Annotated in this window: 48 protein-coding genes (2 of these 48 cut by a window edge); 15 read left to right on the top strand and 33 right to left on the bottom strand. The window is 56.4% G+C overall.

Annotated elements, in window-relative coordinates:
• A protein-coding gene (gene can / locus SOM48_RS09375) for a carbonate dehydratase (RefSeq protein WP_042716572.1) crosses the window boundary here: on the top strand, nt 1-654 show its 3' portion. 9 nt of this gene lie to the left of the window's left edge; only the last 654 of its 663 coding nucleotides appear in the window; the start codon falls outside the window, past its left edge; the stop codon is at nt 652-654.
• A gap of 27 nt (nt 655-681) precedes the next feature.
• Here can and hpt read toward each other — a convergent pair whose 3' ends face one another.
• Nucleotides 682-1,218: a hypoxanthine phosphoribosyltransferase gene (hpt, locus tag SOM48_RS09370; RefSeq protein ID WP_076768882.1), complete on the bottom strand. Its 537-nt coding sequence runs from the start codon at nt 1,216-1,218 to the stop codon at nt 682-684.
• A 206-nt stretch (nt 1,219-1,424) separates the two neighbouring features.
• On the opposite strand from hpt, the gene SOM48_RS09365 reads away from it, so the two are divergent.
• Nucleotides 1,425-3,815 (top strand): glucose/quinate/shikimate family membrane-bound PQQ-dependent dehydrogenase, encoded by a 2,391-nt coding sequence (locus SOM48_RS09365; RefSeq protein ID WP_054802812.1) that lies wholly within the window; start codon nt 1,425-1,427, stop codon nt 3,813-3,815.
• A gap of 317 nt (nt 3,816-4,132) precedes the next feature.
• On the opposite strand, the gene cueO is transcribed toward SOM48_RS09365, so the two are convergent.
• A complete protein-coding gene (cueO, locus tag SOM48_RS09360; protein ID WP_312201635.1) occupies nt 4,133-5,689 on the bottom strand; it encodes a multicopper oxidase CueO in 1,557 nt (518 codons plus the stop codon).
• A 144-nt stretch (nt 5,690-5,833) separates the two neighbouring features.
• On the opposite strand from cueO, the gene SOM48_RS09355 reads away from it, so the two are divergent.
• The 3 genes from SOM48_RS09355 (at nt 5,834) to speD (ending at nt 7,943) form a co-directional block, all read left to right on the top strand.
• Nucleotides 5,834-6,181, top strand: a complete 348-nt coding sequence (locus tag SOM48_RS09355) for a YacC family pilotin-like protein (RefSeq protein WP_023480277.1) — start codon at nt 5,834-5,836, stop codon at nt 6,179-6,181.
• Between the two features lie 86 nt (nt 6,182-6,267).
• Nucleotides 6,268-7,128: a polyamine aminopropyltransferase gene (speE, locus tag SOM48_RS09350; RefSeq protein ID WP_023480226.1), complete on the top strand. Its 861-nt coding sequence runs from the start codon at nt 6,268-6,270 to the stop codon at nt 7,126-7,128.
• Between the two features lie 20 nt (nt 7,129-7,148).
• A complete protein-coding gene (gene speD, locus SOM48_RS09345) occupies nt 7,149-7,943 on the top strand; it encodes an adenosylmethionine decarboxylase (RefSeq protein WP_023480253.1) in 795 nt (264 codons plus the stop codon).
• Between the two features lie 30 nt (nt 7,944-7,973).
• Here speD and yacL read toward each other — a convergent pair whose 3' ends face one another.
• The 8 genes from yacL to pdhR all read right to left on the bottom strand — a co-directional run bounded on the left by yacL (nt 7,974) and on the right by pdhR (nt 21,074).
• The gene (gene yacL, locus SOM48_RS09340) at nt 7,974-8,336 is read right to left on the bottom strand and encodes a protein YacL (protein WP_023480494.1); all 363 of its coding nucleotides are present in this window, start codon (nt 8,334-8,336) and stop codon (nt 7,974-7,976) included.
• 124 nt (nt 8,337-8,460) lie between these two features.
• Nucleotides 8,461-11,058, bottom strand: coding sequence for a bifunctional aconitate hydratase 2/2-methylisocitrate dehydratase (acnB, locus tag SOM48_RS09335; RefSeq protein ID WP_094419370.1), 2,598 nt, complete (start codon nt 11,056-11,058; stop codon nt 8,461-8,463).
• A 273-nt stretch (nt 11,059-11,331) separates the two neighbouring features.
• Complete coding sequence (locus tag SOM48_RS09330) at nt 11,332-12,756, bottom strand: hypothetical protein (protein WP_320511835.1); 1,425 nt, start codon at nt 12,754-12,756, stop codon at nt 11,332-11,334.
• 161 nt (nt 12,757-12,917) lie between these two features.
• On the bottom strand, nt 12,918-13,649 hold the full coding sequence (traT, locus tag SOM48_RS09325; protein WP_023480291.1) for a conjugal transfer complement resistance protein TraT: 732 nt from the start codon (nt 13,647-13,649) through the stop codon (nt 12,918-12,920).
• A gap of 281 nt (nt 13,650-13,930) precedes the next feature.
• Entirely contained in the window at nt 13,931-15,355 is a 1,425-nt protein-coding gene (gene lpdA, locus SOM48_RS09320; protein WP_042711868.1) for a dihydrolipoyl dehydrogenase, read from the bottom strand.
• 202 nt (nt 15,356-15,557) lie between these two features.
• Nucleotides 15,558-17,456, bottom strand: a complete 1,899-nt coding sequence (gene aceF / locus SOM48_RS09315) for a pyruvate dehydrogenase complex dihydrolipoyllysine-residue acetyltransferase (RefSeq protein ID WP_054802810.1) — start codon at nt 17,454-17,456, stop codon at nt 15,558-15,560.
• Between the two features lie 14 nt (nt 17,457-17,470).
• Nucleotides 17,471-20,134 carry a pyruvate dehydrogenase (acetyl-transferring), homodimeric type gene (aceE, locus tag SOM48_RS09310; RefSeq protein WP_023480311.1) on the bottom strand — a complete coding sequence of 888 codons (2,664 nt, stop codon included), beginning with the start codon at nt 20,132-20,134 and terminating at the stop codon, nt 17,471-17,473.
• Nucleotides 20,135-20,309: 175 nt separating this feature from the next.
• A complete protein-coding gene (gene pdhR, locus SOM48_RS09305; protein ID WP_023480248.1) occupies nt 20,310-21,074 on the bottom strand; it encodes a pyruvate dehydrogenase complex transcriptional repressor PdhR in 765 nt (254 codons plus the stop codon).
• Nucleotides 21,075-21,613: 539 nt separating this feature from the next.
• Between pdhR and aroP the strand changes: the two genes are divergently transcribed.
• The 3 genes from aroP to SOM48_RS09290 all read left to right on the top strand — a co-directional run bounded on the left by aroP (nt 21,614) and on the right by SOM48_RS09290 (nt 25,514).
• Nucleotides 21,614-22,984: an aromatic amino acid transporter AroP gene (gene aroP, locus SOM48_RS09300; RefSeq protein WP_076768886.1), complete on the top strand. Its 1,371-nt coding sequence runs from the start codon at nt 21,614-21,616 to the stop codon at nt 22,982-22,984.
• Nucleotides 22,985-23,157: 173 nt separating this feature from the next.
• On the top strand, nt 23,158-24,564 hold the full coding sequence (locus tag SOM48_RS09295) for a glycoside-pentoside-hexuronide (GPH):cation symporter (RefSeq protein ID WP_094419368.1): 1,407 nt from the start codon (nt 23,158-23,160) through the stop codon (nt 24,562-24,564).
• Nucleotides 24,564-25,514, top strand: coding sequence for a glycoside hydrolase family 43 protein (locus SOM48_RS09290; protein WP_320511834.1), 951 nt, complete (start codon nt 24,564-24,566; stop codon nt 25,512-25,514). Before SOM48_RS09295 ends, SOM48_RS09290 begins: the two co-directional genes overlap by 1 nt.
• 15 nt (nt 25,515-25,529) lie before the next feature.
• On the opposite strand, the gene ampE is transcribed toward SOM48_RS09290, so the two are convergent.
• Together ampE and ampD are read right to left on the bottom strand one after the other, a co-directional pair.
• Complete coding sequence (gene ampE, locus SOM48_RS09285; RefSeq protein WP_128483633.1) at nt 25,530-26,384, bottom strand: beta-lactamase regulator AmpE; 855 nt, start codon at nt 26,382-26,384, stop codon at nt 25,530-25,532.
• Nucleotides 26,381-26,944, bottom strand: a complete 564-nt coding sequence (gene ampD, locus SOM48_RS09280; protein WP_042713107.1) for a 1,6-anhydro-N-acetylmuramyl-L-alanine amidase AmpD — start codon at nt 26,942-26,944, stop codon at nt 26,381-26,383. Before ampD ends, ampE begins: the two co-directional genes overlap by 4 nt.
• 129 nt (nt 26,945-27,073) lie before the next feature.
• Between ampD and nadC the strand changes: the two genes are divergently transcribed.
• The 4 genes from nadC (at nt 27,074) to hofC (ending at nt 31,174) form a co-directional block, all read left to right on the top strand.
• Nucleotides 27,074-27,967, top strand: a complete 894-nt coding sequence (nadC, locus tag SOM48_RS09275; RefSeq protein WP_320511833.1) for a carboxylating nicotinate-nucleotide diphosphorylase — start codon at nt 27,074-27,076, stop codon at nt 27,965-27,967.
• A gap of 176 nt (nt 27,968-28,143) precedes the next feature.
• Complete coding sequence (gene ppdD / locus SOM48_RS09270) at nt 28,144-28,578, top strand: prepilin peptidase-dependent pilin (protein WP_289744285.1); 435 nt, start codon at nt 28,144-28,146, stop codon at nt 28,576-28,578.
• 9 nt (nt 28,579-28,587) lie between these two features.
• Nucleotides 28,588-29,982 (top strand): type II secretion system protein GspE, encoded by a 1,395-nt coding sequence (gene gspE, locus SOM48_RS09265; RefSeq protein ID WP_320511832.1) that lies wholly within the window; start codon nt 28,588-28,590, stop codon nt 29,980-29,982.
• Complete coding sequence (hofC, locus tag SOM48_RS09260; protein WP_320511831.1) at nt 29,972-31,174, top strand: protein transport protein HofC; 1,203 nt, start codon at nt 29,972-29,974, stop codon at nt 31,172-31,174. The genes gspE and hofC overlap by 11 nt, the downstream gene beginning before the upstream one ends.
• A gap of 40 nt (nt 31,175-31,214) precedes the next feature.
• Here the strand turns inward: hofC and SOM48_RS09255 are convergent, their stop codons facing one another.
• Complete coding sequence (locus SOM48_RS09255; protein ID WP_320511830.1) at nt 31,215-32,258, bottom strand: GMP reductase; 1,044 nt, start codon at nt 32,256-32,258, stop codon at nt 31,215-31,217.
• Between the two features lie 319 nt (nt 32,259-32,577).
• On the opposite strand from SOM48_RS09255, the gene coaE reads away from it, so the two are divergent.
• From coaE to yacG, 3 genes are read left to right on the top strand one after another with little or no spacing between them, the layout of a single operon-like run.
• Complete coding sequence (gene coaE, locus SOM48_RS09250) at nt 32,578-33,198, top strand: dephospho-CoA kinase (RefSeq protein ID WP_320511829.1); 621 nt, start codon at nt 32,578-32,580, stop codon at nt 33,196-33,198.
• Nucleotides 33,198-33,941: a cell division protein ZapD gene (gene zapD, locus SOM48_RS09245; RefSeq protein WP_042716639.1), complete on the top strand. Its 744-nt coding sequence runs from the start codon at nt 33,198-33,200 to the stop codon at nt 33,939-33,941. The genes coaE and zapD overlap by 1 nt, the downstream gene beginning before the upstream one ends.
• A 9-nt stretch (nt 33,942-33,950) precedes the next feature.
• A complete protein-coding gene (gene yacG / locus SOM48_RS09240; protein WP_076768890.1) occupies nt 33,951-34,145 on the top strand; it encodes a DNA gyrase inhibitor YacG in 195 nt (64 codons plus the stop codon).
• Nucleotides 34,146-34,178: 33 nt separating this feature from the next.
• On the opposite strand, the gene mutT is transcribed toward yacG, so the two are convergent.
• The 20 genes from mutT to cra form a co-directional block, all read right to left on the bottom strand.
• Nucleotides 34,179-34,571: an 8-oxo-dGTP diphosphatase MutT gene (gene mutT / locus SOM48_RS09235; protein ID WP_128483639.1), complete on the bottom strand. Its 393-nt coding sequence runs from the start codon at nt 34,569-34,571 to the stop codon at nt 34,179-34,181.
• Nucleotides 34,572-34,630: 59 nt separating this feature from the next.
• A complete protein-coding gene (gene secA, locus SOM48_RS09230) occupies nt 34,631-37,336 on the bottom strand; it encodes a preprotein translocase subunit SecA (protein ID WP_320511848.1) in 2,706 nt (901 codons plus the stop codon).
• 58 nt (nt 37,337-37,394) lie between these two features.
• Nucleotides 37,395-37,898 (bottom strand): secA translation cis-regulator SecM, encoded by a 504-nt coding sequence (gene secM / locus SOM48_RS09225; protein ID WP_206616703.1) that lies wholly within the window; start codon nt 37,896-37,898, stop codon nt 37,395-37,397.
• Nucleotides 37,899-38,179: 281 nt separating this feature from the next.
• Complete coding sequence (lpxC, locus tag SOM48_RS09220; protein ID WP_023480366.1) at nt 38,180-39,097, bottom strand: UDP-3-O-acyl-N-acetylglucosamine deacetylase; 918 nt, start codon at nt 39,095-39,097, stop codon at nt 38,180-38,182.
• Between the two features lie 100 nt (nt 39,098-39,197).
• Nucleotides 39,198-40,346, bottom strand: a complete 1,149-nt coding sequence (ftsZ, locus tag SOM48_RS09215; RefSeq protein WP_007373153.1) for a cell division protein FtsZ — start codon at nt 40,344-40,346, stop codon at nt 39,198-39,200.
• A gap of 114 nt (nt 40,347-40,460) precedes the next feature.
• Complete coding sequence (gene ftsA / locus SOM48_RS09210; protein ID WP_023480191.1) at nt 40,461-41,717, bottom strand: cell division protein FtsA; 1,257 nt, start codon at nt 41,715-41,717, stop codon at nt 40,461-40,463.
• Nucleotides 41,714-42,565, bottom strand: a complete 852-nt coding sequence (gene ftsQ / locus SOM48_RS09205; protein WP_042718391.1) for a cell division protein FtsQ — start codon at nt 42,563-42,565, stop codon at nt 41,714-41,716. The genes ftsA and ftsQ overlap by 4 nt, the downstream gene beginning before the upstream one ends.
• A gap of 1 nt (nt 42,566) precedes the next feature.
• Nucleotides 42,567-43,487 carry a D-alanine--D-alanine ligase gene (locus SOM48_RS09200; protein WP_042718390.1) on the bottom strand — a complete coding sequence of 307 codons (921 nt, stop codon included), beginning with the start codon at nt 43,485-43,487 and terminating at the stop codon, nt 42,567-42,569.
• The gene (gene murC / locus SOM48_RS09195; RefSeq protein WP_128483641.1) at nt 43,480-44,952 is read right to left on the bottom strand and encodes a UDP-N-acetylmuramate--L-alanine ligase; all 1,473 of its coding nucleotides are present in this window, start codon (nt 44,950-44,952) and stop codon (nt 43,480-43,482) included. Before murC ends, SOM48_RS09200 begins: the two co-directional genes overlap by 8 nt.
• Nucleotides 44,953-45,011: 59 nt before the next feature.
• Nucleotides 45,012-46,079 carry an undecaprenyldiphospho-muramoylpentapeptide beta-N-acetylglucosaminyltransferase gene (murG, locus tag SOM48_RS09190; RefSeq protein ID WP_023480440.1) on the bottom strand — a complete coding sequence of 356 codons (1,068 nt, stop codon included), beginning with the start codon at nt 46,077-46,079 and terminating at the stop codon, nt 45,012-45,014.
• Nucleotides 46,079-47,320 (bottom strand): cell division protein FtsW, encoded by a 1,242-nt coding sequence (gene ftsW, locus SOM48_RS09185; RefSeq protein WP_054802800.1) that lies wholly within the window; start codon nt 47,318-47,320, stop codon nt 46,079-46,081. Before ftsW ends, murG begins: the two co-directional genes overlap by 1 nt.
• Nucleotides 47,320-48,636 (bottom strand): UDP-N-acetylmuramoyl-L-alanine--D-glutamate ligase, encoded by a 1,317-nt coding sequence (murD, locus tag SOM48_RS09180; RefSeq protein WP_313354093.1) that lies wholly within the window; start codon nt 48,634-48,636, stop codon nt 47,320-47,322. The genes ftsW and murD overlap by 1 nt, the downstream gene beginning before the upstream one ends.
• Nucleotides 48,637-48,638: 2 nt before the next feature.
• Nucleotides 48,639-49,721 carry a phospho-N-acetylmuramoyl-pentapeptide-transferase gene (gene mraY / locus SOM48_RS09175; protein ID WP_023480302.1) on the bottom strand — a complete coding sequence of 361 codons (1,083 nt, stop codon included), beginning with the start codon at nt 49,719-49,721 and terminating at the stop codon, nt 48,639-48,641.
• Nucleotides 49,715-51,073 (bottom strand): UDP-N-acetylmuramoyl-tripeptide--D-alanyl-D-alanine ligase, encoded by a 1,359-nt coding sequence (gene murF / locus SOM48_RS09170; protein ID WP_320511828.1) that lies wholly within the window; start codon nt 51,071-51,073, stop codon nt 49,715-49,717. Before murF ends, mraY begins: the two co-directional genes overlap by 7 nt.
• A complete protein-coding gene (murE, locus tag SOM48_RS09165; protein WP_054802799.1) occupies nt 51,070-52,557 on the bottom strand; it encodes a UDP-N-acetylmuramoyl-L-alanyl-D-glutamate--2,6-diaminopimelate ligase in 1,488 nt (495 codons plus the stop codon). Before murE ends, murF begins: the two co-directional genes overlap by 4 nt.
• The gene (locus SOM48_RS09160) at nt 52,544-54,310 is read right to left on the bottom strand and encodes a peptidoglycan glycosyltransferase FtsI (protein ID WP_023480405.1); all 1,767 of its coding nucleotides are present in this window, start codon (nt 54,308-54,310) and stop codon (nt 52,544-52,546) included. The genes murE and SOM48_RS09160 overlap by 14 nt, the downstream gene beginning before the upstream one ends.
• Before the next feature lie 25 nt (nt 54,311-54,335).
• Nucleotides 54,336-54,701, bottom strand: a complete 366-nt coding sequence (ftsL, locus tag SOM48_RS09155) for a cell division protein FtsL (protein WP_023480380.1) — start codon at nt 54,699-54,701, stop codon at nt 54,336-54,338.
• Entirely contained in the window at nt 54,698-55,639 is a 942-nt protein-coding gene (gene rsmH / locus SOM48_RS09150; protein WP_023480357.1) for a 16S rRNA (cytosine(1402)-N(4))-methyltransferase RsmH, read from the bottom strand. The genes ftsL and rsmH overlap by 4 nt, the downstream gene beginning before the upstream one ends.
• A 2-nt stretch (nt 55,640-55,641) precedes the next feature.
• Nucleotides 55,642-56,100 (bottom strand): division/cell wall cluster transcriptional repressor MraZ, encoded by a 459-nt coding sequence (gene mraZ, locus SOM48_RS09145; protein WP_023480198.1) that lies wholly within the window; start codon nt 56,098-56,100, stop codon nt 55,642-55,644.
• A gap of 620 nt (nt 56,101-56,720) precedes the next feature.
• Nucleotides 56,721-57,671, bottom strand: partial view of a catabolite repressor/activator gene (gene cra, locus SOM48_RS09140; protein WP_054802798.1) — the 3' portion only. 54 nt of this gene lie beyond the right edge of the window; only the last 951 of its 1,005 coding nucleotides appear in the window; the start codon falls outside the window, past its right edge; it ends in the stop codon at nt 56,721-56,723.

The raw sequence follows: 57,671 nt of genomic DNA, 5'->3' as shown, positions 1-57,671 counted from the left end.
ATAGATACACTCATCAGCAACAACGCACTATGGTCAAAAATGCTGGTCGAGGAAGATCCAGGATTTTTTGAAACGCTGGCGCAGGCACAAAAGCCGCGCTTTCTGTGGATTGGCTGTTCAGACTCACGCGTTCCGGCTGAGCGCCTGACTGGCCTTGAACCCGGCGAGCTGTTTGTTCACCGTAACGTGGCCAACCTGGTCATCCATACCGACTTAAACTGCCTCTCCGTTGTGCAATACGCGGTTGATGTGCTGGAAGTTGAACACATCATCATCTGCGGCCACTACGGCTGCGGCGGCGTTCAGGCAGCGGTTGAAAACCCGGAACTGGGTCTTATCAATAACTGGCTGCTGCACATTCGCGACATCTGGTTTAAACATAGCTCGCTGCTCGGCGAAATGCCGCCAGAACGTCGTCTCGATACGCTGTGCGAATTGAACGTCATGGAGCAGGTTTATAACCTTGGCCACTCAACGATTATGCAATCCGCCTGGAAACGCGGCCAGAACGTGACGATTCACGGCTGGGCTTACGGCATCCATGACGGCCTGCTGCGCGATCTGGATGTGACCGCCACCAACCGCGAAACGCTGGAACAGCGTTACCGCACAGGTGTGCAGAACATCAGCCAGAAGCACATTAATCACAAATAACAATCGGGGCCGTCGGCCCCGATTTTTTTATTCGTCCAGCATCACCACTTTGCCGACATAGGGCAAATGGCGATAGCGCTGAGCGTAGTCAATTCCGTAACCCACCACAAACTCATCCGGAATCGAGAAACCGATATACTCGACGGTGACATCCACTTCGCGTCGCGAAGGTTTATCCAGCAGGGTGCAGATCGCCAGCGACTTCGGCTCGCGCAGGCGCAGGATCTCGCGCACTTTCGACAGCGTGTTGCCAGAATCGATAATGTCTTCAACAATCAATACATCTTTGCCGCGAATATCTTCATCCAGATCTTTGAGGATTTTCACATCGCGAGTCGATGACATGCCGCTGCCGTAGCTGGAAGCGGTCATAAAATCGACTTCATGGGAGACCTGCACTTCACGGCAGAGATCGGCCATAAACATAAACGAGCCGCGCAGCAGCCCCACCAGCACCATCTCGCTGCCGCTATCTTTGTAACGTTCAGTGATTTGACGACCCAGTTCGGCGACGCGTGCTTTGATCTCCGCTTCCGGGATCATCACTTCAACTTTGTGTTTCATATTAACTAACCATATGATTTTAGAAGCAAATAATTCAACACCAATCGCTTAAACCGGTGATTGAAACGCAAGCCGTGAAGTATACCAGCAAAACCAATTGAGGTGGGCATGCATCGAGAAAGCTCGATTTGTGATGACGATCACACTTGTTAACACCTATAATTAGTTGCTATCAAAAATTTAACAAACTGATGAGTATTCCTTTTATGGCAGAAACAAAATCGCAACGGTCGCGGCTATTGATCATGCTGACGACGATCTTTGCAGCCTTCTGCGGGCTGTATCTTTTAATTGGTGGTGTCTGGCTGATCTCCATCGGCGGCTCCTGGTACTACCCCATCGCTGGCCTGGTGATGCTTGGCGTGACCTGGCTGCTGTGGAAAGGGAAGCGTTCCGCGCTCTGGCTCTATGCGGCTCTGCTGCTTGCCACCATGCTGTGGGGCGTTTGGGAAGTCGGCTTCGACTTCTGGGCGCTGACCCCACGTAGCGATATTCTTGTCTTCTTCGGTATCTGGCTGATTCTGCCATTTGTCTGGCGTCGCCTGATTATTCCTGCCCGCGGCGCGGTTGCTGCCCTGTTAGCGGTACTGCTGATCAGCGGCGGCATTCTGACCTGGGCCGGTTTCAATGACCCGCAGGAGATCAACGGCACCCTGAGCGCTGACTCGACGCCTGCTGCACCGATCTCTAACGTTGCCGATAGCGACTGGCCGGCTTATGGCCGTAACCAGGAAGGCCAGCGTTACTCGCCGCTGAAGCAGATTAACGCGGATAACGTGAAAAACCTGAAGGAAGCCTGGGTGTTCCGCACCGGCGACCTGAAGCTGCCGAACGATCCGGGTGAAATCACCAACGAAGTGACGCCGATTAAAGTGGGCGACACCCTGTTCCTCTGCACCGCTCACCAGCGTCTGTTCGCACTTGATGCGGCAAGCGGTAAAGAGAAGTGGCACTTCGATCCGCAACTGAATGCGGACCCGTCCTTCCAGCACGTGACCTGCCGTGGTGTCTCTTACCACGAAGCGACGGCGGAAAACGCCAGCCCGGACGTGGTGGCTAACTGCCCGCGCCGCATCATCCTGCCGGTCAACGACGGTCGCCTGTTCGCAGTTAACGCTGATAACGGCAAGCTGTGTGACACCTTTGCTAACAAAGGTATCCTCAACCTGCAAACCAACATGCCGGTTACCACGCCGGGGATGTATGAGCCGACTTCACCGCCGATCGTCACCGATAAAGTGATTATCATTGCCGGTGCGGTAACGGATAACTTCTCCACCCGTGAGCCGTCTGGTGTGATTCGTGGTTTCGATATCAACACCGGTAAGCTGCTGTGGGCCTTCGATCCAGGCGCGAAAGATCCGAATGCAATCCCGTCGGATGAGCACAAGTTCACCATCAACTCGCCGAACTCCTGGGCGCCTGCCGCCTATGACGCCAAGCTGGATATGGTCTACCTGCCGATGGGCGTTACTACGCCAGATATCTGGGGCGGTAACCGTACGCCGGAGCAGGAGCGTTACGCCAGTTCCATTGTTGCGCTGAATGCGACCACCGGTAAGCTGGTGTGGAGCTATCAGACCGTACACCACGATCTGTGGGATATGGATATGCCGTCCCAGCCGACGCTGGCGGATATCGATGTGAACGGTAAGAAAGTGCCGGTCGTTTATGCCCCGGCGAAAACCGGTAACATCTTCGTGCTGGATCGTCGTAACGGCGAACTGGTTGTGCCGGCACCGGAAAAACCGGTTCCGCAGGGCGCAGCGAAAGGCGATTACGTCACCAAAACCCAACCCTTCTCCGATCTGAGCTTCCGTCCGAAGAGAGATCTGAGCGGTGCGGATATGTGGGGCGCCACCATGTTCGACCAACTGGTGTGCCGTGTGATGTTCCACCAGATGCGTTATGAAGGCATTTTCACCCCGCCGTCTGAGCAGGGTACGCTGGTCTTCCCGGGTAACCTTGGCATGTTTGAGTGGGGCGGTATCTCCGTCGATCCAAACCGCCAGGTGGCGATTGCTAACCCGATGGCGCTGCCGTTTGTCTCGAAGCTGATCCCGCGTGGTCCAAACAACCCGATGGAGCCGCCGAAAGATGCGAAAGGCACCGGTTCGGAATCTGGTATTCAGCCGCAGTATGGCGTGCCGTTTGGCGTCACGCTGAACCCGTTCCTCTCTCCGTTCGGCCTGCCGTGCAAACAGCCAGCCTGGGGTTATATCTCTGCGCTGGATCTGAAAACCAACCAGGTAGCATGGAAAAAACGTATCGGTACGCCGCAGGATAGCCTGCCGTTCCCGATGCCGATTAAAGTGCCGTTTACCCTCGGTATGCCGATGCTTGGTGGCCCGATCTCCACTGCCGGTAACGTGCTGTTTATTGCCGGTACAGCGGATAACTACCTGCGCGCGTACAACATGACCAACGGTGACAAACTGTGGGAAGGTCGTCTGCCAGCGGGTGGTCAGGCAACGCCGATGACCTATGAAGTGAATGGCAAGCAGTACGTTGTCATCTCCGCAGGTGGTCACGGTTCGTTCGGTACTAAGATGGGTGATTACATCGTGGCGTTTGCTCTGCCGGATGACGCGAAGTAATTAAGCAATCTGATGTAGACTTGCCGGATGGCGGCTAACGCCTTATCCGGCCTACAAAACAAAGCCCGGCAAGCATTACGCTGCCGGGCTTTTTTATTGTGACATCGCAACGCATCGCCGGATGGCGGCTAGCGCCTTATCCGGCCTACAAAAGCCCGAAACCGACCACAGAACCGTAGGCCTGATAAGCGCAGCGCCATCAGGCATTTTGCCGGATGGCGGCTGGCGCCTTAACCGGCCTACAAAAGCCCGGAAATGATCACAGAACCGTAGGCCTGATAAGCGCAGCGCCATCAGGCATTTTTGCCGGGCGCAGTTTACGCGACGGTAAAGCCGAGCATCATACCGGTATCTTCATGCTCCAGCAGATGGCAGTGCGCCATATAGGCAAACTCTTTCGCTGCCGCATGATCAAAGCGCACCAGCACTTCACTGCGCGCACCGTACACATTGACCGTATCCTTCCAGCCTGCGCGATGCGCCGCGGGCGGCTTGCCGTTTTCAGAGAGGATGCGGAACTGCGTACCGTGAATATGGAACGGGTGCAGCATCATGTCCCCCTCTCCGGAGATCGTCCAGCGCTCAAACTGCCCTTTTTGCACTGCAAATTGCGGCGTCACCATATCAAACGCTTTGCCGTTAATCCGGTTGGCATTATGGAAATCAAAACCCTGGCTGCCGTGATCCATATGGCCATGATCCATCTGCATGCCCTGCATATCGCCGTGATGCATCCCCATGCCCGCCATCGCGCCGTCGCCATACTTCTGCTGCAGCGCCTGCATGCCCATCATATCGAGCATCGGATCCATCGACAGTTGCAGGGTGCGCTGGGTAAGCCCCTCAAGCGCAGGCAGTGCGGGCAGCGAAGCAAGCGTATCCGGCAGATCGCCCGAGGCGGTCACCTGCAACGGTTGAATACGCAGCACCGGCACCGGCTGGTCAAACGGTGCGACGGTCATCCCCATCTGCTTAACCGGCAGCGTTATAAGATCGAAAGGCTTGCCATCGCTGATATCCACCAGCACCTCGAAGCGCTCGCCCATCAACATCGGCAGTTCAGTCACCTTAACCGGCTCACTTAACAAGCCGCCGTCGCTGGCGATGACATAGAGCGGGCGCTTATCGCTGGTAGCAAAATTGAGCGAGCGCGCGTTACACCCGTTGAGCAGACGCAGGCGCAGCCAGCCGCGCGGAGCTGCATGTTGCGGGTAGAGGGCACCATTAGCGAGCAGCGTATCGCCAAACCACCCCACCGCCGCGCTCATCACATCGAGCTGGTAATCAATCTGCCCCTGCGCGGTCAATTTTTTGTCCTGCACAATCACCGGCACATCATCAATCCCCCACTGCTGCGGCAGGCGCAGTTTGCGGCTGTTCTCATCTTCAATCAGCACCAGCCCGGCGAGCCCCATCGCCACCTGACGTCCGGTTTTGCCATGCTGATGAGGGTGGAACCAGCAGGTAGCAGCCTGCTGCGTTGGAGTAAAGGTCACCGTCCGGCTACCGCCCGCCTTAATCACGCCCTGCGGCCCACCGTCGACCTCCCCCGGCACTTCGAGACCGTGCCAGTGCACAGTGGTCTCTTCCGCAAGCTGATTGCGGATATCCACCGTCACCGCTTTTCCCTGGCGCAGCTGAATAGCTGGCCCCAGCAACGCGCCGTTATACCCCCAGGTTGTCGCGCTTTGCTGCGCAAACTGGCTCTCCCCTGCCTGCACCGTTAAGACAATGCGGCTCTCTGCATCCGGGGCAAGCAGCGGTGGAATGGGTAACGTGGGCCGGGTGGCGGCGAAGAGCGAGCGGCTCCAGAGCGGCAGCGCGCTGGCAGCCCCCAGGAGCGCGGAATATTTAAGGAAATCTCGACGTTGCATGGGTATGTCCTTATCAAGAGTCGGCGATGCTTTAAGCGTAAACCTTTCCCCTGCCGGAAGGTCAAGAAAGCAGACGATAATAAATATCGTCGCGTTAACTGGACTGTGCTAACGTTTAATTTCCGTTACGCCGTGGTAGAGAGAATGAAAACGTTTTTCAGAAGTATCATCCTTGGCAGCCTGCTCGCTGTCTCCGCCAATAGTTATGCCCTGAGTGAATCTGAAGCTGAAGACATGGCCGATCTGACGGCGGTGTTTGTTTTTCTGAAAAATGACTGCGGTTATAACAACTTACCTAACGGGCAGATCCGCCGTGCGCTGGTCTTTTTTGCCCAGCAAAATCAGTGGGATCTCAGCAACTACGATAGCTGGAACATGAAAGCGCTGGGCGAAGAGAGCTACCGCGATCTGAGCGGCATCGGCATTCCAACGGCGAAAAAGTGTAAGGCCCTTGCCCGTGACTCGTTGAGTCTGCTCGCCTACGTGAAATAGCGCTTATCTTTTGACCGTGCATCGTTCGCCAGAGTTGGCTATCATGTTGCGCCCGTTTTTCACGGATGTTAACAAAGGAGCGACGAATGGCCGACAACACCATTTGGCAAGAAACGCTGCACGACAACTTTGGTCAGTACTTTGCCGTTGATAAGGTGCTTTACCACGAGAAGACCGATCATCAGGATCTGATTATCTTCGAAAACGCCGCCTTTGGCCGCGTGATGGCGCTGGATGGCGTGGTACAAACCACCGAACGCGATGAGTTTATCTATCACGAGATGATGACTCACGTTCCGCTGCTGGCGCACGGTCACGCAAAGCATGTGCTGATCATCGGCGGCGGCGACGGCGCGATGCTGCGCGAAGTCTCCCGCCACAAAAATATTGAAACCATCACCATGGTAGAGATCGACGCAGGCGTCGTCTCTTTCTGTCGCCAGTACCTGCCAAAACACAACGCCGGTGCCTACGATGATCCGCGCTTTGAGCTGGTGATTGATGATGGCGTCAACTTCGTCAACCACACGCAAAAAACCTTCGATGTGATTATCTCCGACTGTACCGATCCTGTCGGTCCGGGCGAGAGCCTCTTCACCTCGGCGTTTTATGAAGGGTGCAAGCGCTGCCTTAATCCCGGTGGGATTTTTGTCGCGCAGAACGGCGTCTGCTTCTTACAGCAGGAAGAAGCCGTCGGCAGCCATCGCAAACTGGGTCACTACTTTGCCGATGTCAGCTTCTACCAGGCGGCGATCCCGACCTATTACGGCGGCATTATGACCTTTGCCTGGGCGACGGATAACGAAGCGCTGCGCTCGCTCTCCACGGAGATTATCGCCGCACGTTTCCATACCGCCGCACTGACCTGCCGTTATTACAATCCGGCAATCCATACGGCAGCATTCGCTCTGCCACAATATCTACACGATGCACTGTCTGCACAGTGACGCTAAGGGGGTGAGAAAAATTGAAAAAGCTTAAACTACATGGCTTTAACAACCTGACCAAAAGCCTGAGTTTTTGTATCTACGATATCTGCTACGCCAAAACCGCCGAAGAGCGCGACGGCTATATTGCCTATATTGATGAACTCTATAACGCCAACCGTCTGACGGAGATCCTCACGGAGACCTGTAACATCATTGGCGCCAACATTTTGAATATTGCCCGCCAGGACTACGAGCCGCAGGGTGCGAGCGTGACGATCCTGGTGAGCGAAGAGCCGGTCGACCCGCACCTGATCGACAAAACCGAACATCCGGGGCCGCTGCCGGAAGCGGTTGTCGCGCATCTGGATAAGAGCCATATCTGCGTGCACACCTACCCGGAAAGCCACCCTGAAGGTGGGTTATGCACCTTCCGCGCTGATATTGAAGTCTCAACCTGCGGGGTGATTTCGCCGCTGAAAGCGCTGAACTACCTTATCCATCAGCTTGAGTCGGATATCGTGACCGTCGACTACCGCGTGCGCGGCTTTACGCGCGACGTGAATGGCATGAAGCACTTCATCGACCACGAGATTAATTCAATCCAGAACTTTATGTCTGACGATATGAAATCGCTGTATGACATGATGGATGTGAATGTTTACCAGGAAAACATCTTCCATACCAAAATGTTGCTTAAGGAGTTCGACCTTAAGCACTACATGTTCCATACCAAACCGGAAGATTTGACGCCGCAGGAGCGGAAAGAGATCACGGAAGCGCTGTGGAAAGAGATGCGCGAGATCTACTACGGCCGCAATATTCCGGCCGTGTAAATGCGCAGCGGGAGCAGGGACGCTCCCCGATTAGCGTTGCTTAAGAAATTGCCGGTAAGCGGCCACCACCTGAAGAAAATCCTCCACCCCGCAGAGGGATAAACTCTCCTCATCGTAGTAGTTCATCCCCTCCTCCATCTCGTCGCCGGTAAACTCCAGCAGATTGGCGCGGATCATCACCTCTTCACCATCCAGCCACAGCGTATATTCATGGCCGACGCGCTGCCACGAACGCTCGCTGCCCTTCACCGTTTGCGCCGCCTGCTCCACTTCATCCAGCAGGGCGAGGTTCTCTTTCACCTCTTCGTTAAACCAGTGGCCGATCACTTCGTGCCCCATCGACATGCGCACTTTGACGCCGCCGGTGACATCGCGCAGAAATTCGTAATCCATCATTGCTCCTCATGGGGGCCAGAGAGCCGCCAGTGCTTTAATTATCGCAGCACCATACAGGAAAAAAAGCGCGGGGACGGGAAGGAAGGGAAAAAAAAGCCACTCCGAAGAGTGGCTTTCTGATTTAGACGGCGGTCTGGAATATCACGCCTTCAGCTTTATCGGTGTATTGATCAAGCTGGTCGAAGTTGAGGTAGCGGTAGGTATCGACGGCGGTTTTATCCACCTGATCCATAAAGGTCAGATACTCCTGCGGCGTCGGCAGCTTGCCGATCAGCGCCGAGACGGCTGCCAGCTCAGCAGAGGCCAGGAAGACGTTCGCGCCGGTACCTAAACGGTTCGGGAAGTTACGGGTCGAGGTTGAAACGACGGTCGCACCATCTGCCACGCGCGCCTGGTTACCCATGCACAGGGAGCAGCCCGGGATTTCGATACGCGCACCGCTCTTACCAAAGACGCTGTAGTAGCCCTCTTCGGTCAGCTGTGCGGCATCCATACGCGTCGGCGGCGCAACCCACAGGCGGGTCGGCAGCTGGCCTTTATGGCTGTCCAGCAGCTTACCGGCGGCGCGGAAGTGGCCGATGTTGGTCATACAGGAACCGATGAACACCTCATCGATGCTCTCGCCCTGCACATCAGAGAGCAGACGCGCATCGTCCGGATCGTTCGGCGCGCAGAGGATAGGCTCTTTGATTTCGGCCAGATCGATATCGATCACCGCCGCGTAATCTGCGTCCGCATCCGCTTCAAGCAGCTGCGGATCCGCCAGCCATTTCTCCATGCCCTGGATACGGCGCTCCAGCGTACGGCGATCGCCGTAGCCTTCAGCAATCATCCACTTCAGCAGCACGATGTTGGAGGTCAGGTACTCGATAATCGGCTCTTTGTTCAGCTTGATGGTGCAACCCGCGGCAGAACGCTCAGCGGAGGCATCGGTCAGCTCGAACGCCTGCTCGACTTTCAGATCCGGCAAGCCTTCAATTTCCAGGATGCGGCCGGAGAAGATGTTTTTCTTACCCTTCTTCTCAACGGTCAGCAGACCCTGTTTGATGGCGTACAGCGGAATGGCGTGAACCAGATCGCGCAGCGTGATGCCCGGCTGCATTTTGCCTTTAAAGCGCACCAGCACTGATTCCGGCATATCCAGCGGCATTACGCCGGTCGCGGCAGCAAACGCCACCAGACCCGAGCCCGCCGGGAAGGAGATACCAATCGGGAAACGGGTATGGGAGTCACCGCCGGTGCCAACGGTATCCGGCAGCAGCATGCGGTTGAGCCAGGAGTGGATAACGCCATCGCCCGGACGCAGCGACACGCCGCCACGGTTCATAATGAAGTCCGGCAGCGTATGGTGAGTAGTGACGTCAACCGGCTTCGGATAGGCCGCAGTGTGGCAGAAAGACTGCATCACCAGATCGGCAGAGAAGCCGAGGCACGCCAGATCTTTCAGTTCATCACGGGTCATCGGACCGGTGGTGTCCTGCGAGCCCACAGAGGTCATCTTCGGTTCGCAGTATGCGCCCGGACGAACACCGTCGACGCCACAGGCGCGGCCGACCATTTTCTGCGCCAGCGAGTAGCCGCGGCTGCTTTCCGCCACGTCTTTCGCCTGACGGAAGATCTCGCTCTGCGGTAGACCCAGCGCTTCACGTGCTTTGGTGGTCAGGCCACGGCCGATAATCAGCGGGATACGGCCACCGGCGCGCACTTCATCAATCAGCACGTCGGTTTTCAGTTCAAAGGTCGCCAGCAGTTCGTTGGTTTCGTGGTTGCGCACTTCGCCTTTGAACGGGTAAACGTCAATCACGTCGCCCATGTTCAGGTCAGAGACGTCGACTTCAATTGGCAGCGCACCGGCATCTTCCATGGTGTTGAAGAAGATAGGGGCGATTTTGCCGCCGAGCACCAGACCGCCGCCGCGCTTGTTCGGCACATTCGGAATGTCGTCACCCATAAACCACAGCACCGAGTTGGTGGCGGATTTACGCGAAGAGCCGGTCCCGACAACATCGCCGACGTAGGCCAGCGGGAAGCCTTTCTGCGCCAGCGCCTCGATCTGCTTGATCGGGCCAACGCTGCCCGGCTGATCCGGTTCGATCCCTTCACGGGCGTTTTTCAGCATCGCCAGCGCGTGCAGCGGAATATCCGGGCGCGACCAGGCATCCGGTGCCGGTGAAAGGTCATCGGTGTTGGTTTCGCCGGTAACTTTAAAGACGGTAACGGTGATCTTCTCGGCCAGCGGCGGACGGCTCTGGAACCATTCAGCATCAGCCCAGGATTGCATCACCTGTTTGGCGTAGGCGTTGCCCGCTTTCGCTTTCTCTTCCACATCGTAGAAGTTATCGAACATCAGCAGGGTATGGGAGAGGGCTTTGGCAGCAATCGGTGCCAGCGCGTCGTTATCCAGCGCGTCAATCAGCGGATGGATGTTATAACCGCCCTGCATGGTACCCAGCAGTTCAACGGCTTTCTCAGGGCTAACCAGTGGGGAGGTTGCTTCGCCTTTGGCGACAGCTGCAAGGAAACCCGCTTTCACATAGGCGGCTTCGTCAACACCGGGCGGTACACGATTAGCCAGCAGGTCTAACAGGAATTCTTCTTCGCCAGCAGGCGGACTCTTCAGCAGCTCGACAAGCGCGGCCATTTGGGTTGCATCTAATGGTTTTGGCGCAATCCCCTCAGCGGCACGTTCAGCTACGTGCTTACGGTATTCTTCTAGCACGACGGTTCTCCTCGCTCTCATTGTCATAATGCGGCAGGCGTTTCTCTTCACGCTCCTGTGAGACAGCAGTTTGTAGGGTAAATCCGCGAACCGCGCCGGGCAGCATAGCAGGAATTTCAGGGGGTGTTAATCTGTTTACAAAAAAGCAACATTAAATCCCGGCTGAATCGTTACAGATGGCATAAAGCAGACGGCAGAGGGGTTTAGCGAAAAATAATCCTCGAACCGCCGAGAAAACAAACGGCTCCGCAGAGCCGTTACGTTAAGACAATGTTAAAGCTTGCCGAGAATATCCAGCCCCCAGCTACGGCTGTATTTCTCCGGGTTCAGGCTCTCATCAACCAGTTTGCCCAGCAGGTACTTTTTCACCGTTTCACGGTTATCTACCTGCTGATGGTGCGCAACGTTGGCCAGTTGACCGCGTCCATTGTAGTTGAGCGTGGTGCTGTTCTCCTCGCTGTTTTCGACCACATGGTAGTAGTAACTTTGTGAGGATTTCTGCGTGCCCAATGCCAGCGGAATCGACGGATCGATCGCCTGGTGCCATGCAGCGCTCAGGTTGCTACGCGTCGTCTGCTTCACGCTCTTAGAGCTGTCGCTGTGGGCGTTGGCTTCCGTTGACTGCGAGGCGGTGTAGGCAAAGCGGTCTTTCTCCTGCAGCTTCGCGGGATTCACCGACTTCTCCGTCTGCGTCAGCGAGAGTGAAAAATCATTCAGCCCGCTGAGCTGTGACGCGCCGTTATCACCGATGCGAATCGCATTGGTCGCCACGACAGGCATTGTTTCGGCGCTGGTATTGCTGTTAAGCGCCCGGAAGACCGCCTTCAGCGCCGCCATCTGATCATAATTTCCCTGCCCGGCAGTGCGCGCTTTATCGAATTTACTGTCCCACGCGCTTAAGGCGATTTGCTGCTGCGCGGCGTTGCCGGCAAAGGCGGGGTGCGCCATGTCGCTGCTCATTTTCAGCGAGAAGTCGCCATCTTCATAAGCCGTGGAGCGCGTTTTGTTATCCGCATGGAAATTGAGCGACTGTAACGACTTGTCGTCGTTACGCAGGTCGGTTTTCAGATCCACCGATTTCAGCAAGCGCGTATCAAACTGGGTTAAGCCGCTGATGTCCAACTGCGGTTGCTGCTTGCCGAGGCCGCTCAGGGTCTCTCCCAGCGCTTTACCGAGGCCGGCAATGGCGGCTGCTTCGTCGTCATTGAGCGCTTCGCCATCGGTTTTCAGCTGAACGGTCATGCCATCATCCTGCTGGCTCATCACCAGCTGCACTTTGGTGCCGGACTGAGTGACGATATCCATGGTGATAGCTGAATCATAAGGCGCGCGGGCAATGCCCATATCCGCACCGCGCAGCGTCTGCACCACATCACCACGGTTATCATTCAGATTACTCAGCAGCGTGCTGCCAAGCGTGGCAAACGCGGAGACGGAGGTGCCGCCGGAGGCCAGCCCCATCAGCCCCTGAATCTGGCTATGCTGCTGTTCGGCAATCGCCGGGTTCACTTTCTTAGGTATCAGCGAATAGACGGCCGCGATCTCCGGCGTCTGGCTGCCGAACATCACTTTTGTCGAGGCGTCATCCGCGGGGGATGTTTTGTTTACAGATGCGGGCGCGGCAGTGCCGACCCGCGCAGAGGTACTGACCCGCGCGGCTGATGGCAGTAGCGCAGTAAGGTTAAGGCCGTTAATCATGGCGATGAAACTCCCTCTCACCGAAATAGTAAATAAGTAACATCGGCAACGTGCGGCGAAGGTTTATCGCTTTTGACCGAAAAGCAGGCCCCCGTCACTTTTACGTATAAAAAAAGCGGGCCAGTTGCCTGAGCCCGCTTTTTTAGCTGCCAGCAATCAACTTACATAATGTTGGCGACAGATTTTGCCAGCTGCGCTTCGAGGGCCGGTTTCGCCTCTTCGAATTTCAGGTTTACTTTGTTGGCGTTAGAGACCACGCGGGTCTGGTATTTCGCACGGTTACCCTCTTCGGTGCTGGTCTGCAGCTTGATACCGGAGGTGCCCTGACGCAGGGCGGCGATATTATCAGTGGTCACTTTCGCTTTGCTGCGCTCGGAGATCTGCAGGTCGGTGATCATAGTGAAGTTCACATCTTCCACCATCGCGTCTGCTGCGAGGCCAATCAGGCCAGCCGCCAGACCCACGCCCAGCGCGGCGCCGGAGGAGTTGCTGTTATAGGCGGTGATACCGGCACCCAGACCGGCACCAATCGCCGCGCCTTCGTAACCACTTTTCAGGTAGCCCTGCGTTTCACGCAGATCCATTTTGTCCGCTTTCAGCACGTTCGCCTGGATCCAGTAATAGGCCGTATCCGGAGAGGAAGTCACTTTGTAGCCTTTATCGCTCAGCTCTTTCGCCAGCAGGGTCTGCAAATTACTCATGTCTTTATCAGAGGTGTTTTTCACCTGAATAAACACAGTTTTCTCAGAAGCCGGCTCCAGCCAGATGGTCTGGCTCATCTGGGTTTTTACATCCAGATTGCGTTTTTTGATAGCCGTCGTCATCGCGCCACAGCCGGAGAGGGTAAACGCTGCCAGAACCATACCAACAACAGCGAGTTTTTTAATAGACATTAACGATTCCTTTATATTTCGAACACCAGAAGAACAACAAATGCGGCAAAGGCAGGACGGGAGCGATGAAACGCGGATAAGTGACAAAGTCCATGTCATGACGACGCCAGGCCACCCGCCTGAGGCGAGCGTGCCAATACTATTCTTAAGTGAGTTATCGGCTTCGTTATCAATTGGTTGAGGGCTAATTACCTACTAAATGTGGTGGTTCTGCGGCAGGAATAAAAAAAGCAGCCATATAGGCTGCTTTATTGTCGAACGCACACGCGGCGTGAAGAGGCTTATTTCTTCTTCGCTTTCGGGTTCGGCAGGTCAGTGATGCTACCTTCGAACACTTCTGCGGCCAGGCCAACAGATTCGTGCAGCGTCGGGTGCGCGTGGATGGTCAGCGCGATATCTTCTGCATCACAGCCCATTTCGATCGCCAGACCGATTTCACCCAGCAGCTCGCCGCCGTTGGTGCCGACAACCGCGCCACCAATAATACGGTGCGTCTCTTTGTCGAAAATCAGTTTGGTCATACCGTCTGCGCAATCGGAAGCGATAGCACGGCCAGAAGCTGCCCACGGGAAGGTGGCGGTTTCGTAGCTGATGCCTTTCTCTTTCGCTTCTTTCTCGGTCAGACCTACCCATGCCACTTCTGGCTCGGTATAGGCGATAGACGGGATCACTTTCGGATCGAAGTAGTGTTTCTTACCGGCGATAACTTCTGCGGCAACGTGGCCTTCATGCACGCCTTTGTGCGCCAGCATCGGCTGACCGACGATATCGCCGATAGCGAAGATGTGCGGCACATTGGTGCGCAGCTGTTTGTCGACGCGGATAAAGCCACGGTCGTCCACTTCCACGCCCGCTTTACCGGCGTCGAGGTTTTTACCGTTCGGCACACGGCCGATGGCGACCAGCACGGCGTCGTAACGCTGCGGTTCAGCCGGCGCTTTTTTGCCTTCCATCGTAACGTAGATACCGTCTTCTTTTGCTTCAACGGCGGTCACTTTGGTTTCCAGCATCAGGTTGAACTTCTTGCTGATGCGTTTGGTGAAGACTTTGACTACGTCTTTGTCTGCAGCCGGGATCACCTGGTCGAACATCTCAACCACGTCAATCTCTGAACCCAGCGCATGGTATACGGTGCCCATTTCCAGACCGATGATGCCGCCACCCATAACCAGCATACGCTTCGGTACGGATTTCAGCTCAAGCGCGCCGGTGGAGTCCCACACGCGCGGATCTTCATGCGGAATGAACGGCAGTTCAATCGGACGGGAACCCGCCGCGATGATGGCGTTGTCGAAGTTGATTACGGTTTTGCCGTTTTCGCCTTCCACTTCCAGGGTGTTCGCCCCGGTAAATTTACCCAGACCGTTAACCACTTTGACCTTACGGCCTTTTGCCATACCTGCGAGGCCGCCGGTCAGCTGGTTAATCACTTTGTCTTTCCAGGTGCGGATTTTGTCGATGTCGGTCTGCGGTTCGCCGAAGACGATGCCGTGCTCGGCCAGCGCTTTAGCTTCTTCAATCACTTTCGCGACGTGCAGCAGCGCTTTAGAAGGGATACAACCTACATTCAGACAAACACCGCCGAGGGTGTTGTAGCGTTCAACGATGACGGTTTCCAGACCTAAATCAGCGCAACGGAAGGCAGCAGAGTAACCTGCCGGGCCTGCCCCAAGTACGACGACCTGAGTTTTGATTTCAGTACTCATCATGACCTCATATTGATTTCCGGCGGTCAGGGGTACTTCATGTCGCCCTTCATCCACCGGGACGTTCTATCCGCCCGCAGTTTACAAAATTGTTAACATTTTTGAAACAACAAACGGCTAACGAATTGTCCTTTGCCTCTGATAACCCCAAAAGCGCTATGAGATTAGCAGAAAAAAGCCGGCCGTCAGGCCGGCTTTTCGATTACATCACCAGACGGCGAATGTCGGACAGCATGTTATTGATGATGGTGATAAAGCGCGCCCCATCAGCACCGTCAATCACACGGTGGTCGAAGGAGAGTGAAATCGGCATCATCAGACGCGGAACGAACTCTTTACCGTTCCACACTGGCTCCATCGCGGACTTGGAGACGCCCAGGATAGCCACTTCCGGCGCGTTCACAATCGGCGCGAAGTGGGTAGTACCCAGGCCGCCGATGCTGGAGATGGTGAAACAGCCGCCCTGCATTTCGCCGGCAGTCAGTTTACCATCACGCGCTTTCTTGGAGATCACGGTCAGTTCGCGGGACAGCTCGGTCACGCTCTTCTTGTTCACGTCTTTAAAGACCGGAACCACCAGGCCATTCGGGGTATCAACCGCGACACCGATGTTGATGTATTTTTTCAGCGTCAGACGCTGACCATCTTCGGACAGCGAGCTGTTGAAACGTGGCATCTGCTCAAGGGCCGCAGCAACGGCTTTCATGATGAAGACCACTGGGGTGAATTTCACGTCCAGTTTACGTTTCTCGGCTTCGGCGTTCTGCTGTTTACGGAACGCTTCCAGATCGGTGATATCGGTTTTGTCGAAGTGGGTAACGTGCGGGATCATCACCCAGTTACGGCTCAGGTTAGCACCAGAGATTTTCTGGATACGGCCCAGTTCCACTTCTTCGATTTCGCCGAACTTGCTGAAGTCCACTTTCGGCCACGGCAGCATGCCTGGCAGACCACCGCCGGTAGCGGCAGCAGGTGCGGATTCCGCGCGTTTCACCGCGTCTTTCACGTAAGCCTGAACGTCTTCGCGCAGGATGCGGCCTTTACGACCGGAGCCCTTCACTTTCGACAGGTTGACGCCGAATTCGCGCGCCAGGCGGCGGATCAGCGGAGTCGCATGGACGTAAGCGTCGTTCTCTGCGAAGTCAGATTTGCCTTCTGCTTTAGCCGGAGCCGCAGCAGCCGGTTTCTCAGCTTTTGCAGCCGGTGCCGGAGCCGCTTCCTGTTTCGCTGCCGGAGCAGCGGCAGGCGCAGCGCCTTCCACTTCGAAGACCATGATCAGCGAGCCGGTGGAGACTTTGTCGCCCACGTTCACTTTCAGCTCTTTTACCACGCCCGCGAACGGTGCCGGGACTTCCATCGAGGCTTTATCGCCTTCAACGGTGATCAGAGACTGTTCAGCAGAGACTTTATCGCCGACTTTGACCATCACTTCGGTCACTTCAACTTCGTCACCGCCGATATCCGGTACGTTAACGTCTTTCGCGCCCGCAGCCGCTGCCGGAGCAGAAGCCGCTTCTTCTTTGACCTGCGGTTTCGCGTCAGCAGCCGGTGCAGCACCTGCCACTTCGAAGACCATAATCAGAGAACCGGTGGAGACTTTATCGCCAGTGTTGACTTTGATCTCTTTCACGGTGCCAGCGAACGGCGCCGGAACTTCCATGGAGGCTTTGTCGCCTTCCACGGTGATCAGGGACTGCTCAGCGGTCACGCTGTCGCCCACTTTCACCAGAATTTCGGTCACTTCGACTTCATCACCGCCGATATCCGGCACGTGAACGTCTTTTGCGCTTGCAGCGGCCGGAGCAGCTGCTGCCGGCGCGGCTTCTTTCTTCTCTTCTGCCTGAGCAGGTGCAGCGTCAGCTGCACCGTCGGCGGAATCGAAAATCATGATCAGTTTACCGGTCTCGGTTTTGTCGCCGACAGAGACTTTGATCTCTTTCACGACGCCAGCCTGCGGAGACGGAACTTCCATAGAGGCTTTGTCGCCCTCTACGGTGATCAGCGACTGTTCAGCTTCAACTTTGTCGCCCACTTTGACCAGAATCTCGGTGATTTCTACTTCATCAGACCCGATGTCCGGTACGTTGATTTCGATAGCCATTGTCTCTTTACCTCTTACGCCAGACGCGGGTTAACTTTATCTGCATCGATGTTGAATTTGGTGATCGCTTCTGCCACCACTTTCTTGTCGATTTCGCCACGTTTAGCCAGTTCGCCCAGGGCTGCTACCACCACGTAAGAAGCATCAACTTCGAAGTGGTGACGCAGGTTTTCACGGCTGTCGGAACGACCGAAGCCATCGGTACCCAGTACGCGGTAATCATCAGCCGGTACATAAGTACGAACCTGTTCGGCGAACAGTTTCATATAGTCAGTAGATGCTACAGCCGGAGCGTCGTTCATCACCTGAGCGATGTACGGAACGCGCGGAGTTTCCAGCGGGTGCAGCATGTTCCAGCGTTCACAATCCTGGCCATCACGCGCCAGTTCAGTGAAGGAGGTGACGCTATAAACGTCAGAACCTACGCCGTAGTCGTTAGCCAGGATCTGCGCTGCTTCACGAACGTGACGCAGGATAGAACCGGAGCCCAGCAGCTGAACTTTACCTTTGTTACCCGCAACGGTTTCGAGTTTGTAGATACCTTTACGGATACCTTCCTCGGCGCCTTCCGGCATTGCCGGCATGTGGTAGTTTTCGTTCAGCGTGGTGATGTAGTAGTAAACGTTCTCTTGTTTCTCGCCGTACATGCGCTGCAGACCGTCATGCATGATGACCGCAACTTCGTAAGCGTAAGACGGATCGTAAGAGATACAGTTCGGGATAGTCAGCGACTGAATGTGGCTGTGACCATCTTCGTGCTGCAGACCTTCACCGTTCAGCGTCGTACGACCAGAAGTACCACCTACCAGGAAGCCGCGAGCCTGCTGGTCGCCGGCCTGCCAGCACAGGTCACCGATACGCTGGAAACCGAACATCGAGTAGTAGATGTAGAACGGAATCATCGGCAGGTTGTTGGTGCTGTAAGAGGTCGCAGCCGCCAGCCAGGATGCGCCAGCACCCAGTTCGTTGATACCTTCCTGCAGGATCTGGCCTTTCTCGTCTTCTTTGTAGTAAGCAACCTGCTCACGGTCCTGCGGGGTGTACTGCTGGCCGTTCGGGCTGTAAATACCAATCTGACGGAACAGACCTTCCATACCGAAGGTACGCGCTTCATCGGCGATGATCGGAACCAGGCGATCTTTGATCGACTTGTTCTTCAGCATCACGTTCAGGGCACGAACGAAGGCGATGGTGGTGGAGATCTCTTTGTTCTGCTCTTCCAGCAGCTGAGAGAAGTCTTCCAGCGCAGGCAGATCCAGTTTTTCGGTGAAGTTCGGCTGACGTGACGGCAGGTAGCCTTTCAGCGCCTGGCGACGTTCGTGCAGGTATTTGTGCTCTTCAGAGCCTTCAGCGAAGGTGAGGTAAGAGAGTTTTTCAACTTGCTCATCGGTCACCGGAACATTGAAGCGGTCGCGGATATAACGCACGCCGTCCATGTTCATTTTCTTCACCTGGTGGGCGATGTTTTTACCTTCGGCGGTGTCGCCCATGCCATAACCTTTAACGGTGTGGGCCAGGATGACAGTTGCTTTGCCTTTGGTTTCTTGCGCTTTTTTCAGTGCAGCGTAGATTTTCTTCGGATCGTGACCACCACGGTTCAGTGCCCAGATCTGCTCGTCGCTCCAGTCTGCAACCAGTGCGGCGGTTTCCGGGTATTTACCGAAGAAGTGCTCGCGAACGTACGCACCATCTTTCGATTTGAAGGTCTGGTAGTCGCCGTCAACGGTTTCGTTCATCAGCTGGATCAGTTTACCGCTGGTGTCTTTACGCAGCAGTTCGTCCCAACGAGAACCCCACATCACCTTGATCACGTTCCAGCCAGCACCTGCGAAGATGCCTTCCAGTTCGTTGATGATTTTGCCGTTACCGGTGACCGGGCCATCAAGACGCTGCAGGTTACAGTTGATGATGAAGCAGAGGTTGTCCAGTTTCTCACGGGTCGCGATAGTGATCGCACCTTTGGATTCCGGCTCATCCATCTCGCCATCGCCGAGGAAGGCGTAAACGGTCTGTTCAGAGGTATCTTTCAGACCACGGTGTTCCAGATATTTCAGGAACTTCGCCTGATAGATCGCACCAATCGGGCCCAGACCCATGGAAACGGTCGGGAACTGCCAGAATTCCGGCATCAGTTTCGGGTGCGGATAAGAAGAGAGGCCTTTACCGTGAACTTCCTGACGGAAGTTGTTCATCTGCTCTTCAGTCAGACGACCTTCAACAAATGCACGTGCGTACACGCCCGGAGAGATGTGGCCCTGGAAGTACACCAGATCGCCGCCGTCTTTCTCGTTACGAGCGCGGAAGAAATGGTTGAAGCAGACTTCGTAAATGGTTGCGGAAGACTGGAAGGAGGCCATGTGACCGCCCAGCTCGAGGTCTTTTTTAGACGCACGCAGAACCGTCATGATTGCGTTCCAGCGGATAGCTGAACGAATACGGCGTTCCAGTTCCAGATTGCCCGGGTATTCCGGTTCATCTTCAACGGCAATAGTGTTTACGTAGTTGCTCGCCCCTGTGCCAGCTGCCACTTTCACACCGCCTTTGCGGGCTTCAGAAAGGAGCTGGTCAATCAGATACTGAGCACGCTCAACACCTTCTTCACGGATGACCGATTCGATCGCCTGTAGCCAGTCGCGAGTTTCGATCGGATCCACGTCATTTTGTAAACGTTCTGACATGGGGGGTATTCCTTATCTATCTAATCGTTGATTGTCTGGAACCTGTCCCATTGCACTCTGACGGCCTGTAAAGGTTCGTAAAAATGCAATAAGACAGGTTCTGCGTTTAGTTGCCGCGCTCTAAAAATTGGCGCTGTTGTTACAACTCTTCCGGCACAATTTGCGCCAGAAAATTCTAATTCTTGCGCTGCTCCAGCCGACGCAGAGAGCGTTCACGACGACTCTGTTCACGGCTGCGATCCAGCAAAATCTCTTCGATAAACGCCAGATGGCGGTGCGACGCTTCACGCGCCTCTTCCGGTTTGCCAGCCATGATCGCGGCGAAGATACTCGCGCGATGGTTGCTGACCAGCGGTAGCATCTCGCGGCGGGCGTAGAGCAGTTCGAAGTTTTGACGAACGTTCTGCGCCAGCATTGGCTCCATGCAGCGTAGCAGATGAAGCAGGACTACATTATGTGCCGCTTCCGTTACGGCGATTTGATACTGCACGACCGCGCTGGACTCTGCGTCCAGATCGCCCGACTGTTGAGCCAGCTCAATGGCGCGATGCAGCTCGCCAATCCGCACTTTGTCTTCGTCGGTGCTGCGAAGCGCCGCGTAATAAGCAGCAATGCCTTCCAGTGCATGGCGCGTTTCGAGAAGATCAAATTGGGATTCGGGATGATCGGTCAGAAGCTCGACCAGCGGATCGCTGAAGCTCTGCCACAGACTGCTTTGGACAAAGGTCCCGCCACCCTGGCGACGTAGGAGCAGGCCTTTCGCTTCGAGACGCTGGATGGCCTCGCGCAGTGAAGGACGAGAAACGTCGAACTGTTTGGCCAGTTCGCGCTCTGGAGGAAGTTTTTCACCGGGACGGAGTGTGCCCTCGAGAATCAAAAACTCCAGTTGCTGCTCAATCACATCGGAAAGTTTAGGTTGGCGGATTTTGCTGTAGGCCATTGTTCCCTGTCTCTGCCACTCGCCCGGAGTAAATTGGTCTTACCAATTTCATATTGTTGACGCTAAAGTAACAAAGTATTCACCTTCTGTCCATACAGGTTTTGATTGAAATCAGGAAACCACGCACATTTTAACAAGCAAAGAGAAATGGCGTTTCAAAGATGTAACCTTACGCAAATGACTCGTTTACCCCTTAAGAGTGAGTTTTAACTTTCCCGAAACGCAAATTACTGGATGTGAACCGATTCAGTCGGTTTATAGATGATTTTTTATTCACTTCTGATGAATAAAAAGAGGGGTGTTTTGGTATGAGGGGGTAAGAGGGTTATTTGCGGGCGTTCTTTTTTTCGTCAGCTCGTCATAGACGCGTCATAAAGCAGATGCATTCCCGTTCGCTTACCACTATTCTTTGGCATGCGAAAGGTCTCAAGTCAAAATCATCCTGCCGCTTCGTAAAGCAAAAAATACATATAAATGGAACTTATTCATTACACGCTTAAACATAGCGTAAACATAATAACCACACACGAGGTTTCATAATGGAAGGTCAACAGCACGGCGATCAGCTAAAGCGCGGCCTTAAGAACCGCCATATACAGCTTATCGCGCTGGGCGGTGCTATTGGGACTGGGCTGTTTCTGGGCAGCGCGTCAGTCATCCAGTCGGCCGGTCCCGGCATTATTCTCGGCTACGCCATTGCCGGTTTTATCGCGTTTCTGATTATGCGCCAGCTCGGTGAGATGGTGGTCGAAGAGCCGGTTGCCGGCTCCTTCAGTCATTTCGCTTACAAATACTGGGGCAGTTTTGCCGGCTTCGCCTCCGGCTGGAACTACTGGGTGCTCTACGTGCTGGTCGCCATGGCCGAACTGACGGCGGTCGGTAAATATGTCCAGTTCTGGTGGCCGGAAATTCCTACCTGGGCTTCCGCTGCCGTCTTCTTTGTCGTTATCAACGCCATCAACCTGACCAACGTAAAAGTGTTCGGCGAGATGGAGTTCTGGTTTGCCATTATCAAAGTGGTGGCCGTGGTGGCGATGATCCTCTTCGGCGGCTGGCTGCTGTTTAGCGACAGCGCAGGCCCGCAGGCGACGGTTCGCAACTTATGGGAACAGGGCGGCTTCCTGCCGCACGGCATCGGCGGCCTGGTAATGATGATGGCGATCATCATGTTCTCCTTCGGCGGGCTGGAGCTGGTCGGTATCACCGCGGCGGAAGCGGATAACCCGGAGCAGAGCATTCCCAAAGCGACCAACCAGGTTATCTACCGCATTCTGATTTTCTATATCGGCTCGCTGGCTGTGCTGCTCTCCCTGCTGCCGTGGACCCGCGTAACGGCTGACACCAGCCCGTTTGTACTGATCTTCCATGAACTGGGCGACTCCTTTGTAGCCAATGCGTTGAATATCGTGGTACTGACGGCGGCGCTGTCGGTCTACAACAGCTGCGTTTACTGCAACAGCCGCATGCTGTTTGGCCTGGCCAAACAGGGCAACGCGCCGAAGATGCTGCAAAAAACCGACAAGCGCGGCGTGCCGGTCAACACCATCCTCGTCTCCGCGCTCTTCACCGCGCTCTGCGTGCTGATTAACTACCTCGCACCGGAATCCGCCTTTGGGCTGCTGATGGCGCTGGTGGTCTCCGCGCTGGTGATTAACTGGGCGATGATTAGCCTCGCACACATGCGTTTTCGTCGTGCGAAGCAGCAACAGGGCGTGAAACCGCGCTTCCCGGCGCTCTTCTACCCGCTGGGGAACTGGATCTGCCTGATCTTTATGGCGGCAGTGCTGGTTATCATGGTGATGACGCCGGGTATGGCGATCTCCGTGTGGCTCATCCCGGTATGGATTGCCATTCTTGGCGTCGGTTACCTGGTACGACAGAAAAATGCAAAAGCGGTAAAAGCACACTGATCCCCTTCTGCCCTCCCCTCTCCCGCCCGGGAGAGGGTTTGTTAAACCAATGTTAACTTCCTCACACTTTCTTTTACGTAGCTATATTGTCCATCTCTGCGGCGTGATCCTGCTACGCAAATAAAAATTTACAGGCGAATAATCGAACTCATACCTCAGAGGGAGACCCGTCGATGGACACCACTAAACTGTCTGTTAAAGAGAAGATTGGTTATGGCATGGGCGACGCCGGATGCAACATCATCTTTGGCGCCATCATGCTGTTTGTGAACTATTTCTACACCGATATCTTCGGTCTGGCTCCCGCGCTGGTTGGCGTGCTGCTGCTGTCGATTCGCGTTATTGATGCCATTACCGACCCGTTAATGGGCGCGCTGGCCGACCGCACGCAAAGCAAATATGGCCGTTTTCGCCCGTGGCTACTGTGGATTGCGGTGCCTTACGCGGTCTTTAGCGTGCTGATGTTTACCACGCCGGAGTGGACCTACAGCAGCAAAGTTATCTATGCCTTTGTCACCTACTTCCTGCTCTCGCTCACCTATACCGCTATCAATATTCCCTACTGCTCACTGGGTGGCGTTATCACCAACGATCCGAAAGAGCGCGTGGCCTGCCAGTCTTACCGCTTTGTGATGGTTGGTATCGCGACGCTGCTGCTGTCGCTGACGCTGCTGCCAATGGCGGAGTGGTTCGGCGGCGCAGATAAAGCCAAGGGCTACCAGATGGCGATGACGGTGCTGGCATTTATCGGCATGTGTATGTTCCTGTACTGCTTTGCTACTGTGCGCGAGCGTGTGCGCCCGGCGGTGCCGACCAATGACGATCTGAAGAAAGATTTCCGCGACGTGTGGAAGAACGATCAATGGGTGCGCATTCTGCTGCTGACGCTGTGCAACGTCTGCCCCGGCTTTATCCGTATGGCCGCCACCATGTACTACGTCACCTGGGTGATGCAGGAGAGCACCCACTTCGCCACGCTGTTTATCAGCCTCGGCGTGGTCGGCATGATGTTCGGTAGCATGCTGGCAAAAGTGCTGACCGACCGCTGGTGCAAACTGAAAGTCTTCTTCTGGACCAATATCGCGCTGGCGATCTTCTCCTGCGGCTTCTACTTCCTTGACCCGCGCGCGACGGTGATGATTGCGGTGCTCTACTTCCTGCTCAACATCCTGCACCAGATCCCCTCCCCGCTGCACTGGTCGCTGATGGCCGATGTCGATGACTACGGCGAGTGGAAAACCGGCAAACGTATCACCGGCATCAGCTTTTCCGGCAACCTCTTCTTCCTGAAAGTCGGGCTGGCGGTAGCGGGCGCGATGGTTGGTTTCCTGCTCTCCTGGTATGGCTACGACGCCGGTGCCAAACAGCAGAGCGCCAGCGCTATCAACGGCATTATGCTGCTGTTTACGGTGATCCCGGGCGTCGGTTATCTCATCACCGCAGGCGTTGTCCGTCTGTTGAAAGTAGACCGTGAATTGATGAAACAGATCCAGGCGGATCTGGAAAAACGCCGCATTAACTACCACGAACTGAGCGACAGCCAGCGCGTACCGGCGGCGAAAAACGTAAGGAATGCATAATGAAAACCTGGCCGAACCCCTTTATTGAACAGCGCGCAGACCCGTTTATTTTGCGCCATCAGGAACACTACTACTTTGTCGCCTCGGTGCCGGAGTACGACCGCCTCGAGATCCGCCGCGCCGCCACGCTCGACGGGCTGCGCAGCGCCGAAGGAGTGGTCGTGTGGCGTAAACCGCAAAGCGGGCCGATGAGCGAGCTTATCTGGGCACCCGAACTGCATCATATTGAGGGCAAATGGTATTTGTACTTTGCCGCCGCCGGAACAAAGGCGCTCGATAAGCTGAATATGTTCCAGCACCGCATGTTTGTGCTGGAGTGCGCGGACGCCGATCCGCTCAGCGGAGAGTGGGTTGAAAAAGGCCAGGTTAAGACGCCATTCGACACCTTTGCGCTGGATGCCACCACCTTTATGCATCAGGGCAAGCGCTGGTATTTGTGGGCGCAAAAAGCGCCGGATATTGCGGGCAACTCCAATCTCTATCTGGCGGAGATGGAAAACCCATGGACGCTGAAAGGCGAGCCGGTGATGTTAAGCAAACCGGAGTTCGAGTGGGAATGCCGCGGCTTTCTGGTTAACGAAGGCCCGGCGGTGCTGTTTCACGAAGATAAGCTCTTTATCAGCTATTCCGCCAGCGCAACGGACGAGAACTACTGCATGGGGCTGCTGTGGATCGATCTCGACGCCAACCCGCTTGCGCCACAAAACTGGCATAAATCGCCAGAGCCGGTGTTTAAAACCAGTTATGAAAATCGCCAGTATGGACCGGGACACAACAGCTTTACGCAGACGCCGGAGGGGGAAGATGTGCTGGTGTATCACGCGCGTAACTACACCGAAATTGAGGGCGATCCGCTCTACGATCCCAACCGCCATACGCGGCTGAAAACGATTCGCTGGCAGGAAAACGGGATGCCTGATTTCGGCATCCCGGCGGCGGATAATCAGTAAAGCGGCGGCACGCGGTTACATCAGCGTGCCGTAAATCGTCAGTAACGCCACCACCACGACCACGGCAAACGAGGTCTTCTTCGCCATCGACACCGCCGCTTTCGGCGTGGCGACCTTATCGTGATGCGGCTCGCGCGCCAGCGAGAACTGTGCCAGCCGCGTTAACACATGGTATTGCGAGGTGTGGGTATCACCGAGCGAGGCAAACCAGGCCGGCAGTGCTTTCTCACCATGACCAATCAACGCATAGACCACGCCCGCAAGGCGCACCGGCACCCAATCGAGCAGATGTAAAATCGCGTCGATGCCCGATTGCTGCCGCTCGGTCGGCGTCTGGAAGCGCGCCAGCCAATACTGCCAGGCGCGCAAAAAGGCATACCCGACCAGCAATACTGGCCCCCAGGGGCCACCCACCACAAACCAGAACAGCGGCGCGAGATAGAAGCGGAAGTTGATCCACAGCAGCGCATTCTGCAACTCGCGCAGGAACTCGCGCTCGTCGCAACCGGGCGGCACGCCGTGAATCAGCGTCAGCTCACTGGCCATCGCCATATGGGCGCGGCTGTCGTTTCGCGCCGCCGCTTTCAGATAGGCATGGTAGTGCAACCGCACTTTGCCCGCGCCGATGCACAGCAGGCCAATCAGGATCCACACCACCAGCAGCGGGACGTTGAAAAACAGCCCCAACAGCGCGCGCAGAATCAGGAAGGTCACCAGCATGGCTAACGCCGTCATTAACAGCGTTCTCAGCATCGAATAGCGCTTGATGCGCCGGAACAGCACCTCCAGCCGGTGATCCAGTTGCCAGTGCTCTCCCAGTTTAAACAGCCGCTCCGCTGCCAGCACCAGCAGCATGGTGAATAACGTCATGGCTTCTCCTTTTCTGACAACGCGGCGACCAGGGCACGAAATTTGGCCCAGTCAAACGCAGGGCCGGGGTCGGTCTTGCGTTCAGGCGCGATATCGCTGTGTCCGGTCATATTGTCGGCAATCGCCGGGTAAAGCTCAATCACCGTTCGTGTCACCGCCGCCAGTTGGCGGTACTGCGCGTCGGTATACGCCAGATCGTCCGTTCCCTCAAGCTCAATACCGATTGAGAAATCGTTGCAGCGCTCGCGCCCCTGATAAGAGGAGACGCCCGCATGCCAGGCGCGCTTATCGAAAGGTACATATTGCACGATTTCTCCGTCGCGGCGAATCAGACAGTGCGCAGAAACGCGAAGATGAGCAATGCCGGCAAAATAGGGATCGGCGCTGGGATCCAGCGTGCCGGTAAAGAGTGCGTCAATCCACGGGCCGCCAAACTCGCCGGGTGGCAGGCTAATATTATGTACCACTAACAGTGATGGCGACTCATCGTCCGGGCGGCAATCATAATGCGGAGAGGGCACATGCCGCGCCTCTACCAGCCAACCCTTGCGTAACTGCATAAGGAACTCCTTATAGAGGATGGTGCTGAAACACGCTTCAGAGTAGCATGCTTAGGCCGCCTCCCATAATGCCGGAGCTGCACAACCAAACGCTAACTTTGTGATTCGTTACACTTTTTGGAGCCTATCATGCCGCCTCGCCGCTACAATCCCGACCTTCGCCGTGACACGTTGCTCAAACGCATCGAACTGGATATTCCTGCCGCCGTCGCGCTGGCATTGCGTGAAGATCTGGGTGGAGAAGTCGATGCGAATAACGACATTACCGCGCAATTATTACCGCCAGAAAATCGCTCCCATGCGGTAGTGATCACCCGTGAAGAGGGGGTGTTCTGCGGTAAACGCTGGGTTGAAGAGGTGTTTATACAGCTGGCGGGCGACGACGTGACGCTCACCTGGCACGTTGCGGATGGCGACACGGTGCAGGCCGATCAGCCGCTGTTTGAACTTGATGGCCCTTCGCGTGTGCTACTCACCGGTGAACGTACGGCGCTCAACTTCGTCCAGACGCTCTCCGGCGTCGCCAGCGCGGTGCGCAACTATGTCGCCCTGCTGGAGGGCACTAAAACGCAGCTGCTTGATACGCGCAAAACCCTGCCCGGCCTGCGCACGGCGCTGAAATATGCGGTGCTGTGCGGCGGCGGTGCGAACCATCGTCTTGGGCTTTCCGATGCGTTTTTGATCAAAGAGAACCACATTATCGCCGCAGGCTCAGTGCGCAACGCGGTGGAGAAGGCCTTCTGGCTGCACCCCGATGTGCCGGTTGAGGTTGAAGTCGAAACACTGGAAGAGTTTGACGACGCGCTGAAGGCAGGAGCGGATATCATCATGCTGGATAACTTCGTGCCCGAGCAGATGCGCGAAGCAGTCAAACGGGCCAATGGCCAGGCAAAACTCGAAGTTTCGGGCAACGTTACCGAGCAGACGCTGCGCGAATTTGCGCAAACCGGTGTCGATTACATCTCTGTTGGCGCGCTGACCAAACACGTTCGCGCCCTCGATCTGTCGATGCGTTTTCGCTGATCTGCGGCCACTCTCACGGGCCGCTGGCCCGTTTTTTGCGGCTCATCTCGCAACTAAACTGGTCTGTTGTGCAACAGCGGTAAAAACGCCGGAAGCCACTTTCCGGGCTGCTCTTTTGCCACTCGCCCCGCTTTTCACCCCCTGACACAGTAACGGCTCTGCATAAGGAGCCGTCTATGAACAGACAACACGGATTTACCCTCATTGAGCTGATGGTGGTGATTGGCATCGTCGCCATTCTGAGCGCCATCGGCATTCCCGCCTATCAAAACTACCTGCGTAAAGCAGCGTTAACGGACATGCTGCAAACTTTTGTTCCCTATCGCACCGCCGTCGAGCTCTGCGCGCTGGAGCGCGGCGGCGTCGATAACTGCGACGCCAGCAGCAACGGTATCCCCGCACCGACGACAACACGTTATGTCGCCGCGCTCAGCGTTGCCAAAGGCGTGGTCTCGCTCACCGGCCAGGAGAGCCTTAACGGTTTAAGCGTGGTGATGACGCCGCAGTGGAGCAGCGCCGATGGCATCCAGGGCTGGACACGCAGCTGTAACACCGAGGCAGACAGCGCGTTGCAGCAGGCGTGCGAAGACGTTTTCCGTACCGGTCGATAAGGATATCTGATGAAAGAGAACAAACTTGAGGCGCTGTGCCGCCGCCATAACGCGGCCTTACTGAGCAAGGATGATGACGCGCTGGTTATCGCGGTTGTAGGTAGTCCGAGCATGGAGCTAATGGAGTCGCTCAGTTTTGTTGCCCAACAGCGCGTTGATATTCGCTGCTGGACACAGGAGGAGATGGAAAAGCATCAACAGCTCGCCACGCAGGCGCTACCCGCCACGCATGCCACGCTCACCGAAGAGAGCGGCTCGGCGGTCGAGATCATCAACCATACGCTGCAACAGGCACTGATGCTGCGCGCATCAGATATCCATTTCGAGCCGGGCGAGACGCACTACGCGATCCGCCTGCGAGTGGATGGCGTGTTGCATCCGCTGTCGCCCCTGCCCTGCACACTCTCCGATACCCTGACCGCCCGCTTAAAAGTGATGGGCAATCTGGATATCGCCGAGCGGCGGCTGCCGCAGGATGGGCAGTTCACCGTAACCCTCGCCGATCAGCCGGTGTCGTTTCGTATTGCCACACTGCACTGCCGCCACGGCGAGAAAGTGGTGCTGCGGCTGCTGCACCAGGTGAACCAGGCGCTGGCACTGCCCGCGCTCGGCATGACTGACGCGCAGCTGGCACAGTTCAACGCCGCGCTGGCGCAGCCGCAAGGTTTACTGCTGGTAACCGGTCCCACGGGCAGCGGAAAAACCGTCACGCTCTACAGCGCGTTGCAGGCGCGAAATAAGCCGGAGGTTAATCTTTGCAGCGTGGAAGATCCGGTGGAGATCCCGCTGGCGGGTCTGAATCAAACACAGATAGCCCCACGCGCAGGGCTCACTTTTCAGAGCGTGCTGCGTGCCCTGCTGCGCCAGGATCCCGATGTCATTATGGTCGGCGAAATCCGCGATGGTGAAACCGCCGAGATTGCTATCAAGGCCGCGCAGACGGGCCACCTGGTGCTGTCGACGCTGCATACCAACTCCACCAGCGAAACGCTGGTGCGGATTGAGCAGATGGGCGTGGCGCGCTGGATGATCTCTTCGGCGTTATCGCTGGTGGTTGCCCAGCGGCTGGTGCGTAAGCTCTGCCCCCACTGCCGCAAGCTGGCGACAGAGAGCATTCATCTGCCTGATAACGTCTGGTCACGCCCACTCCCACGCTGGCGCGCTCAGGGGTGTGAAGCCTGTTACCACGGTTTCTACGGCCGAGTGGCGCTGTTTGAGATCCTCAACATCACACCGCCGATTCGCCAGGCGATTGCCAGCGGCATGAGCGTGAACGAGATTGAGCAGTGCGCGCGTGAAGAGGGCATGACAACGCTTTTTCACCATGGCTGCCAGGCGGTTGAACAGGGGCTGACGACCTTTGAGGAGCTGGTACGGATATTGGGCTACCCGCATGGCGAGTAGGCAACTCTGGCAATGGTCGGGGCTAGATGATAGCGGTGAACTACATGAGGGGCTGCTCTGGAGTGTAAGCCGTGACGCGGCGGTATTATGCCTGTTGCAACAGCAGTGCCATCCGTTGAAGCTGAAACGTCGAGCGGTGCGCGCACGTCTGTGGAGCCCCGAGCAGAGCACGCCGCTGCTCAACCAGCTTGCCACCCTGCTTCAGGCCGGGCTGACACTGCCGGAAGGGTTACAGCTGATGGCGGAGCAGCATCCGGCCAGGCAGTGGCAGGCGCTGCTCCGCAGCCTGTCAGCGGCACTCGAAGAAGGGGAAACCTTCTCTGCGGCGCTGCGTCAGTGGCCGGAAGTCTTTCCGCCGCTCTGGCAGGCGATGATCCGCACCGGTGAACTGACCGGCAAGCTGGACGAGTGCTGCTTCAGGCTCGCTGCGCAGCAAAAAGCGCAGCATGAACTGAAGCTGAAGGTGAAAAAAGCGCTGCGCTACCCGCTGATTATTCTGTCGCTGACCGCGGCGGTGGTGCTGGCGATGATCTACCTGGTGCTGCCGGAGTTCGCCGCCATCTACCAGACTTTCAATACGCCGCTGCCAGCATTAACGCGCGGCATCATTGCGGGAGCGGGGATAATCAAACAGTGCGCCCTGCCTTTTGTTCTGGTTAGTGTGCTGGCAGGTGCGCTACTGCTGCGGCTACGTAGTCACGACAACTGGCTAAGTGCCTGTCAGCGGTTGCTGCTTGCCAGCCCAATTATCGGGCCGCTGGTGCGTGGGCAGCGCCTGAGCCAGATCTTTACCGTCTTGTCGCTGACCCAGCGTGCCGGTATTGTCTTTTTACAGGGACTGGAGAGCGTGACCGAAACGGTGGTCTGCCCCTACTGGCGAGATCTGTTAGTGCGGGCGCAGCGGGAGATAACCGAGGGCGCGCCGATATTTGCCGCATTAAAAGCGAGCGGTGAGTTTCCGCCGCTTTGCATACAGCTGGTGCGAACCGGGGAGCTGTCAGGCGCACTCGACAGCATGCTGGATAATCTGGCGCAGTATTACAGTGAACAGACGCAGCGTCAGGCGGACGGGCTGGCGGCCGTGCTGGAGCCGCTGATGCTGGTGGTGACAGGGATAATCATTGGTGTGCTGGTGGTGGCAATGTACCTGCCCATCTTTCATCTTGGCGATGCGATGGGCGGTACAGGCTGATGGCGGTACAACACGTTAAGCCGCGTTTACCGCAAGCCGTTTAGAGGCTGTTGAAAACGCGGTTTTCCTGCTCCTGAACGCGAATAAAGGTGGTGCGTTTGGTCAGCTCTTTCAGACGAGAGGCACCGACGTAAGTGCAGGCGGAACGTAAACCACCGAGAATATCGCGCGCGGTAGTCTCAACCGGGCCACGCAGCGGAAGCTTAACGGTTTTGCCTTCAGCAGCACGGTAGCCTGCCACGCCACCAACGTGACGGTTCATCGCGGACTCAGAACTCATGCCGTAGAAAAGCATAAACTTCTCGCCGTTCTCTTCCATCAGCGTGCCGCCGCTCTCTTCATGGCCTGCCAGCATACCGCCGAGCATCACGAAGTCTGCGCCGCCGCCAAACGCTTTGGCAACGTCGCCCGGCACGGTGCAACCGCCGTCGCTGACGATCTGGCCGCCGAGGCCGTGCGCTGCATCGGCACACTCGATAACCGCAGAGAGCTGCGGGTAACCGACGCCGGTTTTCACGCGCGTCGTGCAGACAGAGCCAGGGCCAATGCCCACTTTGACGATATCGGCGCCGGAGAGGATCAGCTCTTCGCACATTTCGCCGGTTACGACGTTGCCCGCGCAGATGGTTTTGTCCGGCCAGGCTTCACGTGCCTTAGCCAAAAACTGCACGAAGTGTTCGGAGTAGCCGTTAGCAACGTCGATGCAGACAAAATTGAGCGAGGAATGCAGCGCGAGAATCTGTTTGGTTTTTTCAAAATCGGCATCGGAGGTGCCGGTTGAAACCATCACATGGCGCAGCACAGAGTCGGCCTGTGCCTGCACAAATGCGCGCCACTCCTCAACGGAGTAGTGCTTGTGTACGGCAGTCAGGATATCGAACGAGGCGAGCGCTTTCGCCATGGCGAATGTCCCTACGGTATCCATATTGGCAGCGATAACCGGTACGCCGGACCAGCGCATTCCTGAGTGCTTGAAAGTGAATTCGCGCTCCAGTTCAACATCGGAACGGCTTTTAAGAGTGGAACGTTTAGGGCGGATAAGAACGTCTTTGAAACCTAACTTCAAATCTTCTTCGATACGCATGTAGGGATTCCTGGGGTTAATGGCGCTAAGACAAACTCACAACTCCAGTGACGCTATCATACGCACTAATAAGGGCCGCGCAAGACTGCGAAAATCTCTTTTTTTACGCTACAATCCTATAAATTTACCTGGTGAATATGCCAGTTTCAGTTAATTGATTTCTTTATTGTCTGATTGATTTTCAACTTACTGATTCCTATAAATAAAAAAAGAGTGGCTTTGCTTTTTTTCACGCTAAGTCTGCTGCGGTTTCGTTGTGATGAGTGACGAAAATAACAGCAGAGAATGAGTCTGGCAGCCCCTTACAGGATTGAGTGTTATGAAGTATAAGGTCGCGTTAACGGGCGGTATTGGCAGCGGTAAAAGTACCGTGGCGGACGCGTTCGCCGAACAGGGCACTAACGTTATCGATGCGGACGTTATTGCACGCCAGGTCGTCGAACCCGGCACCCCTGCGCTACGCGCTATTGCCGAAAAGTTCGGCGATGAAATGATCCTCGCGGACGGTTCACTCAACCGTCGTTTAATGCGCGAACATATTTTTGCCTCTGACGTCGATAAGCGCTGGCTCAACGGCTTGCTGCACCCGCTTATCCAGCAAGAGACCGAGCGTCAGATGGCACAGGCGACATCACCTTATGTGCTGTGGGTCGTCCCTCTGCTGGTGGAGAACCAGCTTTACCACAAAGCCGATCGGGTATTAGTCATTGACGTTCCGGTTGAGACGCAAATTTTACGCACCATGCGCCGTGACGGCGTGACCCGCGAACATGCTGAACAGATCCTCGCCGCGCAGGCTACGCGCGATGCGCGGCTTGCCGTCGCGGATGATGTCATTGACAATAATGGCGCACCAGATGCAATCGCATCGGATGTTGCCCGCCTGCACGCGCACTATCTCGCTCTCGCCGCGCAGGCCGTATCACAGGAAAAACCGTAATGCACACCCACATCCTTTTTGAACATCCGCTGAATGAAAAGATGCGCACCTGGCTGCGTGTCGAGTTCTTACTGCAACAACTCTCCGTCCATCTGCCCGTCAGCGATCATGCCGGCGCGCTGCACTTCTTCCGTAACGTGGGCGATCTGCTGGATGTGTTCGAGCGCGGTGACACCCGTACTGAATTGTTGAAAGAGCTGGAGCGCCAGCAGCGTAAGCTGCAAGCCTGGAGCGAAGTGCCGGGCGTCGATCCCAGGCGTATTGAAGAGATCCGCCAACAGCTTAAAGCGAGCGGTGCCGTGCTGATGAATGCGCCGCGCATCGGTCAGATGTTACGTGAGGATCGGCTGATTGCGCTGGTGCGCCAGCGCTTAAGCATCCCCGGCGGCTGCTGTAGCTTCGATCTGCCGACGCTGCATATGTGGTTACACTTACCGCAGGAGCAACGCGATGCGCAGGTCAATTACTGGCTGGAGAGCCTTGAACCGCTGCGCGCTACCCTGACATTAATCCTCGATCTGATCCGCAATGCCGCCCCGTATCGTCGCCAGACCAGTCTGAACGGTTTCTACCAGGATAACGGTGATGATGCCGATCTGCTGCGTCTGCAACTGCCGCTTGACGCGCGGCTTTACCCGCAAATCTCCGGCCATAAAAGCCGCTTTGCCATTCGTTTTATGCCCCTCGATAGCGAACACGGCACGGTGCCGGAGCGGCTCGATTTTGAATTAGCCTGCTGTTAAGGAACCCTGATGACTGATAAGACAATTGTGAATTGCCCGACCTGCGGCAAACCTGTGGTGTGGGGCGAAGCCAGCCCGTATCGCCCTTTTTGCTGCAAACGCTGCCAGTTGATTGATCTTGGCGAATGGGCTGCGGAAGAGAAACGTATCCCCAGCGCAGGCGATCTCTCTGACAGCGATGAGTGGAGCGAAGAGCAACAGTAATCCCGGCTGCCCGCTGGCTGAAGGTCAGCGGGCCTAGCTCAGCGCAATCAGTTTTGTAATGACCGGTTCGTTAGCGGGGGGAAAATCTTCCGCTTTCAGCGCACTCTGCGCAATCCACTCGCCCGGCTGCCCCTCTTTACCCCACGGCTCGCCCTGCCATTTGTCCACCAGCCAGAACCAGAGCGTGATATGGCGGTCGGGGAATTCATACTCCAGCTTATCGAACAGTGTGGCGCTTTGCGCGGTGATGCCTACTTCTTCCTGAAGTTCACGGATCATCGCCTGCTCCGGCGTTTCACCCGCTTCGATTTTGCCGCCGGGGAATTCGCGCATGTTTGCCATATGCGCATCGGCCGCGCGCCGGGTAATAAAGATTTCGCCCTGTGGATTACGAATAATACCGACGGCGATGTTGAGTATTTTCATGCTGATGACTCCATAAAAAAGGCGCAGATCTCTGCGCCTTTTCATCAGTTAGTTAGCCGTTATGCGAGACGGCCATGGCACTGTTTATATTTCTTACCAGAACCGCACGGGCAAGGATCGTTCCGGCCAACTTTGCGCTCGCCGGATTGATCGGCAAGTGCAGCGGCGGCAGCGGCTTCATCGTCCTGATGGCTTAGCTGCTGCATCTGTGCCAGACGCTCTGCCTCTTCGCGGCGCTGCTGCTCCATCGCTTCAACTTCTTCCGGCATGCGCACCTGCACCTTGCTCAGGGTGCTGATCACTTCATACTTCAGTGACTCCAGCATCGCGGCGAACATGGCGAAGGATTCACGCTTGTACTCCTGCTTCGGATCTTTTTGCGCGTAGCCGCGCAGATGGATCCCCTGACGCAGATAATCCATCGCCGCCAGGTGCTCTTTCCACAAGGAGTCGAGGGTTTGCAGCATGACGCCTTTTTCGAAGTGACGCATCATCTCCGCGCCAACCACTTCCTCTTTACGCTGATAGGTCTCTACCGCGCTCTGCAGAATACGCTCACGCAGCGTCTCTTCATGCAGGTTCGGCTCTTTATCGAGCCACTCCGCAATCGGCAGTTCGAGGTCGAAATCATTTTTCAGACGCTCCTGCAGGCCAGGAATATCCCACATCTCTTCCAGAGACTGCGGCGGAATGTGCCCGTCGATGGTCGCTTTGAAGACATCTTCACGAATGCTGTTGATGGTTTCGCTCACGTCGGTCACATCCAGCAGCTCGTTACGCTGGGTGTAGATTGCGCGACGCTGATCGTTCGCCACATCATCATATTCCAGCAGCTGCTTACGGATATCGAAGTTGCGGCTTTCCACTTTACGCTGCGCGTTGGCAATCGCTTTTGTCACCCATGGGTGCTCAATCGCTTCGCCCGGCTTCATGCCTAACTTACGCATCATACCGGAGACGCGATCGGAGGCGAAAATACGCATCAGCGCATCTTCCATCGAGAGGTAGAAACGGGAAGAACCCGCATCGCCCTGACGACCGGAACGGCCACGCAGCTGGTTATCAATACGGCGCGATTCGTGGCGCTCGGTACCGATGATGTGCAGACCACCTGATGCCAGCACCGCGTCATGGCGTTTCTGCCACTCGGCTTTCAGCTCTGCAACCTGCTCAGGGGTCGGATCGACCAGCTCGGCCAGCTCAGACTGCCAGCTACCGCCCAGCACGATATCGGTACCACGACCTGCCATGTTGGTGGCGATAGTGACCGCGCCCGGATAACCGGCCTGCGCCACAATATCCGCCTCTTTGGCGTGGAACTTGGCGTTCAGAACGTTATGTTTGATGCCCGCTTTGGTTAACTCATTCGATACCACTTCTGATTTTTCAATCGAGATGGTACCGACCAGCACCGGCTGACCGTTGGCGGTACGCTCTTTGATATCTTCGATGATCGCCTGGATTTTTTCCGCTTCGGTCATATAGACCAGATCCGCCATATCTTTACGGATCATCGGGCGGTTAGTCGGCACAACCACGGTATCGAGCTTGTAGATGGAGCTGAATTCAAACGCTTCGGTATCTGCGGTACCGGTCATACCGGCCAGTTTTTCATAAAGACGGAAGTAGTTCTGGAAGGTGATAGAAGCCAGGGTCTGGTTTTCGTTCTGGATCTCAACGCCTTCTTTAGCTTCAACGGCCTGGTGCAGGCCATCGGACCAGCGGCGGCCCTGCATCGTACGACCGGTGTGCTCATCAACGATGATTACTTCACCCTCTTTCACGATGTAATCAACATCGCGGGTAAAGAGCACATGGGCGCGCAGCGCGGCGGTAACGTGATGCATCAGCATGATGTTGGTCGGGGAGTAAAGCGACTCACCCTCCTCCATGATGCCCTCTTTCACCAGCAGCTCTTCAATCAGTACCAGACCGCGCTCGGTCAGGGTAACCTGACGCGCTTTTTCGTCGACAGAGAAGTGGCCTTCGCCCTGGAAGGTGTCAGAGTCCTCTTTCTCCTGGCGCACCAGGTGAGGAATGATTTTGTTCACTTTTTTGTAGAGATCGGAGCTATCTTCCGCCGGACCAGAGATGATAAGCGGCGTACGCGCTTCATCGATCAGGATGGAGTCCACTTCATCCACCAGCGCATAGTGCAGCTTACGCTGAACGCGCTCTTCCGGGCTGAACGCCATGTTGTCGCGCAGGTAGTCGAAGCCATATTCGTTGTTGGTACCGTAGGTGATATCGGCGGCGTAAGCTTCGCGTTTCGCGACAGACGGCATGCCAGGCAAGTTGATGCCGACGGTCAGGCTGAGGAACTCGAACAGCGGACGGTTGTTTTCGGCGTCACGCTGCGCCAGATAGTCGTTGACGGTCACCACGTGCACGCCTTTGCCGCTCAGCGCGTTGAGGTAGGCCGGCAGGGTTGCGGTCAGGGTTTTACCTTCACCGGTGCGCATCTCGGCGATGCAGCGATCGTTAAGCACCATGCCGCCAAGCAGCTGCACATCAAAGTGGCGCATGCCGAAGACGCGTTTACTGGCTTCGCGTACCACCGCAAAGGCTTCCGGCAGCAGGGAGTCAACGCTTTCGCCCTTCTCAAGACGCGCGCGGAACTCTACCGTCTTCCCTTTCAGCTCATCATCGCTGAGCTTCTCAAGGGCCGGTTCCATGGCATTAATCTGGTTGACGGTTTTACGCATACGGCGCAGCGTACGATCGTTGCGGCTACCGAATACTTTTGTTAACAAATTTAGCATGATAAAAATCTCTGATACTCCGCTCAGCGAAGCGAAAAAAAATGGATGAATAGGGCTTTTTTTAGCTGAGGGAGTATGGCCCGGCGCGGATCCCCTGCGCCTGGCTAATCCAGTTCGAGACACTGAACGTCGCGAATGGTGTAAAAGAGAGGCGAGCTGCAAGGCGTACAATCGCCGGCGGCTTGCTTTCGACGTTAAGCAGCGCGCTTAACGTATCGAGCAGGGCAAGATGGTGTGCCTGAATCGGCAAAGGCTCTTCCGTTGCGGCGGCCAGCGTTTGCGGCGCCATGGCGAACGAAAGATGACGAATAACGGTGCGGATGGCGTGCTGATGCCAGTAATCGACGGTGAAGTTCGGACGGCGTTTCGCTTCCAGGAGCGCGAGGCTGGTAAAATTCGCCGTAGTTGCCGAAGCGTGATTGCGCGTTGTTTCGCGCGTGGCGTGGGTTTCGGTATTACTGGCAAGCGCGGGCAAGCCAAAACTCGCCGCGACCATCCCTAATAAGAGATGCGGCCAGAAATAGCGTCTGCCAAATTGTCGCCAACGCGTCAGTATTCCGCTCACTTGCTCCACCAAAAAAGACGCGTCCATGATGTTGCGTCTATGAAAGTCGATTGCGCCCAAATCTTATCACTAATGCCGCCGCCACACAGCAGGAAACAGGCCTGACGCACGTGAAAACTGGCGAGGAAAGCAGCAATCAAACGCAGGATCGCAGTGTTGAAAATATTTCCGGAAAGATTAGTCGTAAAGAGAGGGTTTTGCGGTGCGCAAAAAGAAAAACGACTGGTTCCCCTGACCGGAGAGAGTGCCAGGTTAACCAGTCGATTTTTTAGGTTATGGCGTTATGCCAGAACCATTGAAGGTGCTTTGAATGCCAGCGGCAGTTCAGCTTCGTCTTCGAAGGTCACATATTCCCAGGCTTCCTGTTTTGCCAGAACAGCCTGCAGAAGTTTGTTGTTCAGCGCATGACCGGATTTATAAGCGGTAAACGCACCGATAATGTTGTGACCACACATAAAGAGGTCGCCGATTGCATCGAGCATTTTGTGGCGCACGAATTCATCTTCGAAACGCAGGCCGTCTTCGTTCAGTACGCGATAATCGTCAACTACGATGGCACAATCGAAGCTTCCGCCCAGGCACAGGCCGCGGGACTGAAGATATTCGATATCACGCATGAAACCGAAGGTGCGCGCGCGGCTAATCTGGCGCATAAATGCGTCGGCAGAGAAGTTCATCGCGTAGCGTTGCGTGCTGGCATCAATCGCCGGGTGGTTGAAGTCGATGGTGAAATCGAGCGTAAAACCGTTATGCGGTTTGAACTCGGCCCACTTATCGCCATCTTCAACGCGCACCGTCTCTTTGATGCGAACGAATTTCTTGGCGCTGTTCAGCTCCTCGACCCCTGCGTCAAGCAACAGGTATACGAACGGTGCTGCACTGCCATCCATAATTGGAATTTCCGGTGCATCGACTTCGACAATAATGTTGTCGATACCCAGCCCCGCCAGAGCCGCATTTAAGTGCTCGACGGTGGAAATCCGCACGTCATGCTCGTTGACCAGACAAGTACAGAGCATAGTATCACGCACAGATTTAGCATCAGCCGGAAAGTCTACCGGTGGATTTAAGTCAGTGCGACGATAGATGACCCCGGTATTTGCCGGCGCAGGGCGCAACGTCAGTGTGACTTTCTTGCCGGTATGTAAACCGACACCAGTCGCCTGAACGATACGTTTAAGAGTCCTTTGTTTGATCATCGTATAATCTCGCCTTATTACCAATCCAACCAAATTGTATAACACAATGGGTGGGCCAGTTTAGCACAAAGAGCGAACATGCCCAAATTCCAGCAAATTCTTAGTCCGCCTGCTTGCGCAGAAACGCCGGAATATCCAGATAATCGGGCTCTTTCGTGGTCTGCGGCGTATTGTCGTTAACCACTTTCGCCGGCTTCTGCTCCTGCTGCATCGGCTGCATGCCGTGCTGCTGGTAGCGATCCATTACCGGTTGCTGCGCCTGCTTGTTGGTTACCAGAGTGATCTCAGGACGCTTGTCCATACCGATACCGGTGGCAACAACGGTCACGCGCAGTTCGTCGTTCATATCCGGGTCAAGAGAAGTACCGATAACCACCGTCGCGTTGTCAGAAGCGAACGCACGAATGGTGTTACCAACGGTCTCGAACTCATCCAGACGCAGGTCGAAGCCCGCGGTGATGTTAACCAGCACACCACGCGCGCCAGAGAGGTCGATATCTTCCAGCAGCGGGCTGGAGATCGCCATTTCTGCCGCTTCTTCCGCACGATCTTCACCGCTTGCCACACCGGAGCCCATCATCGCGTAGCCCATTTCGGACATCACGGTGCGCACGTCGGCGAAGTCAACGTTCATCAGACCCGGACGGGTAATCAGCTCGGCGATACCCTGCACTGCGCCTTTCAGCACGTCGTTTGCCGCGCCAAACGCGTCAAGCAGAGAGATACCGCGACCCAACACTTTCAGCAGCTTGTCGTTCGGAATAGTGATCAGGGAATCGACATGTTTTGAGAGCTCAGTAATACCCTGCTCTGCAAAGGCCATGCGCTTCTTGCCTTCAAAGTTGAACGGCTTGGTCACCACCGCAACGGTCAGAATGCCTAAGTCTTTAGCGACTTCAGCTACCACAGGCGCCGCACCGGTACCGGTACCGCCACCCATGCCCGCTGCGATAAAGACCATATCAGCGCCTTCCAGCGCAGCGCGCAGCGCTTCACGATCTTCTTCAGCCGCATTACGACCGACTTCAGGGTTAGCCCCTGCGCCCAGACCTTTGGTGATACCGCCACCGATCTGAATGGTCTGCCCTACCGCTGTCTTACGCAACGCCTGGGCGTCGGTATTCACCGCGAAGAACTCAACCCCTTCGATGCGCTCGCGCACCATATGCTCTACGGCATTACCGCCGCCGCCACCGACGCCGATGACTTTAATCACCGCGTCGTTGGTTAATTCCATTGGTTCAAACATAATCTCTCTCCGTCTTTACGCCTCATCCACCGGGCAGCCCGTGGGCCGCTTATCAGGATTGGCGTATGTGCCTGTCGCCTGAAACCGCTAATTTTCTACGGTCTCTGAAAAAAATTAAAACTCTTTTCGCAGCCAGCTGTTGATTCGTTTGAACCACGAACCGACTGACGTCCGCTTTTCCACTTCCGCTTCACCACTTAAATGGGTCTCTTTCCCGTAGTGCAGCAACCCAACCGCCGTAGAGTAATACGGCTCCTGGGCGTAATCAGTTAAGCCAGTAATATTGAGCGGTGCACCAATACGCACCTGCGTATGGAACACACGTTGCGCGCAGGCCGCCAGACCTTCAATCTGCGCCGCGCCGCCGGTTAATACAATCCCCGCCGCAAGATGATGTTTCACGCCCTGCTGGCGAAGCTGCTCCTGCAACTGCAATATCTCGTCGTTAACCAGGTTGAGCAGCTCGGTATAGCGCGGCTCAATCACATCTGCCAGCGTCTGGCGCTGCAGGCTGCGCGGCGGTCGACCGCCCACGCTTGGTACTTCCACGCTCTCATCTTTACCGACCAGCGATCCCAGCGCGCAACCGTGGCGAACTTTAATCGCTTCCGCATCACTCGGCGGTGTGCCGAAGGCGTAGGCGATATCGCTGGTTACCACATTCCCCGCGTAAGGGATCACTTTGGTGTGGCGCAGTGCGCCGCCGGTATAAACGGCCATGTCCATTGTACCACCGCCGATGTCAACGACGCAGACGCCCAGTTCGCGTTCATCTTCCGTCAACACCGAGTAGCTGGAGGCCAGCCCGGCAAAGATAAGTTGGTCAACTTTCAAACCACATCGTTCAACGGCTTTAACGATGTTTTTCGCCATATCGTTATGGCAAGTAATCAGGTGTACTTTCGCCTGCATACGCACGCCGGAAAGGCCTACCGGGTTTTTAATGCCCTCCTGGTAGTCAATGGCGTACTCCTGCGGAATCACGTGCAGCACGCGGTGTTCATCGCGTACGCGGACTGATTTCGCGGTATGCACCACGTTTTCCACATCTTCCAGCGTCACTTCTTCTTCTGAAATCGGCACCATACCAATTTCGTTCTGGCAACTAATGTGTTTCCCCGAGAGCGCAAGGTAGACCGAGGAGATCTGGCAATCGGCCATCAGTTCGGCCTGATCGATGGCGCGCTGTACGCACTTCACCACCGACTCCAGATCGTTCACCCCGCCTTTGTCCATCCCACGGGATGGGCAACTGCCTACGCCAATGATATTAACAATACCGTCGGGCAGAACTTCCCCTACTAAAGCGGCGACCTTCGCGGTGCCAATCTCCAGTCCAACTACCAGTTTTCTGTCCGTCGCCTTGATCATTGTTGCTCTGCCTGTGCCTGATTCTGTTGTGCCTGATTTTGCTGCTGATCCGCTTGTTCCTGTACAGGGGCAGGCTTCCAGCCTACCGCCGCGCCTGAGTCATAGCGCAAATCCACGTAGCTTATCTCTTTGCCGTCCGTCTGGGCCTGCTGCTGCAGCACCGGATAGAGTTCAACAAAGCGCGCCAGACGTTTCATCGTATCGCCACGGCCCAGGTTGAGCTTGATATCATTGCTCAGCGTCACCTGCCAGGAGCGCCGCGCGGTCATCGCCGCTTCTTTCAGCGTGAACTTATCCTTTGCCAGCACCTGTCCCATATCGCGGTAACCCTGCAGCACTTCATTTTCGCTGCCTTCCGGGCCATACAGCATCGGCAATATCTGCTTGCTGGTGCGTTCTGCCGGTACGCTAAAGGCGTTGCCGTCCGCATCAACCATATGCTGGTCATTCCACCGCGCTATGGGCACATATTCAACCAGATGAATCTTCAATTCGTCCGGCCACTGCTTTCTTACGCTCGCCTGCTTGATCCACGGCAGGCGCTCAATCTGGCTCTGAATGATATTGACGTCCTGGGACATAAAGGTCCCGGGTGCGCCAAGCGCCAGAATGGACTGGCGAATATCATCATTGCGCGTGTAGTGACGATCGCCGGTTAACACCAGCTTCGACAGCGGTAACCGCTGCGCGTCATCCATCCAGCCGAGCACAATCCAGCCACTCACCAACACGGTGCACAGTACCGTCAACAGGAACACAATGCCGGCAAGGCGCGTTCCATTGTTGCGGCGGGAGGTCGTTACCGCCTCCGCTTCGCGATTTCGCGTGTTCAGCGCAGCCTGAGACATATCACTCCGCCAGTTCCAGAATACGAACAACAAGCTGGGTAAAGCTCAGCCCCGCCTGACGCGCCGCCATCGGCACCAGGCTGTGGCTGGTCATACCCGGCGAGGTATTCGCTTCCAGCAAGTAAAATTGACCATCGCTGTCGAGCATGGCATCGATTCGCCCCCAGCCGCGGCAGCCTAAAACCTGCCACGCTTTGGCGATCAGCGCCTGTAAAGCCGCTTCCCGCTCTGCTTCCAGACCTGATGGACAGAAATACTTCGTCTCATCAGAGAGATACTTCGCCTCATAATCATAGAAGATTCCCGCCGGTTGAATGCGAATCGACGGTAAAATTTCATTTCCAAGCAACGCGACGGTAAATTCCGGGCCACTGAGCCATTTTTCGATCAGAACTTCATCATCGTGTTGAAAAGCAAGCGCTAAAGCCGCCTGCAGATCGCTACTTTCGTTGACCTTTGACATCCCGACGCTGGAGCCTTCACGGCTTGGCTTAACGATCAGGGGCAAGCCCAACGCTTCAATACTTTGAATATCAGACACTTGCAGGCCTGATTCAAACTCGCCGCGCGTCAGCGCAACCCATGGCGCAACCGGTAAACCCGCGCCCTGCCACAGCAATTTGCTGCGCAGTTTATCCATTGAAATCGCAGAGGCCATCACGCCGCTGCCGGTGTAGGGAACGCCGGTCAGCTCCAGCAGACCCTGCAGCGTGCCATCTTCACCGCCGCGGCCGTGCAGCGCGATAAACGCTTTACTGAAGCCCATCTCTTTCAGGCGGGTTACATCAACCTCGCGCGGATCAATGGCATGGGCGTCAACACCACCTTCACGCAGCCCGGCAAGCACAGCCGCGCCTGAATTAAGCGACACATCGCGCTCGGCGGAGGTTCCACCCAGCAGAACGGCAACTTTCTCAGCCACGCTGCACCTCCTCGCTCTGCGGCACCAGTTTGCACTGCGCGAGGCTGCGGGCGATCTTGCCGATATTACCTGCGCCCTGAATCAGGATCAGATCGTTACCGGTCAGCACCGGGGCCAGCATCGCTGCCACCTGATCCGGATCGGAGACCAGGATCGGGTCGATCTTGCCGCGACCGCGGATCGTGCGGCACAGCGAACGGCTGTCAGCACCCGGGATCGCCGTTTCGCCCGCGGCGTAAACTTCCAGCATCAGCAGCTTATCCACCTGCGTCAGCACGTTGGCGAAATCGTCATAGAGATCGCGGGTACGCGTATAGCGGTGCGGCTGGAAAATCATCACCAGATTCTTATCCGGCCAGCCGGCGCGCGCGGCTTTGATCGTCGCGTCCACTTCCGTTGGATGGTGGCCGTAATCATCAACCAGCATCGCGCTGCCGCTGTTGCCATTTACCGCTTCTAGCGGAAACTCGCCGAGGAAATCAAAGCGGCGCCCGGTGCCCTGGAAGTTCTCCAGTGCGCGCAGAATCGCCTCGTCATCAATCCCCTCTTCCGTCGCCACCGCCACCGCCGCTGCGGCATTAAGCGCATTGTGGCGACCCGGCGCATTGAGCGTCACGCGCAGCGCCGGTTTATCCTGGCGTACCAGCGTAAAGTGGCCCTGCGGCCCCTGCTGGCGGTACTCTTCAACGCGCACATCGGCGTCGTCGCTAAATCCATAGGTGGTAATTTGACGCCCGACGCGCGGCAACAGCTCGCGGATCACCGGGTCATCAACACACATCACCGCACGGCCATAAAACGGCAGGTTGTGCAGGAAGTTGATAAAGGTCGTTTTCAAATTCTCGAAGTCACCCTGGTACGTATCCATATGGTCAGCTTCGATATTGGTCACAATCGCCACCATCGGTTGCAGGTGCAGGAAGGAGGCGTCGCTCTCATCCGCTTCGGCAATCAGATAACGGCTATGGCCCAGGCGCGCATGCACCCCGGCCGCTTTTACCAGCCCGCCGTTAACGAAGGTTGGATCCAGACCCGCTTCTGCGTAGATGCTGGAGACCATGGCGGTGGTGGTCGTTTTTCCGTGCGTCCCGGCGATAGCGATGCCGTGACGAAAACGCATTAATTCAGCCAGCATCTCCGCGCGGCGGATCACCGGGATACGCGCTTCCTGTGCGGCAACAATCTCTGGGTTATCGGCAGAGATGGCGCTGGAGACCACAACAACGCTCGCATCGAGCACATTTTCCGGGCGATGGTTGAAGTAGATGGTGGCGCCAAGGGACGTCAGCTGCTGCGTCACCGGGTTTGGCGCTAAATCAGAACCGCTAATCTGGTAGCCTTCGTTGGCCAGCACTTCGGCAATACCGCCCATGCCAGCACCGCCGATGCCAACGAAGTGAATGTGCCGGACGCGACGCATCTCAGGCACGATTAAACGCAGTTTCGCAAGTTCTTGTGTATTCATTTTCTAAACGCCATCAACTTCTAAAAAATTGGCGCGACGCAAACAGGCGTCGCCACGATTTACCCTTGAGCCGCAAGGCTCACTTCATGCGCCACCCGCTCGGTGGCGTCGGGGATGGCTGCCGCGCGTGCGCGTTCCGCCATCTCTCTTAATGCTTCACGATCCCAGCCCGCAAGCGTTGCTGCCACAGCATCAACGGTAAACTGCGGCTGTTCGAGGATCTTCGCCGCGCCCACTTTCTCCAGCGGCAGGGCATTCCAGTACTGCTGTCTGTCTTTGTGCTGAAACGGCACAAACAGCGCCGGCAGACCGGCAGCGGCGATTTCGCTCACCGTCAGCGCGCCGGAGCGGCAAACGACCACATCCGCCCACGCATAGGCTTTAGCCATATCGTCAATAAATTCAGTAACTTTATGCTGCGCCTGACCCGCAGTGGCATATGCCTGCTCTACATCCTGCTGCGCGCCTTTCCCGCTCTGATGCCAGATGGTGATCGCCGCGCCCAGTTTAGCCGCCACCTGCGGCATGGTCTGGTTCAGCACGCGCGCGCCCTGCGAGCCGCCAACTACCAGCACGCGAATCGGCCCTTCGCGGCCCGGCAGACGCATCTGCGGCAGCGGCAGCGCCAGCACATCGACGCGCACCGGGTTCCCCACCACTTCCGCTTTCGGAAATGCGCCGGGAAACGCTTGCATCACTTTGGTGGCGATCTTCGCCAGCCACTTGTTGGTCAAACCGGCAATACCGTTCTGCTCATGCAGAACAACCGGGATACCGAGCGACCAGGCCGCAAGACCACCAGGGCCGGAAACATACCCGCCCATGCCCAGCACCACGTCCGGCTTGAAGCGCTTCATAATGTCGCGCGCCTGACGCCAGGCATTAAAGATACGCACCGGCGCGAGCAGCAACGCTTTCAGCCCTTTGCCGCGCAGGCCAGAGATGCGGATGAAGTCGATATCAATGCCATGTTTCGGCACCAGGTCAGCCTCCATACGATCGGCGGTTCCGAGCCAGCGTACTTGCCAGCCCTGATCCATCAAATGGTGCGCCACGGCGAGACCGGGGAAAACATGCCCGCCGGTTCCGCCTGCCATCACCATTAACCGCTTAGGTTGACCACTCATCACACACCTCGTGTAAACGCCTGAGCTTTCTTCAGACGCGTTTCATAATCTATCCGTAGCAACAGCGTAATCGCCGTCGACATAATCAATAAACTGGAGCCGCCGTAACTGATCAGCGGCAGGGTTAAGCCTTTGGTCGGCAGCATACCGGCTGCCGCACCGACGTTAACCAGCGCCTGGAAGCTAAACCAGATACCTATGGAGCAGGCAAGGAAACCGGAGAAGCGGTGGTCAATCTCCAGCGCTTTTCTGCCAATGGACATGGCGCGGAAAGCGACGAAGAATACCATTAAAAGTGCGGCTACCACACCGATATAACCGAGTTCTTCGCCGATGATGGAGAAGATAAAGTCGGTATGCGCTTCCGGCAGATACTCCAGCTTCTGCACCGAGTTGCCGAGCCCCTGCCCCCACAGCTCGCCGCGGCCAAACGCCATCAGCGACTGGGTTAACTGATATCCGCTGCCAAACGGATCTTCCCACGGGTTCCAGAAGGAGGTTACGCGGCGAATACGATAGGGTTCAGCGAGGATCAGCAGCACCACTGCCGAGATACCCATGCCGATAATGGCGATGAACTGCCACAGCTTCGCCCCCGCGAGGAACAGCATCGCCAGCGTAGTAATAAACAGCACGACCACCGTACCGAGGTCAGGCTGCGCCAGCAACAGGACCGCCAGCACGAGGATCACGCCCATCGGTTTTAAGAAGCCGCGCAGGTTATTACGTACCTCGTCCACTTTGCGCACCAGGTAGTTCGCCAGGTAGCAGAAGAGCGACAGCTTGGTGAACTCCGCCGGCTGGAAGCGCATGATGCCAAGGTCAATCCAGCGCGATGCACCGTTGATCGAACTCCCCACCACCAGCACCACTAACAGCATAATGATCGCCGCGATCAGCATCACCGAACTGTACTTCTGCCAGAACTCCATCGGCAGGCGCAGCGTGATCATCGCCATACAGAACGACAGGAACAGATAAAGCCCATGGCGTTTGGCGAAGAAGAAGGGATCGTCCGTCAAACGCTGACCGACCGGCATTGACGCGGAGGTCACCATAATGAAGCCGATCGCCGCCAGGCCCAGCGTCAACCACAGCAGCGTGCGGTCGTACATCACCAGGCTGTCGGTATCTTTCTGTCGCGAGCCCATGACCCAGCCTTTCAATGCCGCAAACAGCCACGCCAGGATCCCATAACCTGGCAGACGCGGCATTCTCGGGCGGGGAAGCGTTAAACGCATTAGCCTAACTCCTGCGCCAGACGGGTGAACTGGTCGCCCCGTTGTTCGAAATTCTTAAACTGATCGAGGCTGGCACAGGCCGGCGACAACAGCACCATATCGCCTGGCTGCACGCGCGCGGCAATTAAACGCATCGCCTGATCCATAGTTTCTGTCTGCTCAGCCACATCCGGGCGCAGCGCAGCCAGCTCAGCGCCATCGCGCCCGAAGCAGTAGAGGCGAATACGATCGCCGCCAAGATAGCGCTTCAGCGGCGAGAAGTCCGCCGATTTGCCGTCACCGCCGAGCAGCAGATGCAGCGTACCTTCCACCTGCAGGCCATTAAGCGCCGCTTCGGTGCTGCCGACGTTGGTCGCTTTCGAGTCGTTGATCCAGCGCACGCCGTTATGCTCAAACGCCAGCTGGAAGCGGTGCGCCAGCCCGCCAAAGGTGGTCAGCGCCTTCAGGCTGCTGGCGCGCGGTAAACCTGCCGCATCCGCCAGTGCCAGCGCTGCCAGCGCGTTGGTGTAGTTGTGCTGGCCGCTCAGTTTCATCTCTTTGACGTTCAGCACCTTCTCACCTTTTACCCGCAGCCAGATTTCGCCCTGCTGGCGGTTGAGGTGATAGTCACCGACGTCAACGCCAAAGCTGACGCAGCGCTCATCGGCACCGCGAACCGGCATGGTCAGGGCGTCATCGGCATTGACCACGCACACTTTGGCGTTTTCATAGATACGCAGTTTGGCCGCGCGGTACTGTTGCAGGCCAAACGGATAGCGATCCATATGATCTTCAGTGACGTTAAGAATGGTTGCCGCCACGGCGTGCAGGCTGGAGGTGGTTTCCAGCTGGAAGCTGGAGAGCTCCAGCACATACAGCTCGCGCGCTTCGTCCAGCAGCATCAGCGCTGGCAGGCCAATATTGCCGCCGACACCAACATTTTTACCGGCCGCTTCCGCCATCTCACCAACCAGTTTGGTGACGGTGCTTTTGCCGTTCGAACCGGTAATGGCGATGATCGGTGCCTGCGCTTCGCGGCAGAAGAGCTCGATATCGCCGACAATCTCGACGCCCGCGTCCGCTGCCGCACTGAGCGACGGATGCGCCAGCGCCATACCGGGGCTGGCGACAATCAGATCGGCGCTCTGCAACCAGTTATCATTAAGACTACCAAGATGGCGCTCGACCGTTTCCGGCAGCTTATCCAGCCCCGGCGGCGACGTGCGGGTATCCATCACCTTAGGCGTGACGCCGCGCGCGAGGAAAAAGTCCACGCAGGAAAGGCCCGTCAGGCCTAAACCGATAATGACGACTTTTTTACCCTGGTAATCTGCCATGATTAACGTACCTTCAGCGTTGCCAGGCCAATCAGCACCAGCATCAGCGAAATAATCCAGAAGCGCACAATCACGCGCGGCTCCGGCCAGCCTTTCAATTCATAGTGGTGGTGAATCGGTGCCATACGGAAAATGCGCTGGCCGCGCAGTTTGAACGAGCCAACCTGCAAAATCACCGACAGCGTTTCCACCACAAAGACACCGCCCATAATCACCAGCAGGAACTCCTGGCGCAGCAGCACGGCGATAATGCCGAGCGCGCCGCCGAGCGCCAGCGATCCGACATCGCCCATAAAGACCTGCGCCGGATAGGTGTTAAACCACAGGAAACCGAGCCCGGCACCGACAATCGCCGTACAGACGATCACCAGCTCACCCGCGTGACGCAGATAAGGGATGTGCAGATAGTTGGCGAAGTTCATGTTACCGGTCGCCCACGCCACCAGCGCGAAACCGCCTGCGACAAAGACGGTCGGCATAATCGCCAGGCCATCGAGGCCATCGGTCAGGTTGACGGCGTTACCGGTGCCGACAATCACAAAGTAAGCGAGCAGCACGTAGAACAGACCGAGCTGCGGCATCACATCTTTAAAGAACGGCACCACCAGTTCGGTGGCGGGGGTATCTTTTCCGGCAAGGTAGAGCGCAAACGCGACGCCCAGCGCAATCACCGACATCCAGAAGTACTTCCAGCGGGCGATAAGCCCCTTGGTATCTTTGCGCACCACTTTGCGGTAATCATCGACAAAGCCGATGATGCCGTAGCCCACCAGCACCACCAGTACGCACCAGACGTACGGGTTGGAGGGGTAAGCCCACAGCAACACCGAGACGACAATCGCGGTGAGGATCATGATCCCGCCCATCGTCGGCGTACCGCGTTTACTGAAGTGCGATTCCGGGCCGTCGTTACGCACAACCTGGCCAAAAGAGAGTTTCTGCAAGCGGGCGATCATGCGCGGCCCCATCCACAGTGAGATGAAGAGCGCGGTCAGCAGGCTGACAATGGCGCGAAACGTCAGATAGGAAAAGACGTTAAAGCCGGAATAATATTTGACCAAATGCTCGGCCAGCCAAACTAACATGTCCCGTTCTCCTGTAAGTCGCGTACCACCTCTTCCATGGCGGAGCTACGTGAACCTTTCACTAAAATAGTAATCATTGGGTGCTCGGCAATCAGCGCTGTTAAACGCGCCGTGGCCGCAGCTTTATCGTTGAAATGCTCGCCAACGCCGCTGGCGTCGCTGAGCGCTTTACTTAATGTGCCGACGCTCAGCACCTTGTCGATACCGACGGCTTTCGCCGCTTCGCCGACCTGAACGTGGCAGGCTTCGCTCTCGTCGCCCAGCTCCGCCATATCGCCCACCACCATGACGCGGTAGCCGGGCATCTCTGCCAGCACGTGCGCAGCGGCGGTCATCGACCCGACGTTAGCGTTATAGGTATCGTCCAGCAGCAGCTGGTTTTCACCAAGGCGCACCGGGAAGAGACGGCCCGGCACTGCTTTCAGCTTCGCCAGGCCCTGTTTTACCGCATCGAGAGATGCGCCCACCGCCATCGCCAGCGCGGTCGCTGCCAGCGCGTTAGCAATGTTGTGACGTCCCGGCAGGGGTAAAGTCACCTCGGCATTGCCGGTCGGCGTTTGCAGCGTGAACTCGGTGCCGTGGGAGGTGATATGCACATTGGTGGCGGTAAAATCGCTGTTCGCCGCGTTGGGCGAGAAGCGCCACACTTTGCGATCGCCGATAATGCTCTGCCAGTTCAGCCAGTCATTGTTATCGGCATTGAGAATGGCGATGCCGTTGGCCGGCAGGCCGGTGTAGATTTCACCTTTCGCCTTCGCCACGCCCGCCAGCGATCCGAACCCTTCCAGATGCGCAGCAGCCAGGTTGTTGACCAGCGCCGCTTCCGGGCGGGTCAGGCTGACGGTCCAGGCGATTTCGCCCTGGTGGTTAGCCCCCAGCTCAATCACCGCGTACTGGTGCTCTTTGATCAGGCGCAGCAGGGTCATCGGCACGCCGATATCATTGTTCAGGTTACCCGCGGTGTAGAGCGTGTTGCCGCACTCGCTAAGAATGGCGGCGGTCATCTCTTTCACCGAGGTTTTACCGGAGGAGCCGGTCAGCGCAACAACGCGCGTCGGCACCTGCTGACGCACCCATGCCGCCAGTTCGCCAAAGGCCTGGCGGGTATCACTCACCACCAGTTGCGGCAGATCGGTATCCAGCTTGCGGCTCACCAGCAGCGCGCCCGCGCCGCCCGCTTTGGCTTGCTCGGCAAAATCGTGGGCGTCAAAACGTTCGCCTTTCAACGCCACAAACAGGCAGCCCGGCGTCAGTTTGCGGGTATCGCTGGTCACGGCGTCAATGGTGACGTCCTGACCTAAAAGTTCACCGTGCAGCGTGCCGGCAAGCTGGCTGAGCGTTACGCTAATCATGCTACTACCCCCAGCAGACGCGCGGCGGTCACACGGTCTGAGTAATCGAGACGGTGGGTGCCGACAATCTGATAATCTTCATGGCCTTTACCTGCCAGCAGCACCACATCGTTCTCTTTGGCCTGCATAATGGCGTTGGTCACCGCTTCGGCGCGGCCCTCCACCACATGCGCGCGTCCGGCGTCGAGCATACCGGCGAGAATGTCATTAATGATGGCGCGTGGCTCTTCGGTGCGCGGGTTGTCATCGGTGACGACCGGCACATCGGCAAACTCTTCGGCAATCGCGCCCATCAGCGGACGTTTGCCCTTGTCACGATCGCCGCCGCAGCCAAAGACGCACCACAGTTTTCCTGTGCAGTGCAGGCGCGCGGCCTGCAGCGCTTTTTCCAGCGCGTCCGGCGTGTGGGCATAATCCACCACCACCGTCGGTTTGCCCGGCGCGCTAAACACTTCCATCCGTCCGCAAACGGGTTGCAGGCGGGGAGCGGTTTTCAGCAGATCGCTGAGGGGATAGCCAAGCGCCAGCAGGGTTGCCAGCGCCAGCAGCAGGTTGCTGACGTTAAACGCGCCCATCAGGCGGCTTTCGATTTCGCCTTCGCCCCAGCTGGAGTCGAAGCGAATGGTCGCCCCGCTGTCGTGGTAATCAACGCTCAGGGTTTTCAGCCAGCGCCCGTGGCAATCCGGATTGATATGACCTTCCATCGACACGGCAACCGCATCCGGCAGGTTTGCCAGCCAGCGGCGGCCCACTTCGTCATCGGCGTTGATGATCGCCTGACCATAGTGGTGCGAGGAGAAGAGCAGCCATTTGGCAGCTTCGTAATGGGTCATATCGCCGTGATAATCGAGGTGATCGCGGCTTAAATTGGTGAACACCGAGGCGGCGAATTTCAGTGCCGCCACGCGATGCTGAACTAAACCGTGGGAGGAGACCTCCATCGCGGCAAGGGTAGCGCCCTGCTCCGCGAGACCGGCAATCACATGCTGGACATCGACCGCAGAACCAGTGGTGTTTTCCGTTGGCACCACTTTACCAAGCAGGCCGTTGCCGACCGTACCCATCACCGCGCTGGTTTCACCCAGCAACTGGCTCCACTGCGCTAACAGCTGCGTGGTGGTGGTTTTACCGTTAGTTCCGGTGACGCCAATCAGGCGCAACTGGTCTGACGGCTCGCCGTAGAAACGGCCCGCCAGCGCAGAGAGGCGCTCATTCAACTGGCTTAAGTAAACCACCGGCACGCCGTGCATTTCACGAATTTCACCGTCATTTGCCTCGTCTTTCGCTTCAGCAATAATGGCAGCAACACCTTGCGCAATCGCCTGCGGGATATAACGACGCCCGTCCGCCTGATGACCGACCACCGCCACGAAGAGATCGCCCGACGCAGCCACACGGCTGTCGAGTGTCATCTCTCGTAGTGCTCGCGCAGGTAGCATCGGTACCCACGGAGCGAGAAGGTCGCGCAAATTACGATCTGCCACCTGATCCCTCGCCTTGATTAATTACAAACTCACTTTTTTCGCCCGTGGTCAGCGCATCCGGCTCGATGTTCATGGTACGCAGTACGCCGCCCATGATGGCACCGAAGACCGGTGCAGAGACCGCGCCACCGTAGTATTTGCCCGCTTGCGGATCGTTAATGACCACCACCAGCGCAAAGCGCGGCCTGCTGGCAGGCGCGACGCCCGCAGTGTATGCAATGTATTTGTTGATGTAGCGCCCATCCGGCCCGACTTTTTTCGCGGTACCGGTTTTGATCGCGATGCGATAGCCCTTAATGGCCGCTTTTACCCCGCCGCCGCCCGGCAGCGCCACGCTCTCCATCATGTGCACCACGGTGCGGACAATGGATTCGTTGAAGACGCGCTCACCCGGTACGGGCGGATCGACTTTGGTAATCGACAGCGGGCGATAGATGCCGTAGCTGCCAATGGTTGCGTAGACTCGCGCTAACTGTAACGGCGTTACCATTAGCCCGTAGCCGAAAGAGAAGGTGGCCCTCTCTATGTCAGACCACCGTTGTTTTTGAGGAAATAAGCCACTGCGTTCCCCGACCATCCCCAAATTGGTCGTTTTTCCCAGTCCAAAACGTGAGTAAGTATCTACTAACGCTGAGGAGGGCATCGCTAACGCCAGCTTGGATACGCCAACGTTACTCGACTTCTGCAGCACCCCGGTAAGGGTCAATTCGCTATAGCGCGCCACGTCTTTGATTTCGTGACCGTTAATTCGGTAAGGCACGGTGTTAAGCACCGTATTCGGGTTAACCACGCCGCGTTGCAGCGCGGTCATTACCACCATGGGCTTCACCGTCGAACCTGGTTCGAAAACGTCGGTGATAGCGCGGTTACGCATCGCGTCTTTGGCGGTGCCGGAGAAGTTGTTCGGGTTATAGGAGGGGCTGTTGGCCATCGCCAGCACTTCACCGGTGTTAACATCCACCAGCACGGCGCTGCCGGATTCGGCTTTGTTAAACGCCACGGCGTTGTTCAGTTCGCGGTAAACCAGCGCCTGCAAACGTTCGTCAATGCTCAGCGCGAGGTTGTGCGCCGCCTGGCTGTCGGTCGAGGAGATATCCTCAATTACGCGACCATAACGATCTTTACGCACGATGCGCTCGCCCGGCTGGCCGGTAAGCCACTTATCAAAGCTCTTTTCGACCCCTTCAATCCCCTGGCTGTCGACGTTAGTAAAGCCGATCAGGTGAGCGGTCACTTCCCCGGACGGGTAGTAGCGGCGCGACTCTTCACGCAGATGAATGCCGGGAAGCTTGAGTTTTTTGATGTAGTCCCCCAGATCCGGGTTAACCTGGCGGGCAAGGTAGATGAAGCGCATCTTCGGGTTAGCGTTGATGCGCGAGGCGAGCTGGTCGAGCGGCATATTGAGCGCATCGGAGAGCGCTTTCCAGCGGTTATCCAGCGTTACGCCACCTGCGTCATGCAGCTCTTTCGGATCGGCCCAGATCGCTTTTACCGGCACGCTAACCGCCAGCGGACGTCCGGAGCGGTCGGTGATCATCCCGCGCGAGGTCGCCACTTCCTGCACGCGCAGCGAGCGCATATCGCCCTGGCGCACCAGCATATCGGGGTTGATGATTTGCAGATACGCGACGCGACCAATCAGGAAGCCGAGCGCCAATAAAATACAGCCGCAAAGCAACGCAAAACGCCAACTTATAAAGTTGGCCTGCTCTTCCTGGCGTTTCGCTTTCACCATCTTCGCCGCGGCTTTCATGCGCTGGGTTGTTCCTTTTTCATCGCTATTTCTGCACCACAATATTTTCCTGTGAAGGATCGACGTGCTGCATCTGCAGCTTCTCGGTAGCAATCCGTTCGACCCGGCTATGATCGCCGAGGGCGTTCTCTTCAAGAATCAGGTTGCGCCATTCGATATCCAGCGCGTCGCGCTCAATCACCAGTTGTTCACGCTGTGCGGTTAACAAACGGGTATGGTGCGCGGTGGTGACGACCGTGATGGCCGTCATGATGATGCAAATGAACAGGCAGAGTGGCAGTTTCCCGAACCGCAAAAGATCGTCGCCGATCACGCCAGGCAAGGCATGGCGCTCGCTGCTTCCTAACGATCCCTTAACTTTGCTGAGGGTCTCTGTCACTCTGCCGATCATGCGTTCGTCCTCTCTGCAATTCGCAGAACTGAACTACGGGCACGTGGGTTTTCCGCCACTTCTTCTTCGCCCGGCATCATTTTTCCTAAGGCTCGCAGTTGACGGCCACCCAGCTTGCTGAGTTGCGCTTCGGTCATCGGCAGCCCGGCAGGAACCTGCGGCCCACGGCTTTGCTCACGCATAAAGCGCTTCACAATGCGGTCTTCCAGCGAGTGGAAGCTGATGACAGAAAGCCGGCCTCCCGGGGCCAGCACATCGAGCGAGTTTTTTAGCGCCTGCTCTATCTCCTCCAGTTCACTGTTCACCCAGATGCGCACCGCCTGGAAGGTACGGGTCGCGGGATGTTTAAACTTATCTTTTATCGGCGTCGCCGCTGCCACCACTTCTGCCAGCGCTTTGGTGCGGGTCATCGGATCGAGGCGATTACGCTCGACGATGGCGCGGGCGATGCGTTTGGCAAAGCGCTCTTCACCAAAGGTTTTCAGCACCCAGGCAATATCCGCCTCGTCTGCGGTTTGCAGCCACTGGGCGGCAGACTGGCCGCGCGTCGGATCCATACGCATATCCAGCGGGCCGTCTCGCATAAAGGAGAAGCCGCGCTCCGGATCGTCAAGCTGCGGTGAAGAGACGCCAAGATCGAGGAGAATGCCGTCAATCTTGCCAATAAGATCGCGCTCGCTGACATAATCAGCGAGCGCAGAAAAGGGTCCATGAATGATGGAGAAGCGCGGGTCATTAATGGTCTTCGCAACTTCAATTGCCTGCGGATCGCGATCGATTGCCAGCAAGCGGCCTTCCGCCCCCAATTGGGAGAGGATCAGGCGCGAGTGTCCACCGCGACCAAAAGTGCCATCAATGTAAATGCCATCCGGACGAATATTCAGGCCGTTAACGGCCTCATCCAGCAGCACCGTGGTGTGTTTAAAATTTTCCATCATCATTAAAGAGACAAATCCTGCAACCGATCCGAAAGTCCTTCGGAACCGGATTGCTCAGCGTCAATATCTTCCCTGACCTGTTGATACCAGGTCGTTTCATCCCACAGCTCAAATTTATTGAACTGTCCGACCAGCATCACTTCTTTGGTTAGCCCGGCGTGCTGCCGTAAGACAGGCGCAATTAATATGCGACCGGCGCTATCCATCTGGCACTCGCTGGCATGCCCCAGCAATAAACGTTGTACGCGCCGCTCAAGCGGGTTCATGCTCGACAGCCGCGACAGTTTTTGCTCGATAATTTCCCATTCGGGCAGAGGGTAAAGCAGCAGGCATGTGTGGCGAATATCAATGGTACAGACCATCTGGCCGGAGGCACTCTCCTGCAGCGAATCCCGATAACGGGTCGGAACGGATAACCGCCCTTTGCTGTCGAGATTGACTAACGTCGCGCCACGGAACATGTCCGGTTTACCCCCGCATGATCATTTCCACCACTTTATCCCACAAAACCCCACCGAGGGAGTTTACGGAGCGGAGGAAAAGCTTGTCAAGCCAGCGCAAAGGCCAACAAGAACAAAAGATCCCTTATTCGTAATGAATATCAGCGTCGGTGAAATAGTGCTCAGCTTACGAGGCAAATTAACGTCATGAATATTTGCAAGAAAAAAGGGGGAAATATAGGGCCCGGGGTTTCAGACCATTCCGTTTCTGTACGCGAAATATAAAGTGTCAGTTTGCGACGCGGGCGGCATTTTAAGGCATAACGGCGCGACTTAACAGCGCCAGATGCAGGTCCTGACGCTAACTTCGTCCCGGTTTCGCTAAGGCGATGATCCCCCCAGTAAAAGTGGTTGTTAATTAATCGAATGCGATCAGGAGATGTAACAATTCAATACAGAAATCATCATCAGTAACTTCTTAACGGGTGGTGAGAAATCGGAAGTAAAGAAACTTAAAGAAATAATAAATCAGAGCATCTTCGTAAATTAAGGATTTATCTGAGGAGTTAAATAGCACTATTTCGATTAAGGCGAAATGTTGAAAAGGAAAAGGCAGCTCGCGCTGCCTTAATTACCTTTATTTATACACGGCTTAATATGCCGCGGCGATAGAGATTACGTCGAATACGGCTCAATCCCGGCTTCGGCTTGCGCGGTTCATCAAGACTTGCCAGCACGATCTCCAGCACCCGCTCGGCAACGTCACGGTGGCGCTGCGCCACGGCCAGCACCGGGCATTGCAGAAAATCGAGCAGTTCATGATCGCCAAAGGTGGCTATCGACAGATTGGAAGGCAGCTTGCCGTCGCGGCGCAGCGTTACATCCAGCACGCCCTGCAGCAGCGCGAAAGAGGTGATAAACATCGCTTCCGGCATCTCATTCGTTTCCAGCCACTTTTCAAATAACTGAGCGGCGGCGTCGCGCTCATAGCCATTGGCGTAGAGATACTTCACCTCGCGCGGATCATCTTTCCAGGCACTGCGGAAACCCTGCTCACGCAGGAAGCTTACCGATAGCTCCGGTAGCGCGCCTAAATAGAGCACGCGCTCCGCCGGCATTTTACGCAACTCCGCCGCCAGCATCTCTGAATCCTCCTGGTCAGCCCCCACCACGCTGGTAAAGTGTTCACGATCCAGCGCGCGATCGAGCGCGACAATCGGGAAGGCGTCATTCGCCCAGCGCTGATAGAAGGGGTGCTCCGGCGGAAGGGAGGTCGAGACGATGATTGCATCCACCTGCCGTTGCAGCAGATGTTCGATGCAGCGCATCTCGTTATCGGGCTGATCTTCAGAGCAGGCGATCAGCAGCTGGTAGCCGCGCTGGCGCGCCTGGCGCTCCAGATAATTAGCAATACGGGTATAGCTTGTGTTTTCCAGATCGGGAATGACCAGCCCAATCGATCGTGTGCGTCCTGCTCGTAACCCAGCCGCCACCGCGTTCGGGTGGTAGTTATGCTCACGAACGACCGCCATAACTTTCTCAACGGTTTTATCGCTGACACGATACTGCTTCGCCTTTCCGTTAATGACGTA

It is taken from the genome of Kosakonia sp. CFBP8986 (genome assembly GCF_034044935.1).
Classification (GTDB): domain Bacteria; phylum Pseudomonadota; class Gammaproteobacteria; order Enterobacterales; family Enterobacteriaceae; genus Kosakonia; species Kosakonia cowanii.
This window is presented reverse-complemented; position numbering and strand designations above follow the sequence as displayed.

Excerpts from the sequence above, each read along its gene's own strand:
- rsmH (WP_023480357.1), bottom strand. The coding sequence starts at position 55,639 with ATGATGGAAAATTTTAAACACACCACGGTGCTGCTGGATGAGGCCGTT.
- cueO (WP_312201635.1), bottom strand. The coding sequence starts at position 5,689 with ATGCAACGTCGAGATTTCCTTAAATATTCCGCGCTCCTGGGGGCTGCC.
- mraY (WP_023480302.1), bottom strand. The coding sequence starts at position 49,721 with ATGTTAGTTTGGCTGGCCGAGCATTTGGTCAAATATTATTCCGGCTTT.
- ftsQ (WP_042718391.1), bottom strand. The coding sequence starts at position 42,565 with ATGTCTCAGGCTGCGCTGAACACGCGAAATCGCGAAGCGGAGGCGGTA.
- ftsL (WP_023480380.1), bottom strand. The coding sequence starts at position 54,701 with ATGATCGGCAGAGTGACAGAGACCCTCAGCAAAGTTAAGGGATCGTTA.
- mutT (WP_128483639.1), bottom strand. The coding sequence starts at position 34,571 with ATGAAAATACTCAACATCGCCGTCGGTATTATTCGTAATCCACAGGGC.
- ppdD (WP_289744285.1), top strand. The coding sequence starts at position 28,144 with ATGAACAGACAACACGGATTTACCCTCATTGAGCTGATGGTGGTGATT.
- SOM48_RS09255 (WP_320511830.1), bottom strand. The coding sequence starts at position 32,258 with ATGCGTATCGAAGAAGATTTGAAGTTAGGTTTCAAAGACGTTCTTATC.
- murC (WP_128483641.1), bottom strand. The coding sequence starts at position 44,952 with ATGAATACACAAGAACTTGCGAAACTGCGTTTAATCGTGCCTGAGATG.
- ampE (WP_128483633.1), bottom strand. The coding sequence starts at position 26,384 with ATGACGTTATTCACCATGCTGCTGGTGCTGGCAGCGGAGCGGCTGTTT.
- ftsZ (WP_007373153.1), bottom strand. The coding sequence starts at position 40,346 with ATGTTTGAACCAATGGAATTAACCAACGACGCGGTGATTAAAGTCATC.
- murF (WP_320511828.1), bottom strand. The coding sequence starts at position 51,073 with ATGATTAGCGTAACGCTCAGCCAGCTTGCCGGCACGCTGCACGGTGAA.
- traT (WP_023480291.1), bottom strand. The coding sequence starts at position 13,649 with ATGTCTATTAAAAAACTCGCTGTTGTTGGTATGGTTCTGGCAGCGTTT.
- lpxC (WP_023480366.1), bottom strand. The coding sequence starts at position 39,097 with ATGATCAAACAAAGGACTCTTAAACGTATCGTTCAGGCGACTGGTGTC.
- SOM48_RS09330 (WP_320511835.1), bottom strand. The coding sequence starts at position 12,756 with ATGATTAACGGCCTTAACCTTACTGCGCTACTGCCATCAGCCGCGCGG.
- murD (WP_313354093.1), bottom strand. The coding sequence starts at position 48,636 with ATGGCAGATTACCAGGGTAAAAAAGTCGTCATTATCGGTTTAGGCCTG.
- ftsA (WP_023480191.1), bottom strand. The coding sequence starts at position 41,717 with ATGATCAAGGCGACGGACAGAAAACTGGTAGTTGGACTGGAGATTGGC.
- ampD (WP_042713107.1), bottom strand. The coding sequence starts at position 26,944 with ATGCAGTTACGCAAGGGTTGGCTGGTAGAGGCGCGGCATGTGCCCTCT.
- zapD (WP_042716639.1), top strand. The coding sequence starts at position 33,198 with ATGCACACCCACATCCTTTTTGAACATCCGCTGAATGAAAAGATGCGC.
- nadC (WP_320511833.1), top strand. The coding sequence starts at position 27,074 with ATGCCGCCTCGCCGCTACAATCCCGACCTTCGCCGTGACACGTTGCTC.
- SOM48_RS09295 (WP_094419368.1), top strand. The coding sequence starts at position 23,158 with ATGGACACCACTAAACTGTCTGTTAAAGAGAAGATTGGTTATGGCATG.
- SOM48_RS09365 (WP_054802812.1), top strand. The coding sequence starts at position 1,425 with ATGGCAGAAACAAAATCGCAACGGTCGCGGCTATTGATCATGCTGACG.
- yacG (WP_076768890.1), top strand. The coding sequence starts at position 33,951 with ATGACTGATAAGACAATTGTGAATTGCCCGACCTGCGGCAAACCTGTG.
- murG (WP_023480440.1), bottom strand. The coding sequence starts at position 46,079 with ATGAGTGGTCAACCTAAGCGGTTAATGGTGATGGCAGGCGGAACCGGC.
- mraZ (WP_023480198.1), bottom strand. The coding sequence starts at position 56,100 with ATGTTCCGTGGCGCGACGTTAGTCAATCTCGACAGCAAAGGGCGGTTA.
- speE (WP_023480226.1), top strand. The coding sequence starts at position 6,268 with ATGGCCGACAACACCATTTGGCAAGAAACGCTGCACGACAACTTTGGT.
- gspE (WP_320511832.1), top strand. The coding sequence starts at position 28,588 with ATGAAAGAGAACAAACTTGAGGCGCTGTGCCGCCGCCATAACGCGGCC.
- ftsW (WP_054802800.1), bottom strand. The coding sequence starts at position 47,320 with ATGCGTTTAACGCTTCCCCGCCCGAGAATGCCGCGTCTGCCAGGTTAT.
- hpt (WP_076768882.1), bottom strand. The coding sequence starts at position 1,218 with ATGAAACACAAAGTTGAAGTGATGATCCCGGAAGCGGAGATCAAAGCA.
- yacL (WP_023480494.1), bottom strand. The coding sequence starts at position 8,336 with ATGGATTACGAATTTCTGCGCGATGTCACCGGCGGCGTCAAAGTGCGC.
- hofC (WP_320511831.1), top strand. The coding sequence starts at position 29,972 with ATGGCGAGTAGGCAACTCTGGCAATGGTCGGGGCTAGATGATAGCGGT.
- aroP (WP_076768886.1), top strand. The coding sequence starts at position 21,614 with ATGGAAGGTCAACAGCACGGCGATCAGCTAAAGCGCGGCCTTAAGAAC.
- SOM48_RS09160 (WP_023480405.1), bottom strand. The coding sequence starts at position 54,310 with ATGAAAGCCGCGGCGAAGATGGTGAAAGCGAAACGCCAGGAAGAGCAG.
- SOM48_RS09290 (WP_320511834.1), top strand. The coding sequence starts at position 24,564 with ATGAAAACCTGGCCGAACCCCTTTATTGAACAGCGCGCAGACCCGTTT.
- SOM48_RS09355 (WP_023480277.1), top strand. The coding sequence starts at position 5,834 with ATGAAAACGTTTTTCAGAAGTATCATCCTTGGCAGCCTGCTCGCTGTC.
- aceE (WP_023480311.1), bottom strand. The coding sequence starts at position 20,134 with ATGTCAGAACGTTTACAAAATGACGTGGATCCGATCGAAACTCGCGAC.
- lpdA (WP_042711868.1), bottom strand. The coding sequence starts at position 15,355 with ATGAGTACTGAAATCAAAACTCAGGTCGTCGTACTTGGGGCAGGCCCG.
- coaE (WP_320511829.1), top strand. The coding sequence starts at position 32,578 with ATGAAGTATAAGGTCGCGTTAACGGGCGGTATTGGCAGCGGTAAAAGT.
- aceF (WP_054802810.1), bottom strand. The coding sequence starts at position 17,456 with ATGGCTATCGAAATCAACGTACCGGACATCGGGTCTGATGAAGTAGAA.
- pdhR (WP_023480248.1), bottom strand. The coding sequence starts at position 21,074 with ATGGCCTACAGCAAAATCCGCCAACCTAAACTTTCCGATGTGATTGAG.